The organism is Pontibacterium granulatum, from assembly GCF_029961155.1.
Lineage (GTDB): Bacteria > Pseudomonadota > Gammaproteobacteria > Pseudomonadales > Balneatricaceae > Pontibacterium > Pontibacterium granulatum.
On sequence record NZ_JASBRH010000003.1, the window covers coordinates 173,015 to 230,685 of the forward strand.

Sequence of the window (57,671 nt, forward strand, 5' to 3'; positions counted from 1 at the left end):
CAGCACGAACGTAGTCGCCAACGACATACCCATTGCGGTTTCCAGCTTATTGGAAACCCCCATGAATGGGCAGAGGCCGAGGAATTGCACCAGTACGAAGTTATTTACCAGTACTGTGCTGATCAGAATTAATAGGTACTCTGTCATATCGTATCTGCTATCGCTTAATCACTATCCACTTCGCCACCGTAACGGAAATATCACGGGGCCGGAGACAAAATTAGAAGTTGCTAATTTTATCGATATTCCTGCACCATCGATAGGGTTTGACCCTTGACGCACCTCAACGGGAACAACAAAGCGGCTTAACGCCGCTTTGAAAATGATGGCTACACCATCAATTGTTCACCCGCGGCCGGTCATATAACCGGTTGCGGGCGCACATTATACCAGTGCGTGCTGCTGAAGCAGCTCCAACACGGCAGTAATTTGACGGTTTGCCGCCTGATCTGCACTCAGGCGCAGGTCAGCCTCGCTGCCATCCAATGAAACATTCAGCAGGCCTTCACCTGCCAGAGCCGTTTCGCTTGCTGCAATGACCAACAGACCGTTGTTGTTCAGCACGGTGGCTGTCGCCAGCAGGTTGGACTGCAGCTCCGCCGGCAGGGTCGCATCATTCAGGACCGCCACTGCTCGACCGGCATTAAACAGTGCTTTCTCCACACTGTATAGCACCATATCGCGCTGCTGCGCCGTACCACCGGATACGACCACAGTTGCCGCTTGCTGACCAAAGCGACGTGCTTTGTCTGCCGCGCTTACCTGTGCGCTTTCTGCAACGTCCAGATCTTCACCCAGCTTCGCCTGAGCCGCACCTTCAACGATCATGCCCGCCGCGACAGTCGCGTTGGACAGACGATCAACGATGATGAAGGAACCGGTACCGTGGTGGGACTTGTAGTCGTCGGCGATGATCGGACGTTCCAGGGTGATCTCACAACGGGCGATGTCGTTCAGCACCAGAGTGCTGACTTCAGACTTCTCCAGGGTGTTCACATCCACTCGGTGACGAATATTGGTGATACCACCCGCTACAGTGGAGGTTGCCAGTTTCACGTCGTACTGACGGCCCGGGATCAGTTCGGCTTCGGACATCCACACAACCATTGCGTCGAAACGGTTGGTCACTTCCGGCACATTGCTGGAGTGAACCAGTACGTCACCGCGGGAGATGTCGATCTCATCTTCCAGGGTCAGGGTCACTGACATCGGCGGGAATGCTTCATCCAGCTCACCGTCGAAAGTCACGATGGATTTTACGCGGCTGGACTTGCCGGATGGAAGTACAGTCACTTCATCGCCCGGACGTACGATACCGGACGCCAGGGTACCGCAGTAACCACGGAAGTCCAGGTTCGGACGGTTTACGTATTGAACCGGGAAACGCAGTTCGTCGAAGTTCTGGTCGCTGGCAATCTCTACGGTTTCCAGCTGCTCCATCAGTGGAGTGCCGGTGTACCATGGGGTCTGTTCAGACAGGCTTACCACGTTGTCGCCTTTCAGGGCAGAGATCGGCACGAACTGTACGTCCGGCAGATCCAGATCCTTAGCGAACTCCTGGTAGTCACGTTTGATCTCTTCAAAACGTTCTTCGCTAAACTCCACCAGGTCCATCTTGTTGATGGCGACGATGGTGTGCTTGATACCCAGCTGGGACACGATGAAGCTGTGACGCTTGGTCTGTACCTGTACACCGTAACGCGCGTCAATCAGGATGATCGCCAGGTCACAGGTGGATGCACCGGTCGCCATGTTACGGGTGTACTGCTCGTGCCCCGGGGTGTCGGCGATGATGAACTTACGCTTGTCGGTGGAGAAGTAGCGGTACGCCACATCGATGGTGATACCCTGCTCACGCTCTGCCTGCAGGCCATCCACCAGCAGCGCCAGATCCAGCTCTTCACCGGCATTACCGATGCGCGCGCTTTCACTCTGGATAGCGGCCAACTGGTCTTCATAAATCATTTTGGAATCGTGCAGCAGTCGCCCGATCAGGGTGGACTTGCCGTCATCGACGCTGCCGCAGGTCAGGAAGCGCAGCAGCTCTTTATTTTCATGCTGATTCAGGTACGCCTGAATATCGGATGCGATAAGATCGCTCTGGTGACTCATAACTGTATCTCTTCTGAAATCCGTTGAATTCTGCCCGGAAAGGTCTCTAACACGCGGTTAGAAGTAACCTTCCATCTTCTTCTGTTCCATGGAACCGGCGCTATCATGGTCGATGGCACGGCCCTGGCGCTCAGAGGTCGTGGTCAGCAGCATCTCCTGAATAATGTCAGGCAGGGTTGCTGCGTCAGATTCAACCGCACCGGTCAGCGGGTAGCAGCCCAGCGTACGGAAACGGACGTTCTTCATTTCAGGCACTTCGCCCTCTTCCAGCGGCATACGGTCGTCATCAACCATGATCAGCATGCCATCGCGTTCCACAACCGGACGTTTCTCAGAGAGGTACAGAGGTACAATCGGAATCTCTTCCAGGTAGATGTACTGCCAGATATCCAGTTCGGTCCAGTTGGACAGCGGGAATACACGGATGCTCTCACCCTTGTCGATACGGGTGTTGAATGTATTCCACAGCTCTGGACGCTGGCTTTTCGGATCCCAACGGTGATTCTGGTCACGGAAAGAGAACACGCGCTCCTTGGCACGGGATTTCTCTTCGTCACGACGGGCACCACCAAACGCCGCATCAAACTTGTACTTGTTCAGAGCCTGCTTCAGGCCCTGAGTCTTCATGATGTCGGTGTGCTTCTTGGAACCGTGGCTAAACGGGCCGATACCCATATCCACACCTTCCTGGTTGATGTGCACAATCAGATCCATGCCGGCTTCTTCTGCCATTTTGTCACGGAACTCGATCATTTCACGGAACTTCCAGGTGGTGTCCACGTGCATCAGCGGGAACGGAGGGTTGCCCGGGAAGAACGCTTTACGCGCCAGATGCAACATGACGGAGGAGTCCTTACCAATGGAGTAAAGCATCACTGGGTTTTCGAACTCAGATGCTACTTCACGAATGATATGAATACTCTCGGCTTCGAGCTGCCGAAGATGGGTCAAACGATGTTCCGGCAAGGATGACATTAATACACGCCCTATAATTAATATCTGGTTATCTAGGTGGCCCTACTTACACCCACCTTTATATAGGTACAAGCGTAGAGGCCTCGATTAGCATGCCATTATCGCAGCACATTTTTAAAACCAAAAAGAATAAATAGAAATGCACTAAAAACTTATTGTTATATGCAAGCCTACCAGGCCCTAGTATATAAGAACTCCCTTATACGAACAAAAAAGCAATAAGAAAAGTTCAAATTATTATTTTAAGTTATATAAATCACAGGCTACTATGCCGCAAGATTATTTGTGGTAGGTGTACCTATGGAATTTGCATACAGCTTTGCAGGATTGGTAGTCGGTTTCATCGTCGGCCTTACAGGCATCGGCGGTGGTGCTCTTATGACACCGATTCTGATCGTTGTATTTGGTATTCCGCCAGTGGCCGCGGTCAGTACCGACCTTTTATACGCAGCAGTCACTAAATGCGGCGGCACCTTCTCCTATGCTAAGAAGAAGCTGATAGAATACCGCATCGTTTTGCTGTTGCTGAGCGGCAGCTTGCCAGGCAGTCTACTGACCCTGCACTACCTGAAAGGCTTGGATGGCCTGGAACAGATTGAACATCTGATGAACCTGACGCTGGGGTTCTCGCTGGTCCTGACCTCCATCGCCGTATTCCTGCGCAATAGGATCCGTGCGAAAGCGCTGGAGTGGCAGGATACGGCGTTTGCCCATCACGGTCGCCGCTGGCGTCCGGTGATTACGGTCGCCATGGGCGTTGTATTAGGTGGACTGGTGACCCTGTCATCCGTCGGTGCGGGTGCACTGGGTACCGCTCTGTTGATTTTACTGTATCCACGTATGTCGATGCCGGCTATCGTGGGTACCGACCTGCTGCACGCGGTATTATTGACCGCCGTCGCCGGTGCAGGTCACTACGAGATGGGCAATGTCGATCTGACACTGCTGCTCTATCTGGTAATCGGATCGCTGCCGGGCGTATTTGTTGGCAGCCATCTGGGAACCCGACTGTCTCCAAAGGTGATGCAGCCGATTATGGGCTCGTTGCTGTTAGCCATAGGCCTGCGTTTCGTGCTGGCCGGATAAGAACCCAACAACTTTTAACACTAATGTGAGGTGATCGGCCCGAAGAGGCCGAGCAAGGTGTCGAATCATGTATCAATACAACCAAGTCGACCAACAACTGGTAAACGAGCGTGTCGCGTCGTTCCGCGATCAAACCCGCCGTTTCCTTGCTGGTGATCTGCCGGAAGATGAATTCCTGGCTTTGCGTTTGATGAACGGGCTTTACGTACAGCGCCATGCCCCAATGCTGCGCGTAGCGGTACCGTACGGCATGATGTCGTCCCAACAGATGCGCACGCTGGCGCACGTTGCCCGCAAATGGGACAAAGGCTACGGTCACTTTACTACCCGTACCAACATCCAGTTCAACTGGCCGAAACTGGAAGACGTACCGGATATCCTGGAAGAGCTGGCGAAGGTGCAGATGCACGCTATCCAGACCTCCGGTAACTGTATCCGTAACACCACCACCGACCAGTTTGCCGGTATCATTGCCGACGAGATCGAAGATCCACGTCCGTACTGTGAAATCATCCGCCAGTGGTCCAGCCTGCACCCGGAATTTGCGTACCTGCCACGTAAGTTCAAGATCGCCATCTCTGGCGGTCCAACTGACCGTGCAGCATCCCAGGTACACGACATCGGTCTGCACATCGTTAAGAACGACGCAGGCGAAGTAGGCTTTGAAGTTCTGGTTGGCGGAGGCCTGGGGCGTACCCCGGTTATCGGCAAGCAGATCCGTCCGTTCCTGCAGAAAAAAGATCTGCTGTCCTACCTGGAAGCGATCATTCGCGTATACAACCTGAAAGGTCGTCGCGACAACAAATACAAAGCGCGTATCAAGATTTTGGTAAACGCACTGGGTATCGACACCTTCCGTGAGCTGGTTGAAGCCGAGTGGGAACAGATTAAAGATTCTGACCTGCAGCTGACAGACGCGGAAATCGCACGCGTACAGGGTTTCTTCACCCCGTTCGACTACGAAGCAGATGCAGCAAACGACACCTCCCTGGAAGCTAAGCTGGCTGAAGATGAGACCTTTGCACACTGGTTCCGCCAGAACACGGTTGAGCACAAAGTACCGGGTTACCGTGCGGTAATCGTATCTCTGAAAGCACACCTGGTAGCAAAAGGTGACATTACGCACCAGCAGATGGACCTGGTGGCCGATCTGGCAGACAAGTACAGCTTCGGCGAGATCCGCTCCACCCACAACCAGAACCTGGTGCTGGCCGATGTACGCAAGCAGGACCTGTACGCACTGTGGCAAACCCTGTCAGAAGCGAACCTGGCACGCGCCAACATCAACACCCTGACCGACATGACCGTGTGCCCGGGTGGTGATTTTTGTGCCCTGGCGAACGCGAAGACCCTGGGTGTTGCCGATCAGATCGATGCTAAATTCGAAGATCTGGACTACCTGTACGACCTGGGCGAGATCAAGCTAAACATGTCCGGTTGTATCAACGCCTGCAGCCACCACCACGTGGGCCACATCGGTATCCTGGGTGTGGATAAGAAAGGTGAAGACTGGTACCAGATCACGCTGGGCGGCTCCGACGGTGAAGACGCATCCCTGGGTAAAGTCATCGGTAAAGCGGTTGCTGCCGACGAAGTTGCCGACACCCTGGAGAAAGTCCTGTCCGTATTTGTAGAACAACGTATTGAAGACGAGCGCTTTATCGACTGCGTACGTCGCATCGGCCTGACCCCGTTTAAGGAGAAAGTTTATGCCCCTGCTCATTAATCGCGAACTGGTCGACAACGATAGCTGGCAGTTGGTCGACGCTGAAGCCCTGGAAAGCAACACGTTGCCTGCCGGTGATATCATTGTACCGCTGGCCTACTATCAGGCGCACGAAGCGGCCCTGAACGCTCGTGAAGGTCAGGTAGCAATTCAGGTAAGTGGTGACGACGAGATCGATGGTGTACTGGAAAACCCAAACCAGTTCCCGCTGATCGCGATCTTCATCCCCGCTCTGCGTGACGGCCGCTGCTTCTCCATCGCCCGCCTGCTGAAACGCGCTGGTTTCAAAGGTCAGATCCGCGCCGTGGGTGATGTATCCCACGACCGCCTTGACTTCCTGACCCGCTGCGGTTTTGACGCGCTGGACATTCCAGCCGACCGTTTCAGCGACGAGGTGTTTAACGCCTTCAGTGAATTCAGCGTACGTTACCAGGGCGCCGAAGACGACAGCCGCCCGGTTTACCGTCAGTAAGATGACTACAAACGCCCGGCCCATGTCGGGCGTTTGCTTTATTAAGCTATTAAAGGCGTATGGATATGCCTTATAAAAACTAGATAAATTAAAGAGTTGCGTTATGAGTATTGATCTCGTTGCTGCGAACGAGCAGCTTGAAGGAAAAGGCCCGCTGGAGATCATCCGCTGGGCAATCGAAAATTCCGAAAACCCTCTGGTTACCACCAACTTCCGTCCATACGAAGCAGTGATTCTGCACATGGCGACCCAGGTAAAACCAGACATCAAAGTGCTGTGGGTCGATTCCGGCTACAACACCTCTGCAACCTACCGTTTTGCCGAGAAAGTGATTCAGGACCTGAACCTGAACATCGAAACCTACATTCCACAGATGACCAGCGCACGCCGTAACGTGCTGATGAAAGGCATCCCGGATATCGATGATCCGCTGCACGACGAGTTTACCCGTCAGGTTAAACTGGAGCCGTTCCAGCGCGCCCTGTCCGAGCTGAAGCCAGACCTGTGGCTGAACGCGATCCGTAAGGACCAGACCGAATTCCGTCAGTCCATGAACATCGTCAGCGCCAGCAAAGACGGCATCATCAAGGTGGCACCGCTGTACAACCTGACCGAAGCAGATCTGGATGCGTACCTGGCAGAGCACAACCTGCCAAACGAAAACGACTACTTTGATCCGACCAAAGCGGTTGAAACCCGCGAATGCGGACTGCATACTCAGCTCTAATCAATAGAGTGAAAAAGGGGCAACGACGCCCCTTTTTTCCTGCCCGGCTCCCCTTCTCCCGCATCCGCGGCGCGCTCTGATAAACTACCTATACACTATCCGGCAACGACGTCAGATATCCGATCCAACAGGAGAGTTTGCTTTGGATTACCTGCCACTTTTTTTCAGACTTGAGGGTCAACCCGTACTACTGGTTGGCGGAGGCAGTGTCGCACTGCGTAAAGCCACCCTGCTTACCCGTGCCGGTGCCAAGGTATCCGTGGTATCCCACGAGATATGCCCGGAGCTTGACGAGTTACTCGCGCAATACCAAGGCGAAGCCATCATCGGCGAATACCATACCGCACTTCTGGATGGAAAAGGACTGGTGATCGCAGCGACAGACGATAACGATCTGAACAGCCGCGTCCACTTCGATGCCACCGAGCGTAACCTGCCGGTTAACGTTGTTGATTCACCGGATCTGTGTACCTTTATCTTCCCGGCGATTGTGGACCGCTCACCGATTGTGGTGGCGATCTCCTCCGGCGGTAAAGCGCCGGTACTGGCGCGTCTGCTGCGAGCCAAGCTGGAAACCTGGATTCCAAGCAGCTACAGCCACCTAAGCAGCCTGGTCGGCCGTTTCCGCCACGCCGTAAAAGCACGCTTTTCCACCACCAACCAGCGCCGCATCTTCTGGGAGGAGGTCCTGCAGGGCCAGATCGCAGAGAAAGTATTCGCCGGTCGGCATGACGAAGCGGAACAGATGCTGCGGGCGAAACTGGACGATAACACTGATCGCCATACCGGCGAGGTCTATCTGGTGGGTGCCGGACCGGGTGATCCTGAGCTGCTGACCTTTAAAGCCCTGCGCCTGATGCAGCAGGCAGATATTGTGCTCTACGACGCCCTGGTTTCACCTAAGGTTATTGATCTGTGCCGTCGCGATGCTGATATGGTGTTTGTAGGCAAGAAGCGTGACAACCACGCAGTGCCGCAAGAAGGGATCAACGAGCTGCTGGTGAAGCATGCTCAGGCAGGTAAACGTGTGCTGCGCCTGAAAGGCGGTGATCCGTTTATCTTTGGTCGCGGTGGCGAAGAGCTGCAGAAACTGAAAGAACACAATATCCCATTCCAGGTTGTGCCAGGCATCACCGCAGCCAGCGCCTGCTCTACTTACGCAGGTATTCCGCTGACTCATCGCAACTACGCCCAGTCCGTGCGCTTTGTCACCGGGCAGCTGAAGAACCGTACCTCAGACCTTAACTTCGAAGAGCTGGTCCACCCGAATCAGACCATTGTCTTTTACATGGGCCTGCACAGCCTGCCGCACCTGAGCAGGGAACTGATCCGCCACGGCAAATCGGCAGACACACCTGCTGCAATCGTGTCTCGCGGTACACGGCCGGAACAGAAAGTATTGATTGGAACCCTGACAGATATCGCCGAAAAACAGGAACAAGCCCAGCTGGAAGCCCCTGCGCTGATCATCGTGGGTGAAGTGGTAGAACTGCACGATGACCTGGCCTGGTTTGGTGAAGAGGTACTGCAGGAACATCAGGCAGACCTACTGCCACGGAGTTAATCGCCTGCGCTATTTGGTTTCTGAGGGCCGGTAACAAAAGCCCTCAGACGCCAACATCCAATACTTTTCCTGCCGCTAAACGCCACACTTTTTCCTTTCCACTTCCGCCAAAGACTAGACAAAAGTTTATTCACACTTTCTGTGGATAAGTTCGTGGATGACTTTCTGACAGCTTGCTACAGCGCCCGTATTTTGTGCTCTTTCAGCGGATTGCGCAAATTACAACCAGGAGACAAAACGGATATTTTTCAGTCAGTTAGATCTATAAAAAAACAATAAATTACAAGTATTGACAGCTTAAAACCTGAAACTTTTTTACCCCAAAAACATCCGTACATTCTGTACTTCTACATATGAGTTACTCACAAAGGAACGCATACTGACGCACTGACTGATGCCCACTCACAATAGCCATTCCGGCACTGGCAGGTCTTTATCGTTCAGGTAAGCAGGATTAAACAGTTTACTCTGGTAACGTGAAGCACCATCACAGAGTACGGTCACAATCGTATGGCCTGGTCCTAACTGCTCAGCCACTTTCACCGCTCCGGCAACATTGATGCCGCTCGATCCACCCAATGCCAATCCTTCGTCGTGTAACAATTCAAACACGATCTCCATCGCTTCATTGTCTGATATCTGAAAGGCACCATCCGGCGTAAAGTCCTTCAGGTTGGCGGTGATCCGGCTTTGCCCGATCCCTTCCATGACCGAACTGCCTTCAGCGCGCAACTCGCCGTCTGTAAAGAAATGGTACAGGGAGGCCCCCATTGGATCTGTCAGGTAAACTTTCACATCCGGATTTTGGTTACGCAACGCCATTCCCACTCCGGCCAGTGTACCGCCGGTTCCAACTGCACAGCAAAACGCATCCACTTTGCCTCGGGTTTGCTGCCAGATCTCCTGTCCGGTCGTCTGGTAGTGCACATCCCGGTTGGCGGTATTATCAAACTGATTGGCCCAAATCGCATTACCGTGTTGCTGGGACTCTATCGCCAGACGCTTTGCCACCTTGGTATAGTGGTTCTCATCGGCATAAGGCACGGCTGGTACCAGGCGTAGATCCGCATTCAGCAACCGTAGGGCATCACGTTTTTCCTGGCTTTGGGTTTCCGGCATCACGATGGTGGTATGCAGCCCGAGCGCACTGCCCACCATCGCCAAACCGATGCCGGTATTCCCTGCTGTCCCTTCGATCACATGCCCCCCTTTGTGAAGCAGGCCCGCGCGCATCGCCTGGCGCACAATTCCGAGCGCGGTCCGGTCTTTTACCGATCCCCCGGGATTCATAAATTCACACTTGCCGAGGATGTCACAACCGGTTTCGCTGGACACCTTGTTGAGGCGTACCAGTGGTGTATTACCGATCAGCTCAAGCAGTCCGGATGCAGCAGACATAACCCACTCTCCCGTTCGTGTTGTTAGGGAAAGTATGGCACGCTCCCTTCTCCTACGCCGCCCATCAACAACCGGTCAGAGACGCCAAGAATAACTAAGGAGAAGCCCCCTAAAGTGCACCGAGCGATCTATCCACTTACCCCCATATACTGTGGGTAACTTGGTGGATTGTTTCTGGGTAGTTGGCGCAAGCGGCCTGTTCTCGGGCGCTTCAGCGATTTGCGCAAAATGCATCCAACACGGAATAATGCACGAATTTTCAATAACTTACCGAAGAAACTCCCGGTGCAAAGATCAATACCAACAGCCGCTGTCAACAGATAGCGCTATATAAATTTTCTGTGAAAAAGATTCTGAGGGCTTGCTCAATTTGAAACGTTCGCTCTCTTGGGAGGGATAGTTTTTCTAGGTATCAACAGGTAATAAAAATTGTAGCCTGGCCTTCGCCCTGCGGAGCCCAACAGTTTATGGCCAAATTGGCTTCGACTTGTTGGGCATCGCTTCGCGATGGCCAACCTACATCCCAGTCCGCTTTTTCGGCCCCATACAGTCTATTGATGAAGCATAAAAAAACCCTGTCCAGGTTACTGAACAGGGTTCTTATCGAAAGCACACCAGCCATGGAGGCCAGGGCTCACTCTTCCGGAATCTCAATCTCGATATGGGTTTTCGGCACACAGCAGCAGGTCAGAATCTCATCCCCCTGCAGATCAAACAGGGCATCCTGCACCTGTGTCACTTCACCATCCAACAAACGCACCTTGCAGCAACCACAGTATCCACCACGACAACTGTAAGGTGCATCAATCTCTTGCGCTTCCAGTGAGTCCAGTAGCGAAAACTCATACTGGTAGTAGAAGGTGTGGTGATTGTTTACCTTAATTCGAGGGATGCCGGACATGGCGGAATCCTCCTTTTCCTCAGAGATCGAATCCGTCAAAATCGCTGTCATCCACTTCGTTGTCGATCTGCCCTACCAGGTAGGAGCTGATCTCGGACTCCTGCGGAGCCACCTGCACGTTGTCGCTCACCAGCCACGCGTTCATCCATGGCAGCGGGTTCTGGCGATCAGAGAAGATCGGCGTCAGGTTCAGTGCCTTCATGCGTACATTGGTAATGTACTCAACGTAGTCACCCAGAATCTGCGCGTTCAGACCGATCATGGAACCGTCTTTAAACAGGTATTTCGCCCACTCACGTTCCTGGTCAGCCGCTTCACGGAAGATCTCGTACACCTGATCCTCACACTCTGCCGCGATCTCTTTCATCTCCGGATCGTCAGAACCGGACGCCATGATGTTGATCATCTGCTGAGTGCCCGCCAAGTGCAGCGCTTCGTCACGGGCGATCAGTTTAATGATCTTGGCGTTACCTTCCATGATCGCACGCTCTGCAAAGGCAAAGGAGCAGGCAAAGCTCACGTAGAAACGGATCGCCTCCAGCACGTTCACGGTCACCAGCGTCAGGTACAGCTTGCGCTTCAGGTTACGCATGCTGGCATCGTAGATCTTGCCGTCGATGGTGTGTATGCCTTCACCAACAGTGTTGTAGACGTTCACCAACTCGATCAGCTCGTCATACAGACGGGTTACTGAGTCCGCACGTTTGATGATCTCTTCGTTGGTAACGATGGTATCGAATACTTCGGAAGGTTCCGTGATGATGTTACGGATAATGTGGGTGTAGGAACGACTGTGGATCGTCTCACTGAACGCCCAGGTCTCAAACCAGGTTTCCAACTCCGGCAGGGATACGATCGGCAGGAACGCAATGTTCGGGGAACGGCCCTGCACAGAATCCAGCAGTGTCTGGTATTTCAGGTTACTCAGGAAGATATGCTTTTCATGCTCTGGCATCTGCATGAAGTCTTTACGGTCAGTGCTGAGATCCACCTCCTCCGGACGCCAGAAGAAGGAAAGCTGCTTTTCGATCAGCTTCTCGAAAAACGGGTATTTCTGTCTGTCATAACGGGCAACATTGACACTGCGGCCAAAGAACATTGGCTCTCGGGTTGCATCGTGGGCGCTATGGCTAAACGTAGAGTACGACATCGTTGTCCTGAATTACCTGAAAGATACTATAAGTCTGGTACGGTAATGCATGGCTTACAGACCGTAAGCCATGCGGGGTATGTAACTGCTTACATCAAAGCAGTATTAAAGCTTACAAGCACCGCCTTCGCAGCCGCCGTCATCGTGCTGATCGGTCGCGCCGTCACGGGTGTTGTGGTAGTACAGGGTCTTCACACCGTTTTTGTATGCGGTCAGCAGATCCTGCAGCAGCTGTTTCATCGGCACCTTCTCACCCGGGAACTTAGACGGGTCGTAGTTGGTGTTCGCCGAGATGGACTGGTCCACGAATTTCTGCATGATACCCACCAGCTGCAGGTAACCGTTGTTGTTCGGGATGTCCCACAGCAGTTCGTACTGGTTCTTGAGCTCGGTGTAGTCCGGCACCACCTGTTTCATGATGCCGTCCTTGCTAGCCTTCACGGATACAAAACCACGCGGCGGCTCAATACCATTGGTGGAATTGGTGATCTGAGAAGAGGTCTCACACGGCATCAGCGCAGTCAGTGTACTGTTGCGCAGACCGAACTCGCGGATATCTTCGCGCAGGGTTTCCCAGAACTGGTGCAGCGGCTCTTCGCAGAATTCATCCACTTCACGCTTGTAGGTGTCGATCGGCATCAGGCCCTTGGAGTAAACGGTTTCGTTAAACTTAGGACATGCACCACGCTCTTTCGCCAGCTCGTTGGACGCTTTCAGCAGGAAGTACTGAATGGATTCGAAGGTACGGTGAACCAGGCCATTCGCGGAACCGTCGGAGTAACGTACGCCGTTCTTCGCCAGGTAATAAGCAAAGTTGGTCACACCTACACCCAGCGGGCGACGGTTCATGGTGGAGATCTCTGCCGCCTTGATCGGGTAATCCTGGTAGTCCAGCAGGCTGTCCAGGGCACGTACAATCAGATCTGCCAGGTTTTCCAGCTCGCTCAGGTCTTCCAGTGCGCCCAGGTTGAACGCAGACAGTGTGCAGAGTGCAATCTCGCCGTTTTCGTCGTTAATATCGTTCAGCGGTGCGGTCGGCAGTGCAATTTCCAGACACAGGTTGGACTGCTTAACCGGAGCCACCATCGGATCGAACGGGCTGTGGGTGTTGCAGTGATCAACGTTCTGGATGTAGATACGGCCGGTGGACGCACGCTCGGACGCCAGGATACCAAACAGTTCCACCGCCTTGATGGTCTGTTTGCGAATACTGTCATCCTGCTCATATTTTACGTACAGACGCTCGAACTCGTCTTGATCCGCAAAGAACGCATCGTACAACCCCGGTACTTCGTCCGGGCTGAACAGAGTGATGTTGCCGCCTTTGATCAGACGGGTGTACATCAACTTGTTGATCTGAACGCCGTAGTCCAGGTGACGCACACGGTTCTCTTCAACACCGCGGTTGTTCTTCAGAACCAGCAGGGATTCCACTTCCAGGTGCCAGATCGGGTAGAACAGGGTCGCTGCACCGCCACGCACACCACCCTGAGAACAGGACTTCACGGCGGTCTGGAAGTGCTTGTAGAACGGGATACATCCGGTGTGGAAGGCTTCACCGTTACGAATCGGGCTACCCAAAGCACGAATGCGCCCCGCATTAATACCGATACCCGCACGCTGAGACACATACTTCACAATGGAAGATGAGGTGGCGTTGATAGAATCCAGGCTGTCGCCACACTCAATCAGTACACAGGAGCTGAACTGACGGGTCGGGGTACGTACGCCAGACATAATCGGCGTTGGCAGAGACAGCTTAAACAGGGACGTCGCGTCGTAGAAACGCTTCACATAACCCAGACGAGTCTCTTTCGGGTAATCCGCAAACAGGCACGCAGCCACCAGCATGTACAGGATCTGCGGGCTTTCAAAGATTTCACCGGTCACACGGTTCTGCACCAGATATTTACCTTCCAGTTGCTTCACGGCAACGTAGGAGAAGTTCATATCACGGCTGTGTTCCAGGTAGTCGTTCAGCTCGTCCCACTCAGCTTCAGAGTAGTCTTCCAGCAGGTGACGGTCATAACGCCCTTCGTCCACCATTTTGGCAACGTGGGTAAACAAACGTGGCGGCTCAAAGCTGCCAAACGCACGCTTACGCAGGTGGAAAATAGCCAAGCGAGCAGCCAGATACTGGTAATCCGGCGCAGACTCGGAGATCAGGTCCGCCGCGGATTTAATAAGGGTTTCGTGAATATCAGAGGTCTTGATGCCTTCATAGAACTGCAAGTGAGCTTTCAGCTCTACTTCGGACGGCGATACAGCGTCCAGTCCATCCGCTGCCCAGATAACAACCCGGTGAATTTTCTCCAGGTCGATTTTTTCTTTTCGACCGTCTCTTTTGGTAACCATCAGATCTTGCTGCATCAGACCTTCCACTCGAATGCAAAGATTATTGTAATAAAAATGAAACCGGAAAATGTGATCTCCGAACGCTTAGCAGCCCCCTTCCGGACCAGCGCGTGCGAAGTTACTGCACATACTACGACCAGTGGGCAACAAACTTTAGACCACACAAGATGTTGTATACCCTGAATCGATTCGCACTAAATATAGACTTCATCTCAAGGAATTCAATATTGATTTTCAGATACAACTATGCGTTTCAGTAGTACCTTTTTCGCAGGAGGCAGGAAACCACAAGGGCTCGACGTGAACGGAATTAACGATGAATTTTTTTCAAACAAAAACCAAAGATCACTCAAACCATTCATGAGTTTTTTTTTGTAATTTCTATGCAACTTTTCCTTTACAGGGCAAAGTGAGATCCCTATCATACGCGCTCCCTTCGTGGTGAGGTTCCCGAGTGGCCAAAGGGATCAGACTGTAAATCTGACGCGCAAGCTTCGGTGGTTCGAATCCACCCCTCACCACCATTCTTCCCCAATGTTCAAAACCTCGATCCAAACACTTTATATTCCAAAACGTTACATATACTGGCCCTGTTATCGCTGAGCCAATATCTGTACAATTCACGCCCGATCTAGATTTAATCGTTCATCCAATTCAACAGCGGAAATCCTTGCTATGCGCCTTGCTGAAATCGAAGCCATTATGCTGAACGTTGGACTGGCCCTCTTTGCCGGTTTTATCTTCTTCATCATCTACGATCTGGCAAAGAAGTCGAATGCAGGCAAATTTGGTACAGCAGTACTGTTTTTCGCCTTGGGCCTGGGCCTCGCAGCCTTCATCATCAAATCCGTTGTGGTTGAATTTATCGGCGGCGGGATCTAGCGCTTCACCTTATCCTCGCTGAGGTGGATCAGCTCGCCGCTTGCAGGATCTACCTCAAACGCTTTACCAAATCCCACCACATAACAGCCATGGGTTGGCTTCAGTCTAAATAGATGAAAGTCAGGCAAGCCGCGCAACAGTTTTACAGTCTGCCCTAACTTACTCTCCATCTGCTCCAGGATCTCGACGCCCTTTGCAGAGTCGCGCTCGACCTTTTCCACATCACACTGATAAGTCAGCCGTTCGCGCGCAAATATATTGCGACTCTCCTGCTCATCTTGAATAAGCAACACACTGCAGTTGGGGTGACTTAACAGGTTTGCCGTATGTGCAGCCAGCTCACTCACAAATATGTAGAAGCAGCCTTGACCGTCTCGCACAGCCGGGGCGTAGCTGATCTCAGGATTACCCGCCTGATTGAGCGTGGACAACAGTACGGATTGCTTACCATCTTGTAACGCACGGCACGCAGCGCTGTAAGCATTTAATTCATCTTGTTTCATTTCTGCCATTGCTTTTCCTTGGATAGCGTTTATACCTAAACATAGGAACACCTTTAACTGATCAAAAAATCGCTAAAGGAATCTGCATCCCCGGCGATGTAGATAAGAGAAGGGTAAAAGAGAAAGGGGAGGTTGTCATGAGCAACCTACAGGTATATATCCGGCATCCGGAAGAGATTCCGATTGAGCTAGAGCAACTCACTCAATCCCTCCCGGTCTCCCACTCCACTCCAAGTCTCGGCCTCATCTGCCACTCCAACAACAAAATATCCAAAGGTTCCGCAGTCAAACTGCGCATTCCATTCGTTGAGCCTTCGCTGGCTGTATCCGGTGTGGTGACCTGGTGTCACAACGACGGTACGGGCTTTGAACTGGGTATTGATTTTGATAATCCGGACGCCAAAATGCGCATGCGGATGCTGGAGCAGCTGTGTCAGATCCATCAGTACCGTCTTGAGGTCAAAGAAGAACAAGGGCGTGTGCTCAGCCCTGAAGCCGCTGCAATGGAATGGATCGAGCGCTACGCCGCACTTTTTCCCGGCAATGGCGTATAATGGTCGCTTCGCGGCCCGTTAATATCGACGGGCCCTAAGTATTTACCTTATTTAAAGGAAAGCGACTGTATGGAGCAGAAAACCGTTGTTGCCGGTGGCGTAGAAATTGCCAACGATAAACCGATGGTGCTTTTCGGTGGCATGAATGTGCTGGAGTCCCGCGACCTGGCGATGTCTATCGCTGAGCACTATGTAGAAGTCACCAGCAAACTGAACATCCCATATGTATTCAAGGCATCGTTCGACAAAGCCAACCGCTCGTCGCTGACCTCGTTCCGTGGCCCTGGCCTGGATGAGGGCATGAAGATCCTGGAAGAGGTGAAAAAAACCTTTAACGTACCAGTGATCACCGATGTACACGAGCCTTACCAGTGTGTGCCAGCCGCTGAAGTCTGCGACATCATCCAGCTGCCCGCCTTCCTGTCCCGTCAGACCGACCTGGTTCAGGCGATGGCCGAGACCGGTGCAGTCATCAACATCAAGAAGGCGCAGTTCCTTGCACCACACGAGATGAAGCACATCCTCAACAAGTGTGAAGAAGCGGGTAACAGCAACCTGATCCTGTGTGAACGTGGCTCCTGCTACGGTTACAACAACCTGATCGTGGATATGCTGGGCTTCTCCATCATGAAAGAGTTTGGCTACCCGGTGATGTTTGATGCAACCCACGCGCTGCAGATGCCAGGCGGTCGCTCTGATTCTGCTGACGGTCGCCGTGCCCTCGTTGCACAGCTGTCCCGTGCAGGTCTTTCTCAAGGTATCGCAGGCCTGTTCCTGGAAGCGCACCCGGATCCAAACGTTGCCAAGTGTGATGGTCCTTGCGCCCTGCCACTGGACAAACTGGAACCCTACCTGGCACAGATGAAAGCGGTCGATGAGCTGGTGAAATCCTTCCCTGAGTTGGATACCTCCGCTTAAGCCAAATACCCGCACATCTTGTTGTGCAGGTTGGGCTAGCCTTGACTATCATTGATGGAAATTTTTGATGCAGGCTAGCCCATGGCAGTAACACAGGCTATCGAATACACCTCCCTTTCTTCCGGCCAGGTGGTCGGTACAACGCAACACCGCTTTTTGCTGAAAGAGCACTCCGGCAATTCGCTGCTTGGACAACGCTGGCAAGCCCAGGACTTGAGCGTACAGGGCAAACCGATCGTATCGCTGGAGTTTATCTCTCCCTATCTGATCAGCGACAGTAAAGCCCTGGAGACGCTAAAGCGCGCGGTTGCAGTTGGCAAAAAACTGCGGCACAAGCATCTGGCCATCCACTACGGCTACTTTCAAAGCGAGAACCAACCCGGCTTTGTCGCATCCGAGCGACTGGACAACACCACCCTCGCCGACCTGCTGAGAGAGAAAAAAACCAAGGCGCTGAATGACAATCAACTCAAAGGCCTACTACTGCAGATCGCCACGGCGCTGGATGTCGCCTACGGTGCCCTGCATGTCACCCATGGCGGCCTTTGCCCGGCGAACGTGCATATCAACCGCGGCAGCGGCGTGAAACTGTCCGGTTATGCCACTCAGCCCCTGCACGGTAAACTCCCAAAGAACCGGCACCACACCCATCGAGCCGAGGTCTACCAGGCGCCGGAAACCCATAGCGCCCAGCCATCCAATCGGGCTTGTGATATATTCTCACTCGCCTGTATTGCGTATGAAGTGCTTACCGGTCATCCACCTTTCGCCAACACCCGGGAACCGTCTCAGTGCGACCCCGCCCGTTTGAGCCAGCCCAAGCAACTGACCGACCAGCAGTGGCTCAGTCTGCAAGCAGCCCTCTCTGGAGTGCCTGCAGCACGTCCAAGCAATGCTCTGAGCTTGATACGAGACCTGTTCAAAGCGGACGAAGAACAATCCGATACGGCAGAACAAACCGGGCAAGCGTCTGCAACAGAGGAACACCCTGCTCCCGACGCCGAAGTAGAGACACAGCGCTCCACACGACTGAGCGCTGAAGATCTGGCACCCGAGCAGCCAGAAGATCAATCCACGGTTTCAGAGCAAGAACAGAAGGCGCCAAAAGCACCTCTGGTGCAATCCAAGCGCAAGCTGATTCCATTGTTCACCTTTATCCTGGGGTTGATATTGGGCTACGGTTTATCACTGGCGCTGAGCATTCCGGATGAGCCACAAAACACAGAAATCGCAACGGCACCGGATACGGCAGTTGCAGCCCCTGACCCGCAATCAGCAGAGAACGCTTTAGTTGCAGAAAGCGATTCAAGCCAGGGCAGCGTTCAGCCTGCAGTCATCGAACCCACGCTAGAGTCTGACACAACTAACCTGTCAGACGGCGCGACTGCATTTATGACGGCCGCCCAACTGACCGGAGAACAAGCCCCCAGGACTCTGCTGTTCCGCGACCAGATCCGAGGTGATCTGTACGGCCCGGACATGGTAGCCCTGCCTGCCGGAGATTTTCTGATGGGGGATAACCACAAACTTGGCGACGATAACGAATATCCGGTACACCGCGTGACGATCAAGCAACCTTATGCCCTGTCCCGTTATGAAGTCACCTTCGCCCAGTACGATGCGTTTGCCCGCGCAACGCGTCGGGACCTGCCCTCCGATGAAGGTTGGGGGCGTGGCAACCGACCAGTCATCAACGTCAGTTGGCGCGACGCGCAAGCCTACGTGCAGTGGCTGTCTCGCGAGACGGACCAACCATATCGCCTACCAACTGAAGCGGAATGGGAGTACGCCGCCCGTGCTGGGACACAAAGCGCATTTAGCTGGGGTAATAAACCGGCTGTGGGCTTCGCGGTTTGTGACGAATGTGGCAGCGACTGGGACGGCAGCCAGACCGCACCGGTGGGCGCCCTGCAGCCTAATCCGTGGGGCCTCTACGATATGGCAGGCAACGTCAGCGAATGGGTCGAAGACTGCTACGCAGCAGACTACAGTGGTGCCCCCGTTAACGGAAGCGCATACCAAGGTGACGGATGTAGTGATCGAGTTATGCGTGGCGGCTCATGGTTCGATATCATGCGTCTGATGCGCCCAGCCGCCCGTTATCGCCATCCGGCCAACGCCTCCCAGAATGACTGGGGCTTCCGCGTTGCTTTGGATTTGCCGGAAGAATTTATCAAGGAGACTAGCGAATGAAGTTCCGCCCCCTGTTTCTATCCATGCTGATGCTCAGCACCCCGGCCCTGGCGGCAGACAACCTCACCATTGGGGTAGATCAGCGTCAATCGCTGGGTATTACGCTCTATAACCAGGACCTGGCGCTGGTGCGTGAAACACGCGAACTGCCAGCTATGCAGTCTGGCCAAAAAGTGATCATCGAAGACGTCAGCAAACAGTTGCAACCGGAAACTCTGCGTATCAATAACGCCGGCGCCATCCTGGAGCAGAATTTCAATTCCCGCCTGCTCAGCCAGCACGCGCTGCTTGAACACTATATCAATAAGAAACTGGAACTGGCGCGCATCAATCCGGCGACCGGTACCGAAACGATCAGCAAGGCAACCCTACTCAGTGTTAACGGAAACCATGCTCTGGTTTCCCGTAACAACCGGGTCGAGAGCATTCCCCTGAACGGCCACTGGCGTTTTATCTTCCCAAGTCGGCCACCCGCCCTGCTCACCAAACCCAACCTGAGCTTTCGCAGCCAGGGAACAGGCAGCGCCCGTGACGCTCGTATCAGCTACCTGACCGGCGGCCTTAGCTGGACCATGAATTACGTACTGACTCTGTCACAGGACGGTGACAGCGCAAACGTATCGGGTATGGCATCACTCACCAACAACAGTGGCACACACTACCCCAATGCCAGCATCCAGTTGATGGCCGGCAATGTGAATACCGTCCCACCTCAACCTCGCTACAAAGCACAGCGCGAGATGGCAGTCGTAGCATTGGGTGCCGCAGCAGACAGTATCGAACCACCGGCGCAGCTGGAAGCGTTCCACCTGTATCAACTGCCCGGCAAAATCAACCTGGAAGATGGCCAGCAGAAACAGATCACCCTGCTTAACAGCGATGATGTCAGCCTGAAGCGTACCTACCAACATGAGTTTTACGTAGGGGCCAACCAGGATGCCCAGCGTTACCGCATCAAACCTAACTTGCGCCTGAGCTTTAATAACACCAGTGAAGAAGGCCTGGGGCAACCGATGCCTGCGGGCAACATCCGCGTCTTCCGTCCCGACAGCCAGGAACAACTGCAGTTTGTAGGCGGCGCTCGCATCAACCATACGGCAGAAAAGGATCCGGTAAAAATCACCCTGGGCCAGGCATTCGATGTGACCGTTGAACGTCACCAAAGCCAGTTCCAGAAAACCTATAATGGCTTCCTGGTGGGACAGGCGATCCGTATCACCAACAGTCGCAGCAAACCGGCGACCGTTGTGTTGCGTGCCAACTTCCCATACGAGTGGAATCTGGAAAACAGTAGCGTGCCAATGGAAAAGATTAGCGCTGGTGCCGCGCAATGGACAATCGAAGTTGCGGGCAAGAGCGATCAACTACTGAATTTCAGCGTACAGATGAAGAAGCCTGATCGTAAATGAGTGGATGTCCTGGCTGCGGCCTGCCTGAAGACTACTGCGCCTGTGGCGGCACGTTTAGCGACGTGCCACCACTGCAGATCGCACTGCTGCTGCATGAGAACGAACCGGCACGCCCCAGCAACACCAGTCGGCTGATCGCTCAGTTGCTGCCGGATGTTACCCACACCTTCATCTGGCAGCGCACCCACCCGCCCGAGGTATTGGTTGATATGCTGAACGACCCTCACTATCAACCCTGGCTGCTGTTCCCGGCGGACCGTCCCGAACTGAAACCCCGCGCCAGAGGCTACCACCCGGTTGAAGGGAAAATACCACTGATCATTGTGCCGGACGGCACTTGGAAAGAAGTACGCAAGATTGTGCGCAAGAGCCCGTGGCTGAATGAACTGCCGCTACTGGCGTTTGATCCCGATCGTCGCACCCGTTACACCCTCAGACGCAATCCGGACGATGATCACCTGTGTACGGCAGAAACCGTCGCGGAAGTACTTCGTTTAGCCGATGCCGACAAAGCGGCCATCGCTCTGGATCAACTGCTTGATCGCTTCCTGACCCACTATCACGCGTGGAAGTGCAACCACCCGATACCCAGCAGTTTGGTTTAACGCTGCGGAAGTTCGGGCATCAAGGTGCGCCAGTGGTTCGCTTGGCCTTCGTCGACCGGCACCGACAACTCGCCGTTTGCATAGATATCCACCATACGCGCCACGGCAAGTTGATGCCCCTGTTTGGCGGCCAGTTCGTAGTAGTAACGCGCTTTCTCCGCATTGGGCTGAAAGTAGTGCTCAAACCCCTCTTCATAGATCCGTCCCATCTGATACTGCGCTTTCATATCCCCCTGATCCGCCGCTCGTTGCAGATAGATGCCGCCCTGGATGCGGTTTTGCACGCCATCTCCCCGGAAGTGAAGCAGATGTCCGTATACGGACAAAGCGCGAGTGCTGCCATTGTCCGCAGCGTAGCGGAAGATTTTCATCACTAAACGGTGTTTGGCCTGGGATTTTTTAAACACAGAGGTGCGGAACAACCCATAGGCAACATAGAAAATGAGCGGTGCAATCAGGCGCATTAACCAGCGCATAGAACCCCCAGAACGCAAGTAAGATGAAAAAGACAAGATAACGACGGTTGATTTCGCCAGTATATCAGCAGTCTCTAATTTAAACACGCACAGCTTGTAAGGACTCAATAGAAAGCGCTTGTGACCGAAGCGGATATAGGATAAAAACTAGTGACCGCAAAAAGAAATAAACAACCCGCGTTATATATCTACCGGTTATATCTAAGGTCGTGATCACTATAGCGCAGCAATTGGGACTTTCAGGAACCGACCATGACTATTTACGAAGACAATTCACAGACGATCGGCCGCACACCACTCGTAAAGCTGAAGCACATTGCCCCTGAAGCCAACCTGCTGGCGAAAGTAGAATCCCGTAACCCAGCAGGCTCCGTGAAATGCCGTATCGGTGCCAGTATGATCTGGGCGGCGGAAGAGGACGGCAGCCTGAAGCCGGGTATGACCATGATTGAACCAACCAGCGGTAACACCGGTATCGCGCTGGCATTCGTGGCAGCATCCCGTGGCTACAAGATTATGTTCACCATGCCATCCTCCATGAGCCTGGAGCGTCGCAAACTGATGAAAGCACTGGGCGCAGAGATCGTACTGACCGAACCGGCCAAGGGTATGAAAGGTGCGATTGAAAAAGCGCAGGAGATCGTTGATAGCGATCCGGAAAACTACCTGATGCTGCAGCAGTTCGAGAACCCGGCAAACCCAGCCATCCACGAAAAAACCACCGGTCCAGAGATCTGGAACGACACCAACGGTGAGATCGATATCTTTGTGGCAGGTGTCGGTACCGGCGGCACCATCTCCGGTACGTCCCGCTACATCAAGCACACCCAGGGTAAGGCAATCACCTCGGTTGCTGTTGAACCTGTGGACTCTCCGGTCATCACTCAGGCACGTAACGGTGAAGAGCTGAAACCAGCGCCTCACAAGATTCAGGGTATCGGTGCTGGCTTCATTCCAAAGAACCTGGACATGGATATCATCGACCGCGTCGAGCAGGTCAGTAACGATGAAGCAATCGAAATGGCCCGCGTTCTGATGCAGAAAGAAGGCATCCTGGCCGGGATTTCTGGCGGCGCTGCGGTAGTTGCCGCCAAACGCTTGGCACAACTACCTGAAAACAAAGGAAAAAATATTGTAGTAATACTACCAGACTCAGGTGAGCGTTACCTTTCCTCTGTTCTATTTGACGGTATGTTCACTGAAAACGAAACCCAGCAGTAAGCGCTACGGCTTTCGAACGGCATAAAAAAACCGGGCTATGCCCGGTTTTTTTGTATCTGAATTTCACTCAGATTGTCAGCGACATCTTAGTGAATCAGCTCACGAATGGAATCGTGAGTTGGAAATTGGGTGCATTTGTCGACAATTACGCTTCCATCGCGACTACGAGTGATGGTGTACCAGTGTGGATCACGGTCTTGATCTGCATAGTGACCGTTTACAGAAAAGTTTTCACCATCTACTGCCAGCACTGCAATTGTGCGACTTTTGAACTCAGTTGACATCCACTCGCTCCCGTTGTTTTTTTAGGTTTTTTCATTTTTGTAGTTTTGCTACATACAATCTTAGCTTAGTGGAGAAATTTAACAAGCAGATGAACCTGTAACGACGGTTTTATGACATACTGCCCCGCACAGGTGCAAAACGGACATCCACAGGTAAACAAGTGAAAAGCAGCTTTCTTCCAGGCGGACTGATTCTGGCGTTTGTGATCGCATGGCTGGTACCTCATATCGGCGTACAGTTTAAGGATTGGGGCCTGATCCCCTGGATGGTGGTCACTATCTTTACCATCAACGGATACCAGACCAACCTCAGTGAACTGCCCCGCTCGCGTAGCTTTGTTAGCGCCACTTTGCTTACCGCCATCATTGCCCTGCTTATCAGCCCGTTTATCGGTATGGGCGTCGCGACGGCTTTGGGACTCAGTGCCGGATTCACATTGGGACTGGTAGTGAAAGCCACCGTACCGCCGACCCTCTCGACCTGCATTGTGATGACGCAGCTAGCAGGCGGTTACGGCACCTGGGCGCTGATCATGACGATTGCGCTCAACATCATCGGTATATTCACTATCCCGTTTATGCTGGACCTTACTTTGGAAGGGGTGAGTGAAATCGTAATCGATCCCCTGCCCCTGTTACAGAAACTGGTGCTGCTGGTTTTACTGCCGTTTCTGGCAGGACTGGTGCTACGCCGTTTTGCGTCGATCGATCCCAAGCACATTGTACTGCAGTACCTGCCCTCAAGCTGTGTAATCGCAACTGTTTGGATGGCCCTGTCAGATTCGTCAGAGGTATTTCAGGCCCTTGATCTTACCGATCTGCTCAAAATTATCGTGGCCGTCTTGCTGGTGCACGCAGCGTTACTCTGCCTATGCTGGGGCGCCAGCCAGATTCTGCGTCTTGAATGGAAAGGGGCAATTGCAGTGATTCTGACCGGTGCCCAGAAAACGCTGCCGGTTGCGGTGAGCGTGCTCACCGCCCTGAACCTGCCGATGGGTGAGGCATTGCTGGTGTGCGTGTTGTTCCACTTCCTTGTGCTGTTTGGAGATGCACTGCTGGTCCCATACCTGAAGCGCCCGCTCAACGAGCAAAGCGCTTTGAGTAAGTGACGCACGCAGCTTAACTACCCAGCTTAGCCAATCCTTCAACCGATGGGGCAAAAAACGCAGCTCCGGTTACGGCGCGGGTATACTTTAACAAGTGATCGGTATGTCCCCCTTCACCATGGATCATACTCTCCAGCATCAGGCGGAAGTTGCTGTTATTACGGCAGTAACTCGCAAACAGCAGTCCACACTCCTTCATATCGCCGTACGGCATACTATGGCGCAGGATCTCGATTGAGTTGCCATTATCATCTTTCAGCGAGGTGCGCTTGGTATGGGCGGTCAGAGCCTTATCGGCCCCGGCATACTCAACGTTGTCTGCCTTGGTACGACCGATAATGTCCTCCTGCGCTTTCACCTGCAGGCGGTTCCAGTGTGTCATGTTATGCACGTAGCGCTGGATGTGAATATAACTGCCACCATAAAACTCAGCATCTTCATCCCCCACCACGGCCACATCCAGACGGTGATCACCTTCCGGGTTTTCAGTACCATCTACGAATCCCGTCAGGTCTCGGCTATCGAGATAACGGAACCCCTCGACTTCCTCGACCAACTCAACAGCATCGCCTAAGTTTACAGTCAGTTCAGTGGCGAATTGGAAGTTCAGATCCTTGCGTTCTGAGCGGATATGGAAAAGCAGGTCTACCGGGGTAAAGGGCGCCACGTTGTCACCGTTTTCCAGTGCCGGAAACGGCGCTAGTTCTGCCGGACGCGTGCGCGGATGAATCCTCTCCCAGTAGCCGCTGCCAATCGCAGCCACAACATGAAATTCGGCGTCCGGATAGTTACTGCGGTATTCCGCTTCGAGCTGAGGTATCCGACGTAACACATTCAACACCTGAGCAACTGCACCATCGGCATTGGACTGGTTGAACGTAAGAAATAAAGCGGCGCTGTTGGCTTCTGCTGTGATACCCAACTGTGGACGTGCGGACATAAAAGACTCCCTGTGCTGAACGATATAACTGCATCAGTATAGCCAGACGTGGATGGCAGGGATATTTGATTTGGGCAAATAAAACGATAGATACCAGCTATCAATATCAAAAACATGATAGCCAAGCACAGAAAAACCGGCCCAATATACATCAGACCAGTTTAATCAGGAAACACGCAATAATGTGCCTCGGGCTCCAAATTCAGAAGATAAGGTTAGGAGATGGTTGCGACCGGACGGGCCGGTTCACGAATCCATTCACTCCAGGAACCGGCATAGATGCGCGTACCCGTAATCCCTGCCACCGCCATCGCCAACTGGTTGTGGCAAGCCGTTACACCGGAACCACAGTAATGCACAACGTTTTGCGCCTCGGTCGTTCCGAGCAATTGCTGCCACTCGACCTGCAGCTGCCCGGCGGACTTGAACAGGCCATTCTCCAGATTATCCGTCAGCGGACGGTTGAGCGCCCCCGGAATGTGCCCTGCCACCGGATCGATCGGCTCCTGCTCGCCGCGATAGCGTTCGGCACCGCGTGCGTCCACCAGCGTGATGCTTTGGTCATCGAGTGATTTCAGCACCTCATCCACGGACAGGTTCATGTCATCACGCAGGCATACAGCAAAGTCTCCACACTCAGTTTTTGGCACCGTCTGAGTTACCTCAAAGCCAGCTTGCACCCAATGTGGATAACCACCGTTCAGTACTGCAACAGCATCGTGTCCCAACCAACGCAGCAGCCACCAGCTGCGTGCAGCCATCGCACCACCACAGTCGTCATACACCACCACTTGCTGGTTATTATTCAGACCGTATGAGCGCAGCTTGTCTGCCAACTTATCCACATCCGGCAGCGGATGCCGCCCGGTTTGCGGTGTAATCGGCGAGGACAGATCGTCATCCAGATGCATAAAACAGGCACCCGGTAGGTGGGCTTCGCGGTATACACGCTGACCATACCCGGCGTCTGCCAGACTGAAGCGACAGTCAAGCACCAGTGTATCGTCCTGTTCGATCAGGGCATGGAGTTCGGGGGCAGTGATCAGCGTTGTATACATTGTTTAACGTCCTTATTCGTTATCGATTAAGCCAACAGATCCGCCAGTTCTTCACGCAGCAGGTCCAGCTCGTTCTGAGCTTTCTGCTTCGCTTTCTTCTTCAACCCTGCGACTTCTTCTTCCTTGCTGGAGATCAGCGCCTGAGCGGCTGCAGGTTTATCATCTGCGGACTGTACTTCTTCAAGCTGCGGTTTAAGCTGCATCAGAATCGCACGGCGGCGGCCCGCTTCGGCACGCGCCAGCGCTTCTTCCGATACCTCTTTCTTTTTCTTCTCTTCTTTAGCGGCAGTTGCCACGTGGGTCAGTGGGCGGATACCCGCTGCAATGCGTACTTTTTCCAGCAGCGGTGCAGCTGTTTCACGGGCTTTTGCCGCCCCTTTCTCAAGCACCGCTTCTACGTCGGCCGGGCTTGCCATCAGCTCATTGTAAAGTGCACGAGGCTCGCTCAGCTTGGCATCCATAAATTCGAACAGCTCTTTCTTCGCATCACCCCAGCCGATACCGTTCAGGAACTTGTCGCGCATCTGCTGTTGCTCTGCTTCCTCTGCAAAGCAGCTGTACAGCTGGAACAGGGTGCTGTTATCCGGATCTTTCGGTTCGCCCGGTGCCTTGGTGTCGGTCACGATCTGGTTGATCAGCTTACGCAACTCATCCGCGGAGCAGAACAGTGGAATGGTGTTGTCGTAGCTCTTGGACATCTTTCGACCGTCCAGGCCCGGGATCAGTTGGGTCTGCTCGTCCACCAGGGCTTCCGGCAGAGTGAACAGCTGCTCGTAGGTGTGGTTGAAACGACCGGCTACGTCACGTGCCATCTCGATGTGCTGGATCTGGTCCTTACCCACCGGGATGATATCGGCGTTGAACATCAAAATGTCTGCGGCCATCAGGATTGGGTAACTGAACAAGCCCATAGTGACGCCATCGTCCAGGTCCTGCTTGCCCGCATCACGGTTGGCATCAACAGACGCTTTGTAGGCGTGGGCACGGTTCATCAGGCCCTTGGAGCACATACAGGTCAGAATCCAGGTCAGTTCCGGGATCTCGTGGATATCGCTCTGGCGATAGAAGGTGGTTTTGTCGGTATCCAGTCCAAGCGCCAGCCAGGTTGCAGCAATCTCACGGGACGAACGCGCCACACGCTCCGGGTCATGGCACTTGATCAGTGCATGGTAGTCCGCCAGAAAGTAGAAGCTGCTGAAATCAGGGTTAGTGCTTGCGTCAATAGCTGGTTTGATCGCACCCAGGTAGTTACCCACGTGTGGGGTACCTGTGGTGGTGATACCGGTCAGAACCGTCTTCTTGCTCATGAAACTCGAATCTCTGGAATCTGGAATAAAATTTGATCGCTATGATAGCGTAATTCACTACTAAAGGCGCGTGTGTTCAGGTGCGTATCACCTTCCCTTCGACCAAAAGCGGTGGTAAAAACAATATCTTAACTATAACGATAACTGTATTGCCGCTATGTCTGAATCCCTCGCGTCCTGGATCACCCTTTCCGCCCTGCTTTTGTCAGCCGTTGTCCTGCTGGTTCGTAATCCTGACCGCTCGGCACAGGCCATTCTGATGAATCTGGTAACAGCCGTGTTGTGTATGTTCGGTGGTTTGTTAATCGCTGCCGTCACCATGAAAGTCCTGGGCGGTATCGACAACCCAATCATCAGTTCCATACTGGTTGTGATCGGCGCGCTGCTGTGCGTCGCCGGGAAAGAAAAATTCGGCGCACAAAAAAGACTGACTAAATAAGTCGGATTTGACACCCAGCCAATCCTGACCAACACTCAAAGCGATATAGATCCTTTAAAAGTTGTTGGGAGATTGTGATGGACATGTCCGCACACACCATGAATACCCTTTTTGACCAGCTCGGTCTGCCAAGCAGCGATAAGGACATCAAACAGTTTGTAACCACGCACCGTCTTTATAGCGGTGATATCCGGCTAACCGAGGCCACCTTCTGGACGCCGGCTCAATCTGCGTTCCTGAAGGAATCACTGGATTCAGATTCCGACTGGTGTGAACTGGTCGATGAGCTGGACAGTATGCTCCGCCACTAAGCGGACGACCCAACGGGGCAATCACCGTCCCGACAGAAGACCGCACAAAACGCGGTCTTTTTTTTTGCCGCCTGCGGCGTATCATGGATCCCAAACGAGGTTAAGGACCAATAGATACCTATGCTGATTGTTATCTCACCTGCCAAAACACTGGATTACGATACCGCACCGGTGACTGACACCTACAGTCAGCCGGGTTACCTGAATCACTCTGCCGACTTGATCGAGCAGCTGCGCACCCTGTCGGTACAGGATGTTGCGGAGTTGATGAAGTTGAGTGACAAACTGGCTAGCCTGAACGTTGCGCGTTTCGAAGAATGGACGCCGGAATTCAACACCGACAACGCCAAGCAAGCGCTGCTCGCCTTTAAAGGTGATGTTTACGCGGGTATGGACGCACAGAGCTTCAGCGATGATGACTTTGCTTTTGCTCAGGATCATCTGCGTATTCTGTCAGGCCTCTACGGGCTGCTGAAACCGCTGGATCTGATGCAGCCCTACCGCCTGGAGATGGGCACTAAGCTGGCGAATGGACGCGGCAAGGACCTGTACCAGTTCTGGGGTAACATCATCTGCGATGCGCTGAATGAAGAGCTCAAGCAGGAGCAGGTCCTGATCAACCTGGCCTCCAACGAGTACTTCAAGGCCGCCAAGGCGAAGGGCATCTCCTCACGCATCATTACGCCGGTGTTCAAGGACTGGAAGAACGGCCAGTACAAGATGATCAGTTTCTACGCCAAAAAAGCACGCGGCCTGATGAGTCGCTACATCATCCAGAACAAACTGGAAGACCCGGAGCAGCTGAAAGGCTTTGATCTGGAAGGCTACCGCTTCGCTGAAAGCATGTCCGAGGGCGATACCTGGACCTTTATCCGCGATCACGAAGCGTAAAACTCGGATGCCGAAAAAAAAAGCGACCCCGAGGTCGCTTTTTTATTGCCCGGCAGTTGGCGCCAACCGCTGACTAGCAAATTAACGTGGCTGCTCGATACCCACGATGATCCAATCGGCATTTTCAACGGTCATGTCACGGGTCAGGTGCCAGATCTCGTTGAATTCGGTGGTCTGATCGGAATCTTCCTTCAGCCAGCCGTAGAAGTTGATGCTTACCACTACATAGTCGTCTTCGGTGATGAAGTTGGCCAATTCAGCCATCACAGACACCACCTCGGTGGTCTGGTTTTCCGGCAGCTTGGCACGCTCTTCCTTCAGCGCCGTCAGCAACTCTTCAGATGTATAGCTTGCGATCTCACTCCAATCGCTGTTATCCCAGGCACGCTGCAAGATACTGAAGTGATCCCGTGCTCCCGCCAGGAAGGCTTCTTTGTTAAACCACTCGGGTGTCTGCGGCTCGCCGCCCCCCAATCCGGAGCTGAACACAGGTGTCGAAGGTTTCACTTCTTCAACCTTTGGCTCTTCGAACGCAGTGCGCTTTTGCGCACGCTCAGGACGCATCTCATACTGCGCACCATCGGTGGCGTATTGCGGTGGTCGTTGCGACTTCCTGAACATCGAGAAAATCTTGAAGGCGATAAACACAAACGCCAGAAGCAGCAGGATATCCATAAACTGGATACCTTCAAACGCACCACCAAAGAACAGGGCACCCAACAGGCCACCGGCCAACAGACCAGCCATCAGGCCACCAAAGCCACTACGTTTCTTAACCGGCTGCTGGGTTTTGGACGCTGTAGTCGCCGTACTTTGTTTTTGCTGGGTTGGTGCAGGAGCCACCTGTTTCTTTGTAGGGGTTGAGAAGCTCTTACCGAAGGAGGAACCACCACCGAGGCGCTTGGCTTCGGCGTAATCCACGGTGAACGTGAAAGTGGCCAGAACGACCATCAGGCTCACAAGAAAAGTACGCATAAAACTTCCTAAGTTTGTAATTTTATTCGTTTCAGGGTATCAGCAATAACCGCAAAGTAGATACCGGCGAATATTAATACCACACCCCATAGGTGGAAGGAATAGAGCTGTTCCCCCAGGAAAATTGTGGATAACAGCAGCCCGAACACCGGCATCAGGTGAATCGCCAACCCCGCAACCGCAGCCCCAAGTTCCTCGACACCCTTATTCCAGAAGATATATGCCAGTATAGAAGGAAAGATTGCCAGATAGAGTACGGTCGCCCCCACTGTTGCGTTCAGTTCAATCGGCTGGGCTGTGCGCATCTCCCAGAAACAGAGCGGCGCCAGGAAAATAACCGCCACAATCACGGTCGTTCCAAAGAACGTGAACACATCCAGCTCCTTCGGTTTCCAACGCAGGGCAACGGAGTACACCGCCCAGACCATTACGGCACCGGCAATCCACAAATCCCCCTGGTTGAACTGCAGCCCTGTTAGCACGGCCAGATCCGCCTTGGAGATTAGCACTGCCACCCCACTGAACGACAACAAAATCCCCAGCCACTGCTTGCGTGAACCACGCTCACCGAGAAACAACGCACCAATCACCAAAATCAGAATCGGGATGATGGACTGCATCAGCACAGCGTTGGTTGCCGTTGTATCCTGCACACCGATATAGATCTGAGTATTAAAGCCTGCCACACCCACAACGCCGTAGAAAATCAGTTTGCCGATATTGGCACGAATCACTGCGCGCTTTTTATACAGCCGCGGAAGCAGCCAGGGCAAAATCAACAACAGCGCCAGCGTCCAGCGGGAGAACGCCATGGTGATAGGCGGTATATCCGTGTGCATGGCGCGTGCCAATACAAAGTTGCCCGACCAGAACAACGTGGTCAGAACGAGTAACAGATAAGCCAAGGCAGGATCCTTATTGCCGGTTGAGAATTCGGGAGAGAAGATTGCCGGTCGGTTCATTACCGGTCAATAGGTAATGGAGCGTATTGAAATTATTCATGGTCCACTCCATACGGCGCAGTGATTTGCTCTTGCCACAGAACAAAATCTCATCTCCCGGTTTAAGTAGATCCAGTTCACCTGGCAGGATGTCATAGATATCGTCGGTATGTAGCATCAGCGGAAACGCCGACAGACTTTGGGTGCGATCGCGGGGGTCTTTCAGCAAGATACCCAGATTCACGTCCACCCCGCTGTTTATCATCTCAACCAGCGCCGGCGAGTTGTCCTCATCCACCCGCACAGACCAGCTATCAACCTCTTCTTCCTGAGCTACACTGTTCATCCGGTTGAGCAGAGTGTGTGCCCACACATCGTCGTAGGCCTGCATCTGCTCTATAAACACCGGCAACAACGGTGATTTCAGGTGTGCCAATACCCGGTTGGCGATGATCTGGCCGGGCTCCATAATGAAATCCGCCTTCGAGTTCTTAAACACCAGTTTATTGGCGTGCACGTTCTGGCGCACCACGGTGACCAGATTCTTGTTCATCTCCCGGGCGGTCATGATGATCGACAGGTTATCCGCATCGTTGTTGGTACCGGCAATAATACCTACCGCATCCTCGACCCGGGCTTCACTCAACGTCAGCGCCTCAGTGCCTTTACCACGCACCAAAAACGGCAGCCCCGCATCCATCTCAGGGTTGCTGTCTACGACCGTCAGCTCCACGTGCTCTTCATTGAATTCCCGGTACAACGCGCTACCGAAGCGGCCGTAACCACAGATTATCCAACGCCCCTTGGTTTTCTTGTAAACGCTCGAGAGCGGACGGTGGTAAGGATTCACCAACCAGTCGTATACCAGATGGGTATATGGCGCATGTGCCGCCAAAGAGAGATATTCCGCGTACACCCGGAACGGGTCCACCACCAGGTCCGTACCAAAGGACAGCAGGTTGGCGGTCGTGGTATCCGATTCGGTGCGGCTGATTACAATACGTTCCGGGCGCAACAATTTACTGGCGATCGCCACCGACAGGTTCACCTGATCCACATTGGTCAGCGCCAGCACACCCACACACTTGTCATGCAGCAGACCGGCGTCATCCAGTACATCCGGCAAGGAAGCATCGGCGCACAATCCAGGTGCCTCGAATGGCAGACGCCCACTGATCTCCAGCGAGTCAATTTTGCCCTCATCGATATCGATGACCACCGAGCGAATACCACGTTGCGCAAGTTTATTGACAATAATTTCGCCGGTAACACCGTAACCACACACCAGATAGAAGGGTTCGGTGATGCCCTGTACTTTTCGGACAAAGGAACGGCGGCGCAACATCCGCCCAAACACCGGTTCCTGAATCAACGCCAGAATCGTACCGATCCCGTACAACCAGGCGATTACCGTGGCGTAGATGGTGAATAGCGTCCACATCCTTTGGGCATCGGTGAATGCATACGGGATCTCACCAAATCCAATGGTGGAGCCCATAAAGGAGACGAAATAGAACGCATGGAAGAAATCCATACGATAGACATTGCCCTGATCGTCCATTCCCGGAATCAGCACGAAACCAAGGATCGATACCGAATACACCATGATCATGGTGATCAGCGGCAACCGCAGTCGCCGCAACAAGGCATAGAGTACGTTATTCATGACAGGCGTTCGCTAACCAGCAGTAACGGGTTAGCGCCGTACCATGATGGTTTCTACCATCAACAGTACCACAGAGATAATGTTGGCCAGCAGCGCTCCGCCACTGAGCGATACCACGCTGCTCATATGGGATGGCGTCATGCCCACGCCACTTACCTGCTCGGCGTACCCCCAGATTAGGGCTGCGATCACCAACTGCAGATCGGCCACCAGCGACGTTGCCATCATCAACGCCCCCAGGTGAGTACGGTCGCCAAACTTGAGCGCGGTACAGATCAGGCTAACCACAATAGCGGCAAAGAATTCAAACACATTGTGGTGCTCGGGATTATCGATCTCCCCCAGAAAGAAACCGAAGTTCAGGGTGAGCGCCAATACGATAAAGAACGCGAATATCACTTTCTCTTTGTTCATCTAGTCCTACCTGTTTTCCTTCCCGAAGCCAGGGATCATCGAGCACCTATCCGCCGGATTGTAGCATTTGAACCGCGCCTTCGTACTGCTGGAACGGAACTATATTGTTTGCCATCAATCGAAATAGGTTCTTTGCCAAAAATCTGTTAATAATTAAAAAACTGAGCGTTAGAACGAAACAATTGACCAAAAATTAGACAGATTAAGCATATCAATATAGGATCGAGTGCTTATTCAAAAACAATAAAGACAGACTAAGGAACCTGCCGGGCGCACTGATGCGAATCAGTATATGTCGTTGTAGACAGGCTCCCTAACTTCAGAAGATTGATGCCCATGACCCCACTGAAGCGCCTGCCAATCACCGCGTATGTAGTGTTTTTACTCCTGTTTGTTTTTGGGAAACTTGCCCAAGCGGGAGTTCACAAAAGTTCCAGTGACCCTCGGGAATATCTGACATTCAGCCTGCCTAACCAGATGAAGGTGCTGGTCATCTCTGACCCGAACACCTCGAAGGCGGCCGCCTCCCTGGATGTTGCCGTCGGCTCCAACGCCAATCCTGAAGGTCGCGAAGGCCTGGCCCACTTCCTTGAGCACATGCTGTTTCTGGGCACGGAAAAGTACCCGGAAGCGGGTGACTATCAGGCGTTTATCAGTTCCCATGGCGGCAACCACAATGCCTACACTGCCTACGAAAACACCAACTACTTTTTTGACGTGAAGGCGGATGACCTGGAACCGGCATTGGATCGCTTCTCCCAGTTTTTCATCTCACCGCTGTTTACCGAAGAGTATGTAGACCGTGAACGCCACGCGGTGCATTCCGAATATCAGTCCAAGATTCGCGACGACGGCCGTCGAATTTTTGCCGTTACCAAGCAGATCCTGAACCCGGACCACAGTTATAGCGACTTCGCGGTGGGCAGCCTGGACACCCTGGCGAACACGGAAAACAGCAAGATCCGCGATGACCTGATCAAATTCTACGAACAGTACTACTCTGCCAATCTGATGTCCCTGGTTGTACTGGGCAAACAATCCCCCGAAGCACTCAAGGCCATGGTGGAAGCGCGCTTCTCGGCCGTCCCTAATCGCAACGCCACGCCGTTTCGCAACAACACCAGCCTGTTCACACCGAGCAGCCTGCCTCTGAAGCTGAGCGTTAAAACCGTTAAAGACCTGCGTTACCTGTCGCTGACCTTCCCGATGCCGGAGATCCGCAGCCACTGGCGCAGCAAACCGCTCTACTACATCAGCAGCCTGGTCGGTTACGAAGGTGCAGGTAGCCTGCTGTCCCTGCTGAAAGAGAAAGGCTGGGCGACCGGTCTGTCCGCATCCACCGGATCCGATCTGCCGGGTGAGTCCACATTTCACGTAAATATCGCACTGACGCCGGAAGGTATGCAGCAGCAGGAGGCAATCGCACAGTTGTTCTTCAGCTATGTTGACCTCATTCGCCAGGGTGGTGTCAGTGAGATGCTTTACCAGGAAGAGAGCAACCTGAACCGTATTCAGTTCCGCTTCCAGGAACAGAGCGAACCGATTCACTACGTCAGCCAGCTGTCCGGCCAACTGCGCCGCTTCCCGGCTGAAGAGGTGGTACGTGCGCCGTATATGCTGGAAGCGTTTGACGCCGAACTTATCCAGCAATACCTGGCCGCGATTCGTCCGGATAATATGCTGCTGACCGTGAAAGCACGTGACCTGGAAACCGACAAACACGATCCTTGGTATCAGGCAGCGTACAAGGCTGAGCCCATCAATGCAGAGGCGCTGCAGGCCTTTCAACCACTCCCCCAGGTTGCAGACCTGTTTATCCGTGGCAACAACCCGTTTGTGGCCAGTAATCTGGATCTGAAAGACCCAAGCTCTGCATCCGACAGTCCACAGGTGTTGGTCGACAAACCGGGCCTGACCCTCTGGCACCATCAGGACAGTAGCTTCAAGACACCAAAGGCCAACGTGTTCTTCAGTGTGATGTCCGACCGCGCCAACCGTACCGCCCGCGAAGCGGTACTCACCAGTCTCTACACTCGCATGGTGAAGGACCAGATGAACGAGATCCTCTACGATGCCTATGTGGCAGGACTGGAGACCGACATCTATCCACACATGAAGGGTTTCAGCGTGCGCCTGTCCGGTTACAACGAGAAACTCCCAGTGCTGTTGGAGAAGGTCACTCACGCGTTAAAGAAGCCTAATTTGGATGCCGAGCGTTATGCGGTGATCAAGCGGCAGTATGCTGATCAACTAAAGAACGCCCGTAAAGAGAAACCGTTCAACCAGACGATCAATGAGATCTTCCAGCTGCTACTGCCACAATGGAGCACAGAAGAGAAACAACGCGCGCTGGAAATGATTACCTTTGAAGACCTGAAAGTGTTTACGCCACAGCTGTTGGCAGAAACCGACCTGCGCATCCTGGCCCATGGTAATCTGGTTGAAGCAGAAGCCACCACCATGGCCGACCAGATCGTTGCCCAACTGCTGAACAAACCGCAGGCCAAGCACCTGTCAGAAACCCCGGTTGTGCACCTGAAGCGTGGTCGCCCCTTCGTGCAAACACTCGACCTGCAACACAACGACTCGGCGATCAGCATCTACTACCAGGGTAACGATGCCAGCCTGAAAACACGCGCGGAATTTGCCGTATTGAGCGAGCTGATGTCCTCGCCGTTCTACAGCCGTCTGCGTACCGAGAAACAGTTGGGTTACGTTGTATTTGAAACCCCGCTGCCACTGCGTAAGGCACCAGGTCTGGCTTTTGTGGTGCAGTCCCCGGTGGCTGATCCAATGACACTGGAGACCCACATCTCTTCGTTCATGGATGAGATGGACGAGCAGATGCAGAGCATGACAGACACACAGCTGGATCAATACAAGCGTAGCGTGATCTCCCGCATCCTAAAGCAGGAGAATAGCCTGAGCGAGCGCACTGCGCGTTACTGGAAGCAGATCGACCGTAACAACGCCGACTTTTATAGCCGTGAAACCCTGGCAGAGTCGATCGACAAGCTCTCCCTTGAAGAATTACAGAGCGGTTTTGAACAGCTTCGTGAGCGTCAACTGGTGGTACGCAGCTTTGGTCTGAAGCATATGCAAACCGCAAGCAGTGAGGAGATCGGTCGCACCTGTGATACCGAGATAGACTCCCTGAAGCTGGCCGGTGAATTTATGCCGGAAGCCTAAAGGCTTTAGCAACACCTACAAACAAAAAAGGCGCTGATGGCGCCTTTTTCTTTGCTCGCGTTGGATATGAAAGAGCCGTTACTACGGCTCCCCCTCTTCGATAATCTCCAGCGCGGAGCACTCCTCACCGAAAACCAGGCAACGTTCTTTCTTCCGGTCATCGGCAATGGTCTGGAACACCAAATCTTCGCCACTGAGCGTTGGCCCCTCTTTCTCCAGCTTGTTGAGCTGCACGTAGAACTCGGAATCCGCAGCGGGCACTACGGTTGGCGGGGGCAGAGTAGACGGCAGCGCATACGCTCGCACCTCTTCCATCGGTTCTACATCGAAAGTGCCCCGCGGTAAGCCTTTGTAGGCCACTGCGGGTTCGATGGCGAACACAATACTGCCTGTGGCAGGAGTGACATCATAGGGGATCGGATCGGGCACGGGTTGCACCTCTGCCCACGCAGGCAGAGTCATGCTGGCAACCAGCAATGCCAAACAATCCCCTCGTCGTATCACTACACAAAATCCTCCATCGGATAGATAGATTCCGCATACACCGCCAGCTCCTCCAGAATCAGGCGATCGCGGTCGCTGCAGTCCGGTCGGGCATACAGCTCATTCAACCGGGCGTAAAACGCGTTCATGGTGAGATGCCCGCTGTTGTCCGGCCCCAGCAGCTTGCGGGAACGGTACTCCTCCCAGATCTGTTGCTCTTCACTGGTCAGTATAAACGGGCAGTTGCGCGCCTTATAGCGCAGGAACATCTCCTCCAACCGTCCATCCTGGAACGGCAGATCCAGGTTCGACAGTGTTTCCGGATCGGCGATTCTCACCTGCTCCATAGACTTCTTATCGGCATCGCTGAAGAATCCGCCACTATAAATCATCAAATCCGGGTCACTTTCCGGCTCAAACGGATTATCACCAAACAACTCCATCAGCTTGTGCTGCAGACCTTGCATGTTGCGCAGGATCTGAAGATGCGTACGGCAGGTATCACCATCAATCGACAGGCGCTGCGCCTCTTCGGTGTTCAGCATGCCCGCCGGAGCGATGATTGGGCATTTGTTGGTATGAATCTGCTTCAGGGCGATGATTGGATCAGACTCTGCCAGATCCTCACGCTTGGTGTACATCAAACGCTGCAGGTCTGCCGCCGTCAGCTGCATCAGCGGAGTCGGATCAAATCGCAAGTCCCAGGCCAGCACCGCATTTTTGTTGACCGGATGGGTACCGATGGGGGCAATAACTGCCAGGTTGCCGTACTCCACTGGATAGCGGGAGGAAACGTGCAGAACTGGTTTCATGCTGACCACATCCAGCTTGGCCTGGATCGCCTGTTTGCTGCGATTCTCCAGCACAAACTGATACAGCTTCGGCTGTTTCTCACGCACCAGCTTGGCCATTTCGATCGTGGCGTAAACATCCGACAACGCATCGTGCGCCGCACCGTGGTCGATATGATTGGCTTTGGTCAGGTCTTCCAGGCGCAGGCTTGGGCTGCCATCCTCGTAGGTAGGCCAGTTGATGCCATCCGGGCGCAGTGCGCGGGTCAGGCGCAGCATGTCGATGATGTCCCAGCGCGAACACCCGTTCTGCCACTCGCGCGCGTAGGGATCATAGAAGTTGCGGTAGAGGGTGTTGCGCGTCACTTCATCGTCAAAACGCAGACTGTTATAGCCCACCCCACAGGTCCCCGGCTTCGACAGCTGTGCATGAATTTCACGAATAAACTCCGCTTCACATAAGCCTTCATCCAGTGCTTTCTGCGGGGTAATGCCGGTAATCAGGCAGGCATCCGGGTGCGGTAACAGGTCGTCGGATGGGCGACAGTAGAACATCACCGGCTCATCGATAATATTCAGGTCCTCGTCAGTGCGAATGCCGGCAAACTGCATCGGCCGGTCGCGCCGCGGATCAGCGCCGGAGGTTTCATAGTCGTGCCAGAAAAAAGTCAGCTTCGCACTCACAAGTAAATATCCTTTTGGTGTATGGAACTGGATTACACAGGCGATATAATACCCCACAGTTCATGGAGGGATCATCCGTATGTTGCATGACCAAGACCTCACTCAAGCCTGCCCTTGTCGCTCAGGCAAACCCTTCAGCTTCTGCTGCGAGCCCGCCATTGAAGGTCATAAGCCCGCGCCAACCGCTGAGGCGTTGATGCGTTCCCGCTATACGGCGTTTTCTTTGGGTGCAGTGGATTATCTGGTCGCCACCACCGCACCGGAAAAACGCCACCCGGAAGATGCGGAGATTCTAACCGAACAGGTGAAATGTACTAACTGGGTTGGTCTTGAGATCCTCTCCACCGAACAGGGTGGTATAGGTGACAGCTCTGGCACGGTCGAGTTTAAGGCATCCTTCGAAGCCGATGACCAAAGCGGCGTATTGTATGAACACTCCAACTTCCGCTGCGAAAACGGACAGTGGTACTACGTCGATGGCGACGTCGAAGTAACAATTAAGTAAGCCCTTTCAAAGAAGCTCTTTCTGCAGCACAGGATCTGTTCAACGACGGACAGATCCGCGCTCACCGGCTGACATTAATCAAGGCAAAAACTGTGGTTTTACCAACAGTTTCATCAATTCATAATAATTGAATGTCAAGCCTGTTCCTGTGACTTTTCTGCGCTAGAATAGCCTCCCCCAAGTGTTTATACGAACGTCGGGTTACTTTGTGATTTCGGGACCGGGATTGAATGTTGTTCAGATTTTTTAAACCCAAATGGCAAAATCAAAAAGCGGAAGTACGCCTGCGTGCTGTCGAAGAGATCAGCCATGACGCCCCCGATTCGAACCAGATTCTGGAGCAATTAGCCCAGACGGATCCTGACCAGAATGTACGTCAGGCCGCCACCTCCCGACTCAGCAACCTGCCGTTGCTGACCGAGATTGCCCGCAAAGAGCAGAACGAGATGATCCGCCGCTCGGCACTGGATCGCATTTGTTGCCTGACCGTGGATCAACACGTTGCGCCGATAGAGCAACGTCGTGCCGCACTGGATCTGCTGGACTCACCCAATCTGCTGACCCATGTGGTGCTGAAGTCTTCAGATCAGGCCCTACAAAGCTACGCTCTGGACAAAATCACCGATCAGCACGCCCTGGCGACCATTATCCGTTCGGCATCCCTGGCGCAACTCCGCCGCCAGGCAGCAGAAAAAATGTACGATGCCGAGCTGATCGACGCACTGATCAAGGAAACGCTTGGTCGTGATAAAACCGTCAGCCGCATCCTGCGAAACACCCAAACCGAGTTGCAAGAGGCCGAGCAGGCGATGCAAGCCCAGCAACAGCGTTGCGAGGAGCTGTGTGCATCCATTGAACAGCTGGCTAACGGCGAATACTTCCCGCAGTACGGAGCCAAACTGAATGCCCTGAAGCAGCAGTGGGAACAGAGCGCTGATAGCGCTAGCAAGGAGCAGGTCAGCCGCGCCAGCGCATCATTCAGTGCCGCGGAAGAACGCCAGCGCCAGGTTCTGGCCGAACAGGAAGCACAGCGTCTGACAGCAGAACAGGCTGCGCGCTCGAAAGCAGAACAGAAAGCCGTTATCGAAGAGCTGCGCTGTTTTGCTTCCCAACTGGTACAGAACGCAGCCCAGAGCGAACAGCCCGATGCGGTGAACGCACAGGTGCTGGGCCTGCTGAAACGTCGCTGGGAAGACCAGGAAGAAACCACGCCAGAATTGCAGAAGCGTTACCAGCGCGAATATGAGCGTTGCGCAAAACTGCTGGCAGCAACCGAAACGCTGATCGGTGAAGCAAGCAATATCCAGCTGCTGGCCCAGAAAGCCTCCGATGCCCACGCGCTAGGTACGGCTCAGCTGGAGAAACTGATTAAGCAGTGTCGCAGCAAAATCAGCGACATCAGTTGGCCGTCAGCGGAGAACAAAGCGGCCGCAGTGCGTGTCCTGGAGACAAGTCGCCGTGCACTAGAGCAGAACCTGAAACAGCTTAAACAGCAAAGTCAGTCCGAATTTAAGGCCTTTGAAGTACTGCTCAGTGAACTCGAAGAGGCCATTGCACAAGGCCAGAGTAAAGAGGCTGACCGTCTGCAGAAACAGGCGGAGCAGACCCATCACCGCCTGGGCAACAGCTGCCCGAATGCCTTGGAACGCCAGTTCCGCCAATTGACCGCTCAGGTTCAGGAGATGCAGGAGTGGCGTGGGTTTGCTGTCAGTCCAAAGAAAGAATCCCTGTGTGAGCAGATGGAAGCTTTGGTCAACAGCGCCATGGAGCCACAGCAGTTGGCGAACAAGATTCGCGAACTGCAGCAGCAGTGGAAACTGCTGGATTCAACCGACCCGGTGCACTCCCACCGCACCTGGAAACGTTTCAAGCTGGCTGCCGACGAAGCCTACAAACCGTGTGAAAAGTACTTCAATAACCAGAAGGAACTGCGCGCAAAAAACTTGCAGAGCCGCCATACGCTGTGTGATCAGTTGCAAACCTACCTGGATGCCATCAACTGGGATGACGTCAACTGGAAAGAGCTGGACGGTTTGCTGAAGCAAGCAAAGCGAGAATGGCGAGAACACAGCCCTGTTGACCGCAGCCCGGGCAAGAAAGCACAAACCCGATTCAACGAACTGCTGGAGCAGCTGGAGAACCCGCTCAAGGCCTACCGCCAGGAGAACGCTGAGCTGAAGCGTCGTCTGGTTGCGGAAGTCCAAACGTTGCTGGAGCAGGATGACCTGAGTACCGCCACCGAGGAGGTGAAGGAGATCCAGGTACGCTGGAAGGAGATCGGTCCAACCTTCCGCAACAAAGAACAGCAGCTCTGGCAACAGTTCCGTGACCTTTGCAACGATGTGTTTGATCGTTTCCACCAAACTCGCCGTGAACAATCAGAGCTGAAATCCAGCGTTTCCCTGCAGGTAAACAAGATCTGCGACGAGATGGAAGATGCTCTGTCACAGTTCATTGGCCTGCGCGCCTTGGAATCGCTGCTGGATGAGGCCGACGCGGTTTACACCGAGATGGAAGAGCAGATTTCTGACGAACTTGCTCAGGAGTTCGAGGAACTTCAGGATGCACTGGAAGACCAGCGCAGCGCTCTACTCTCCATGGTTGACGATCAGGTAAAAGCTCTGCAGCGCAAATCCATTCTGTGTGATCAGCTAGAGATGGCTCTGCTGGAAGGCGGTAACGAGGATACGCTGGCGGCGGTGCACGACGCTTGGATGGATAACATCCAGTTACCGGCGACATTCCACGATCAGATGGAAAACCGTCTGCAAACGCTGGTATCACTGACGGAGCAGGATGGCGATGCCTTGCACAGCTGCCTGACCGAACAGGAACCTCACCTGCGCCAACTCTGTATCCGTCTTGAGATTGCGCTGGGACAGCCATCCCCGGATGAAGACCAGGCCCTGCGTATGGAGTACCAGATGCAACGCCTGCAGCAAGCGCTGGCGCAGCAGGAAGAGGCCCTGAACCTGAAAGCGGTGAAAGCCCTGCGTTGCGAATGGCTCTGTGTACCCTTCAGCAACCACTACCCTGCCCTGGTACAACGCTTCGAAAAGCTGCTTAACAGCTTGCTTTAATCCTTCCCAAACTACCGCCAGTAAAAAGCGTAGGTTGGCCATCGCGGAGCGATGCCCAACAAATCGACTCAAGCAGGCCCCTTTACTGTTGGGCTTCGCGTTGCGAAGACCAACCTACAAGCGCAGTCGCTTTATCGGACCCAATCCCTCCGACAATAAACAATAAAAAACCCGCCGAAGCGGGTTTTTTATTGTGCAGCTAATCAAATGATTAGTGCATGTGCAGACCACCGTTGATGGACATGTCAGCACCGGTAATGTAGCCGGATTCAGCTTCAGCCAGGAAGCTCACAATGCGGCCAATCTCTTCCGGTTTACCGAAACGGCCCACTGGAATGGTTTTGCAGATTTTCTCCTGGATTGCTTCGTCGATCTTAGCAACCATCGGAGTCATCACATAACCTGGAGATACGGTGTTAACAGTCACGCCTTTTGCTGCAACTTCCTGCGCCAGGGCCTTGGTGAAGCCGTGGATACCTGCTTTAGCGGCGGAGTAGTTACACTGGCCGAACTGGCCTTTCTGCGCGTTGACGGAGGAGATATTGATAACACGACCCCAACCCTTTTCGATCATAGGGTTGATGACCAGACGTGTCATGTGGAACATGGAGTCCAGGTTTGCACTCAGAACTTCATCCCACTGATCCCAGCTCATTTTTTTGAACTGTCCATCACGGGTAATACCCGCATTATTAATCAGCACATCGACTGTGCCACCAGCGATCTCTTCAACGGTCGCGATACACTGAGCGCAGGATTCTGCATCAGTTACATCACCATAAGCGACCAAGATATCGTACCCTGCTTCCTTCTGCTCTGCCTGCCAGGCTTTAGCTTTATCGTGATTACCGCCACTGTTGTATCCCGCTACTACTTTAAAACCGGAATCAACCAATGAACGGCAGATAAAAGTACCCAAACCACCGGTACCGCCTGTTACAAGAGCAATCTTCTGACTCATACTCACATCCCCTTTTTAGTAATTTTCGTGAGTTTACTGGGCTTTGTAATTCTTATTCTGTGTCAATATCCCTGACTTGCTTCTGATCATAATATCAGCTTGAACAGGAAATAATATGACTTTGGTTGAATTAATTTGCCTACAGCTTATAGGGGCTATATGAAGCGGAAATGACAGAAGTAAAAGCTTTAAGAACCCAGTTTAACTTCATCTTTTTCTTGCAGACGCGCCAGGTGTCGACGCATCCAGAACCAGGCGGTCAGTGCAGTCAGTGCATTGGCGATAACCAGCCCCCCAAACATACCCTGCAAACCATACAGCTCGCTCCCCAACCACCCCAGCGGTACATAAAAGACAAACAGGCGGGTAATACTGATACGCATGGCACGTAGCGGCTGGTGCAACGCATTAAAGCTGGATGCCGTGAGGAAAGTCGCTGCCTGGAAGCCAAAGCCCACCGGTACAATGAGAATCCAGATACCGATCCAGGACTGAACATCGGTGTTATCGCTGAACACCGCAGCCACATACTCGGACGTCAGGCACAGTCCGATATAAATCAGCGCCTGCCAGATCAGTGCAAAACGGATCGCAATACGATACGCACGCACAACCCGCTCGGTGTGACCGGCACCGAAGTTCTGACTGATAAACGGTGGCAGCGTCATCGACAACGCCAGGCACGCCAGCAGCGAGAGGGATTCCAGGCGGTTACCGACACCAAACGCGGCAACGGCTTCCGCCCCATAGGTGGCCACCATCGCCGTGAGCACACCGTTCGCCACCGGCGTCATCATATTTGAGAGCGCAGCTGGCAAACCGATTTTCATCACCGCGCTCCAGTGCTGCCAGATGCGCACCAGATCGATCGATTGCAGGATCAGCAGGCCACGACGGTGGTAGAGGATATGCAGCACAATTGCACAGGTCACACCCCAGGCGATCACGCTGGCGATCGCAGCACCCTGTACACCCATGGCGGGTACCGGCCCCCAACCAAAGATCAGCAGCGGGTCCAGCACCATATTCATCGCCGACGAGAACGCCATAATCTTGGCCGGTGTCTTGGTATCACCGCTGGCACGCATACAGCTGTTGCTCACCATATTCACCACCAGAAATACGGAGCCCCAGAACCAGACTGACATGTAGGTGTTGATGTGGGGCAACAGTGTTTCCGACGCCCCCATCAGGCGAAACAGCGGTTCGATAATCAGCTGACAGCCCAGCGCGATCAGCAACGTCAGGCAAGCGGTGCTGAGCAGGTTATCGGTCGAGAGTGAACTGGCTTTCTGATGGTCACCCGAACCGATCAGACGCGCCAGTGTGGCCGACGTGCCAATCCCCAGCCCGATTGCCAGACTGGTAATGGAAAAGCTAACCGGAAAAGTGAAACCCAGTGCCGCCAGCGGCTCGGTGCCCAATTTACCCACAAAATAGATATCTGCCAGATTGAACAGCATCAAGCTGACGATACCCATCATCATCGGTACGGTCATTCGCACCAATAAAGGCTGAATCTCATCGTGCAGCAAATCGGGTTTGGCAGGCATAGCGGTTCCGGAAGAGAAAGTGGGGCTAATCCTAACCGGTATTTCGCCCTACGCAAGCAGTAATAACGAAACTCACTGTTTACCACCGTAACGGGAATAACAGCGAATAGGTCATAAAAAGCGTAGGTTGGCCTTCGCAACGCGAAGCCCAACAGATACGGAGCAATTTGGGGTAGACCGTTGGGCATCGCTCCGCGATGACCAACCTACAACCGAGTTGATTTCTCTGATCCACGCTATCTGACAATGAACCATAAAAAAGCCCGGACATCGTCCGGGCTGAACGGGAGTTACTAGTACATCAAGTAGTCGAATTAACGACCGGAGGCGCGCAGGTTCTGTACGGTGAACTTACTTGCAGGACTGAGTTTCGGATCAACCTGTCCCTTGAACTGACCAGTTGTGCAGTGGTTAGCCTGCATATCCACCATGGAGAATGCATCATCAACCGCCACACCTGTACCTTTGTTACGCGGCAGGTGGTGATCCGGGTGCGCCTGACCGATCAGCCAGCTCTTCCACATGTCACCTTTACGGTCGTAGGTGATGTTGCGCGGAATAGTGAAGGTCTGGGCATCGATAAAGTGCTGACGCTTGCTGATCGGATGGTTCGGATCCACAGGATCGGATTCCACAACATACACCTTACGAAGCTGCCAGGTGATATTCGGGAAACAACCACCCTTGCCACCGAATGCCACAACCTGGTACCCCTCGTCATCCTTGTGGGTGTCTGCATCCAGCTCCATCTCATTGTGGTTGTACATCGGCAGCAGCATGTGCTTGGTACCTTTATAGGTCCAGTTCATGTCACTGATACGGCCGTTGTAACCCTCGAAGTCCTCGATCATGATGTCGGAGCCCAGGAAGGCATCAGTCACCTGGCCGGTGGATAGACGACGTACCCGACGCTGGAAACCCAGATAGAGGTATGCGTTATCACGTTTCAGGTCGTCCTCAAAGCGGTGAATCAGCAGCTGCGTATTCTTCACATCGAACGGCTCCAGTACCTGTACGTAGATACCACGAAACAGGCTGGATGGATTCGGTGTCAACGCCGGATAGGGTTCCTGCTGAGTCCGGTGAGTGTAGTTCAGGAAGTGGAAGTTGAACTTCACGGTACGCTCTACCTTTCCGCTCTTCATATTGCGGTATTTCCAGTAAAAGGGAGAGATCGCCGCGGAGTCACCCCAGTTGTAACCGTACTTATAGTTCCAAGCGAGTTTCTCACCGGCGCGAGGATCGTCCTGGGACGGTTCTTCCGGGAATGGGCGACCGGCGTGAGCTCCTTCAATGATTCCAGGCTTATCGCCCAGCTTAACCTTACCCAAACCCGCTTTTGTGGCCTCAACATAACTCGAGTGAAGATCAAATGAAGTGGTTTCTCCTACTTTGATCTCATAATCACCGTTTTTGACAAACTGATACATCGCCGGATCAAGCACATCTTTAACAGTTTCTACATTGCTCTGGTTGATCACCATCCCGGCACTGACACCCTCTACCTTGGGCGTACCGTTTTTGTATGGATAGAAAGAATTTTCCACATCCTGCAGCGTGGCAGCGAAAGCAGGTGCAGCCAGGACACCGGTCATCGCCACACTGAATAGAGATTTTTTAAACATCATAGTTACCTTTCTTATTATCTATCAGAAGCTGTAACGTACAGTCAGCTGAATTTCATCTTCTTGGTTCGCTACACCGATAGGGCCGTTGGTGAAACGAGAAAGAGGTTCTGTCACGTTAATTCCAGGTTGACCTGCAAGGGCCGTTGCAGACCAAGGGAACTCCTGATCCCCTCCCGTTTTAACGTTCAAACCCAGGTTAATCATCCAGTGGTTATCCGGTGTCCAGGAGATGCTTGGAGCCACAACTGTCGCTTCAGCAGCAACATCATGTGCAATTATGATTTGTGGGCTAAGACGGTTGTTCATATACCAACCTTTGAACAAGAGGGTTCCGATCCAGTTGTCCTCCTCATTTGGCATATCTGCTTCATGATCAAGGATGTGCTCACCAAACAGCTGCGTAGATAACAGGAAGGCACTGCCTGTACCTAGCGACGGAATCACCATGTTCTTATCGAAACCAACAACATAACGCAGCATGTCTGTTTCTTTATGACCGTTGGTATCACGCGGAAGCTCTTCCCCCTGGGTATACACCGTTTCCAAACGCCATACCGCATCCATATCCATGGAGTAGTAGTCGATGGCACCACCCACCAGGTTGATCTTAGGGAATTTAATATCGAACACCCCATCTGACAGGAACGGCGCATTTGTCGGGCTTAATGGCGCAGTTGGGTCAAAAGCGGTGTTTGCCCGGAAGTGCAGAGAAGGCAGCTGCTGACGATAATGCAGAGCATTCAAAGAGAAGGTCACGTCACCATATACGCCTTCCCATTTCGCACCGAATTGAGTATTCCCCAGATCCCAGTCGGGCTCTTCTACGTCATGAATAATGGGCACACCCAGCGTCGATGAGGTAAAGAAACAACCCGCATCCAGAATGCGGTATGACTGGCCACAGGTACCCAGATTGCTGGGGCGGAACTTGTCAAAATTCCAGACAAGGGAGAAGTTGCTATCATCAAATACTTTGGTTGGCCCCATGCGCCACTCTGCGGTCACCATCCACTGCGGAATACGGATATCTTCCAGCTCGTCATAGATGTTGTGGCGCGAGTAGTCGACAGGGTTGATCACATCCAAGACACGGAACAGGTCGGTCTTGCCCCATACCACCTGCTGCTTACCCAGGGTCACGTTAAAGATCGTGCCACTGTCCAACTGGCGGTCAGCGCTGATGTAGAGTTCACGGATAAAATCGAGTTCGTCGTTGAACTCAGGAAACTTTGCTTCGTCCTCATCCTGATCCATGTAACCGTCCAGATTGTTACAAAGCGTAGGATTGTTTTCACAAGGAAACGGAGTTCCTGCCGTGAGCAACGCGGTTGAAAGATCCTGTCCGTGCCAGTTTGAGCCCAGATATGGCTGCGTAGCATCTTTACCGAACTCATCGTCATTCAGGTCGTAAACACCATCATAGGTAGCACGCAATGTTCCGTTGACAACGATGTTGTCCCAGCTTTCTGATTCAATCGATTTGGAGAACTCCGCCTGTCCCGTGTTACGGAACTTGGACAGTCCCACTCCGTCACGGACATAAGTGGCATTTTCCACAAACCCCGCCCATTCAGTGTCCGCGGCATACGTTGTAGGCGAACCAGCCATTGCTGACACTCCCATGGCCACTGCAAGCGGTAGTTTGCGTAATGCTGTTATTTTTTTTGTCATTATTTTTAACCCCTTCGGATTATTGGTCACTTCAGTGTTTGGACATCTACGCACAGCTCAGGCATGGATGATGCCGTCCTCGTCCGTATAGGCTTCGCAGATAAACTTCGGTTTGAAGACCAGCACCCAGCTCGGCACCAGCAGCATCGCCGCCGCACCGTTAAGCAAGACCATCACGATCAGCAACAGGGCCGCATCGGACTGGAAGCGCAGGTCAGAAAGGATTACCCACATCACAATGCCGGCGATCAGGGTGATCGCGGTGAAGCTGATGGCGAGACCAGTGGTGCTGATGGCACGTTTCACCGCAGCGCTAATGTCTTTCAGCGCCACCATTTCGGTACGGATGCGGTCCATCATGTAGATGGAGTAGTCGATACCAACCCCCACCCCTACAGCGATGATCGGTACGGTGTTGATATTGATGCCCATCTCGGTCACGCCCATATAGGCGTAGGTCAAGGTGGTGGCGAAGAGCATCGCCATAAACATCATGGTGCCCGCCATGAGGGACTGGTAGAAGAACATCACCATGGCGAAGATCAGGATGAATACCAGCGGCAGTACCCAAAGGTTGGTCTCGTAGGCCGCTTCGTTCATGGATGCCGTGACACCGATGGTGCCGCCCGCCAGACGGATGGTCAGCCCTTCCACATCGTTGCCGTGCTCTTCGATCCACTGCTTAGCCGTATGGATCGCGCGACGGATGGTCTCGCCCTGATGGTCCTTGTAGTAGAACACCAGGTTGGCGATACGCTCGTCGGTATCCACAAACTCCTTCAATGCCCCCGGAATCGGACTGGACATCATGTAGGTGAACATCAGACCACCCACGTACATCTCGTCATTCGGGATCTGTGCCCAGCGCGGATCGTCGTTGTGCAGCAGCCGGTTCACCTGCTTCACCAGATCTGGAATGCCCTTAGCACCACCCACATCCGGATCGAGCAGCATATGTGCTTCCAGGTCGGCCAGCGCTTTCAGTACTTCAGGACGCTTGATGCCGCCCTTTTCGTCAGCCTCAGCCACAATGTAGAGCTCTTCCGAACCTGGAAAACTGTCGTTCACCGCCTTGGAGCTGATGTTGTAGTCATGATCCTGATAGAGGATCGGGCTACCTGGCTCGGACTCACCGATCACTACCTTGGCGCTGAAGTACCAGCCCCCCGCCAGCAGGAAAGCTGCGACGAACAGTGCATTCTTCGCCGCGCGCTCGCCACTAATGATGCTCGCACAGGCGTAACCCACATTGCGGAAGATGTTGTGTTTAATGTCGTGCTGTTTCGGTTTTGGCAGGATCGACAGCAGCAGCGGTACGGCCAACAAGACAGTGATAATGATGGTCAGTGCCCACAGAGACGCGTAGTGCGCCAGCTTGGTGTTGAGCGGAATGGAACCGATGGCAATCAACAACAGACCGATGGCGTCGGAGACAACCCCCAGGCTGCCTGGGCGGAACAGGTTATCGAAGGTCAGACGTGCCGCCAGATGATGGTCAGAGTGGTCGTTCAGCTCCAGATAGTAACGCTCCACAATCTGGATACCGTGCGACATGGCGCGCGCCGAGATCAGAAACGGGATTACCAGACCTAGTGGGTCCAGGTTGTAACCAAACAGAGAGATGATGCCGATCCCCCAGATGGAGGACACGATTACCGCGCCCAACGGGATCAGCACGCCGTAGGCCTTACGGAAATAGAACACCAGCAGCGAGATCATGATCAACGCGGTAAACAGAAAGATCTCGATGATCTGATCCAGGTACTGGTACGCCCAGCCCACCAGCATCGGCTGACCGGTCACGTGGATCTTGATACCTGCGGCCGCTTCATCGGCACGCATCTGCTGGATCTCGTTGAAGGTCTTCTCGTAATCCAGCTGGCCTTCGTTGAGCTGCGCTTTCACCAGCGCCATTTTCATGTCCGGTGAAACCAGCGGACCGTATACGCGCGGATCGGCCACCACGTCATTGCGCAGCTGGGCCAGGGCCTCCGCATCCATCTCTTCACCTTGTGGATCATAATAGGACTTGGAGTTCACGTTGCCTTCCGGTGTCATCCATACCTTACGCGAGTTGCGGTGGGTAACACTGGCCACCAGGTTGTGGTTAATGCCCGGCAGGCTGTCCACCGCCATGGTGATGCGGTGGATCTTGGCCAACGCCTCGTTGCTGAAGATATCGCCCTCCTCCACCTCTACACCCACGATGATCACGTTGGCGCCACCGAAGGACTCCTTGATCTCGTTGTGCAGCTCGATATAGGGATGGCTCTGTGGCAACAGGTCCGCAAAGTCGGAGTACATCTTCACGCTGGGAATCTGGTACGCAAAGAACAGCGTGATCGCCAGAATCACACTCAGGATCAGTTTCGGGTGACGAAACACCGACTCATCCAGGCTATGTAAAAAGTGTGTCGCCTTATGGGCGTCTGCGGATTTTTTATCCATGATGGGTACAACCTGTTGTTGTTATTTGACGTCTACAGTGAACAGCGAGCCCCAACCGCCAGCGACCAGCAGCTGCTTCTCACTCAGCGCCTGTGCATCACGCAGATACACCGGAATCTTCGGGGAGTCGATCTGCTTCCAGCCTTTGCCATTCAGCTCAAGTACGTTGCCGTGATCGCCGGTGACAAACAGGCGTTCGCCCAAGGCGTGGAAGCTGTAGAGAGGGGATTCGGTAGGGGTTTCCTGGCGCTGCCAGCTGACACCACCATCGGAGGTGTGCAGGATCTGACCACTCAAACCCGCGGCCCAACCTTCGTCGGCCGAGGTAAAGTAAATCCCCTGCGGGTAGAAATCGTTTGGCATGAACTCGGGGGCAGACCAGGTCGTGCCGCCATCGGTACTTTTCACCACCAGCCCAAACTCACCGGCGATGATCAGGGTGTTCTCATCGATGAACGTCACATCGGTCAGTTGGGCGTCTTCCTCCAGTGAGACCTCATTCCAACTATCACCCTTGTTGCGGGAGCTGATGATGGTTGAGAAGCTGGCGGTTACCCACACACTGTTGTCTGGCCCACACGCCAGGGAGAGTGCGCTTTCCTGGGTCCCGGTGGCGGATGCACGCCAGTTGCTGCCGCGGCTATCGGCAAACCAGACCTGGCCATCCATGCCCAACGCAACAAAGCTTTGATCCGGGCAGGTTTCCACATCCACCAGGCTGGGCTGGGATGGGATCCGTTGACGATTCCAGCTGAGGGTATCGAGAGGGCTGCTCAGCACAATACCATCACTGCCCACCGCCAGGACGGTGGAATCATTGGCTGCAACAGCCTGAAATTGATCGGTACGACGAACGGATTTGGCCAGCTCTTTATCCACCCCTTCCAGATTCAGAGGGGCTTCACAACCGGTTAGCGCCAACGGCAATAGCGCTGCGACCAGAGATCCTTTGACAGATTTTGCGCGGGAAGCGTGGGAGGTAACAACAGAACTGTCCACAGCCTCGACGCATGTTTTTTTAATTATTGACGTCATCGCTTACTTCACCAAAAGTCTTGAATTGGGTGTAAAAACACCGTCTCAAGAAGGTGTGAGCAACGGGCGTGCCAGTTTCTTAGATTTCTTGAAATCCTTTACCGTACCCGGCTACAGGCCAGTCTTCACGGGCTTTGCAGCGCGACAGCGAATTATCAGAAAAAACCTAGAGGAATCGCGAATGGGATATTCCTCATTATTCGCTCAATGAGATTTAATGATTTCATCAAGCAAATCGTTTAAGCCTTAACCAAATCATCAACCGGTAAAGCTATTGAGCAAATCATTAAAAATATGACGAACCTTGATGATGGATATGACTCATGCCGTACCACGTCATCGCCAAGGTGGACTAGGGGTGAACTGCTCCAGCAGATAATCGACAAATACACGGACTTTTGCTGGCAGGTGACGACGGTGGGCATACAATAGGTGGATCTGCTGCTTATCGATTTCATACTCCTGCAGCAACGGTATCAAGCGCCCCGATGCGATCGCCTCCCCCACCATAAAGCTGGATAACCGGACGATACCCCCGCCCAGCAACGCATACTCATACAGTGCCTCGACGTTATCCGTCACAAAGCCTTGGCTGACCTCCACCAGCTCACTTTGCCCGTCACGAAAGAATCGCCAACGGTTAAACGCCTCATTAGTCGACACGCGTAGGCATTGATGCTGCTCCAGTTCGGTTGGCGTCCGGGGTTTGCCAAAACGTTCTATATAGTCGGGGCTGGCACAGACCAGTCGCTGACTCTCCCCCAACTTACGGGCAACCAGACTGGTATCTTCCAACTCCCCTAAGCGGATCGCCACATCGATCCGCTCGCCGATGAGATCCACGGAAAACCCGCTGAGCTGCAACTCGATCTCTATCTCCGGATACCGGCTCTTGAATCCGGGCAACAGGGGCAGCAACTGCTGCCGGGCAAACCCAGGGGAGCTGTTGATACGCAAGATCCCCTTGGGTATCTGACCAAAACCACTCAGCGCATCTTCCGCCGCTTCCACATCCTGCAGAATATCCAGGCAGCGCTGATAATAAACCTGCCCGCCTTCGGTCAGGCTCAAGGTGCGGGTGGTACGGTTCAGCAACCGAACCCCCAAGCGGGATTCCATCCGCGAGATCAGTTTGCTCACCGCCGACGGCGAAAGTTCAAGCTCACGACCCGCCGCTGAGAAGCTGCCCGACTTCACTGCTGCCACAAACACCTGCATCTCACTCAGTTTATCCACCACAACCACTCCAGCCCCACCTGTGAATACAATTCACAGGTTATATGACAGTTTTGATATTTATCGAAAAATAGCACAAGCGTTACGCTAAGAGCTATCCACTCTGTGGCAACTGCCCACGGATGCCATTCCAGGTATCCGGCCCCCATTGCCGGATACCTGTCTTTTTCCTCCCAACCACAGGAGAACGGACGATGACTCAACCTGTCGACGTCAAACTCTTTTTCAATTTCCGCAGCCCTTACTGGTACCTGGCCAGCAAAACACTCTGGCCGGTGGTAGACGATTTCAACACCAACTTGCTCTGGCGTCCTGTCGGCAGCTGGGATCTGCGCTCACCACCGGACCGGGCGAAAGCCAAGATGCCACTGGCCCGTCAGGATATCGCCCGCTTCGCCAAACGTATGGGCATTCCACTGACACCACCACCAGCCACCACCGATCCAACACTCGCGGGTATCGGCTCACTTTTTGCCGAAGAACAAGGCATGCTGCGCCCTTACATCGTCGAAGTGATGCGACAGGAATGGGCACATGGCAGGGATATCGGTGAGATCGATGTGTTACTTGAAGTAGCCGAAGAGATTAGTCTTAATGGCCAGGAGTTTGCGGCTTCGCTGGATTCCGCTGATTACCGGGCACAGCTACAGAAAAACGCTGAAGAAGCAGCTGAGTTGGGTGTCATCGGAGTGCCCACCTTTGTGATCGGAGACCAGATCTTCTGGGGACAGGACCGTATCGACTTTGTGCTGGATGAGCTACGCGAACTGCGTGCGACCCGCGCCTGATCCCATTCCCTCCATAAAAAGCCAGTAGGAGTCTCTCCATGTCTAACCTCCGTCTGTACGATAAACCGGAATGCCCGTTCTGCTGGAAGATACGCCTTGCTCTCTTCGAACTGGGAGTAGATATCGAGCGGATAGACTCCGCCGATCCAGCCACACGCGCACAATGGCAGGCCCTCACACCCCGCAAGACCGTGCCGGTATTAGTCCGGGATGAACGGGTGATCTACGAATCCAACGTCATCCTCGAGTATCTGCAGGATTTGACAGGACAGCTGTTACCCAAAGCGCCGGACGCTCGTGCGCAGGCGCGCCTGATCAACGCATACAGCGACGGTGTGATTGGCACAGGGTTGCGGGAGGTGATCTTTGAGAAACGGGGCAATCCACAAGCACACTGGAATATGGAACGTATCAAGCGCGGCAGCACTCAGTTTGAAGCTGCGCTTGGTTATCTAGCCGATCAGCTTGGGGATAAAACGTTTTTTACAGACAGCTATTCATTACCTGAATGTGCGCTGACAGCGCGCTTTGGGCTGGCGGAAGCGTATGGCGTGGAGATTCCTGAGCGTTTTGAAAATCTTCGGGCGTGGTTTAGCCAGATGAAGGCACGAGAGAGTTATCCGGCCACGGCACCGAAGCATTCGATCAACTGATACGTCATCCCAATTGACGGATCCGTCCGACAGAGGGATAGATCAGCTCAATCCCCTTCATCATTCAGAGCAGCAGCCCAATTAAGAGATAAAAAAGGGGACCGACAGGTCCCCAAAGTAGAGTGCGCTAATTCCTTAATATCCCACCTATCGCCCCAGCTTCTGTGCCGATTGTCCTGCGATCCCAAAATGCTGTTTAGGCATCTCGTTAATCAGGATACGGACACTTTCTGGCGGTGCATCCAGAGCCTGGACAATCGCAGCGGTCACTGCCTCGATCAGCGCTTCTTTCTGCTCATTCGAGCGACCTTCCATCATATTGATCTGTGCGATTGGCATAATGTTTCTCCACATTTGTAGCAGCCCGCTCCGAGGGCGACACAAACTTTGAAAAATGTCGCGGTCGGAGTCCGCTGCTACAGGTCAGATTAAACGAACTTACCGCTGATGGTGCCCAGATCCTGGTAGCGAACGCAGAAGGAATCCCCCTTGTTCACCTGCACCGCTGCGGTGATCGCACCGATCATGATGAAGGAGCCCGCTGGCAGTTCTTCGCCACGCTCACCCAGCATGTTCGCCAGCATCGCCACAGACGCCGCTGGATGGCCCAGTACAGCCGCACCGGCGCCGACTTCCACTACTTCACCGTTCACTTCCATCACTACACCCAGATTCTTCAGGTCCAGGTCGGCCACGTCGGCCATGCGGCCACCGGTCACAAAGCGAGAGGAGGAAGAGTTATCCGCAATCACACTTTTCAGGTCGAATTTGAAGTCCTTGTAGCGGGAGTCGATCACTTCCACCGCCGGCATTACGAAGTCGGTCGCACGCAGGACGTCGCCAATATGTACACCCGGGCCTTTCAGCGGTGCCTTGGTCACAAATGCCAGTTCCGCTTCGATCTTCGGGTGGATTAGTTCATCGTGTTTGATCTCGCCACCTTCCGGCACGGAAAAGTAATCCGCCAGGAAACCGTAGCACGGGTGCTCAACGCCCATCTGGGACATCTTCGCCCAGGAGGTCAGGCCCATCTTCATGCCAACGATCTTATTGCCGCGCGCTTCTTTACGGCGGCGGATCTCCCACTGGATATCGAACGCATCTTCGTAAGTCATATCCGGAAAGTCGTCAGTGATCTTGGTGATCTCGTACGCTTCCAGTTCGGCGTTTTCACAGTGGATCGCCAGTTCTTCGATTTGTGCTTTGGTCAGCCTATTGCCTTTAAAATCGGTCATTAGATCAGCCCTTTCTCTTTAGCCATGGTCAATGCCAGATCTTCAATCATGTCTTCCTGACCGCCCACGGTGCCGCGACGACCCAGCTCAACCAGCAGGTCACGCGCCTGGATACCGTATTTAGCTTCCGCACGCTTGGCGAACAGCAGGAAGGAGGAGTACACACCCGCATAACCCAGCGTCAGGGCATCACGGTCTACACGGATCGGTTGATCCATCAGTGGAACAACGCGGTCTTCCGCCACATCCATGATCTTGTACAGGTCGATACCGTGGTCTGCGCCCATGCGCTCCAGTACGGCCACGAATACTTCCAGAGGGGTGTTACCCGCACCAGCACCCAAGCCTGCTACAGAACCGTCAATACGTACTGCACCGGCGTCAACCGCTGCCAGGGAGTTGGCGATCGCCATGCCCATGTTGTGGTGTCCGTGGAAGCCGATCTCGGTGGTTGGGTTCAGCTCGGCACGCAGCAGACCGATCTTCTCGCTCACTTCATCCGGCAGCATGTAACCGGCGGAGTCGGTGCAATAGATACAGTTGGCACCGTAGGACTCCATCAGCTTCGCCTGCTCCAGGATCTTCTCCGGGGAGGCCATGTGGGCCATCATCAGGAAGCCCACGGTGTCCATCTCCAGCTTCGCCGCCAGGCCGATATGCTGTTCGGAGACGTCCGCTTCGGTACAGTGGGTCGCCACACGGATGGTGCTAACGCCCAGATCTTTAGCCATACGCAAGTGATCGACGGTACCGATACCCGGCAGCAGCAGCGCAGACACCTTGGCGTTTTTCATCTTGGGCACAACTGCGCCGAGGTACTCCTCATCGGAGTGGGCTGGGAAGCCGTAGTTGACGGAAGTACCGCCCAGACCGTCACCGTGGGTGACTTCGATCAGAGGCATGCCTGCTTCATCCAGACCGGTGGCGATATCCACCATCTGGTCCACTGTGATCTGGTGACGCTTGGCGTGCATGCCGTCACGCAGGCTCATGTCGTGGAGTACTACTTTTTTGTCTTTCAAATTCATCGTTAAACCCTCGATGTTCCCGTAAATGCCGCGGTTGGAGCCCGCTGCTACACTGGTTTCTCGCTCTGTAGCAGCCTGCTTTTATGCCCTTTAGGGGGCTGAGTGGCGACGTCTCGGGAAATGCATTCTTATCCGCGCGCTGGCAGCGTGATGGTTCCGTTTGCCGCTTCTTCAGCAAACATCTCTGCGGTGCGCAGACCCGCTGCAGTCATAATGTCCAGGTTGCCCGCGTATTTCGGCAGGTAGTCGCCCAGGCCTTCCACTTCCAGGAAGACGGAAACACGGTTGCCGTCAAACACAGGGCCGTTCACCAAGCGGTAGCCCGGTACATACTTCTGAACTTCCTTGATCATGTTGTGCACAGATTCGGTGATAGCAGCTTCGTCCGGTGTGTCTTTGGTCAGACAGTGCACGGTGTCACGCATGATCAGTGGCGGCTCGGCCGGGTTGATAATGATGATCGCTTTACCCTTATCGGCACCGCCCACCTTCTCGACCGCACCGGCAGTAGTACGGGTAAATTCGTCGATGTTCTTACGGGTACCAGGACCTGCGGAACGGGAAGATACGGTGGCGATGATCTCGCCGTACTCAACTGGCTGTACCTGGGATACAGCAGCAACCATCGGGATAGTCGCCTGACCACCACAGGTCACCATGTTGACGTTCATCTCCAACTCTTTGGCGTGCTGCTTCAGATTTACCGGCGGCACGCAGTATGGACCGATCGCTGCTGGGGTCAGGTCGACCATAATCACTCCCAGCTCGTTCAGCTTGCGGCTGTTCTCTGCGTGTACGTATGCAGAGGTTGCATCGAAGGCCACACGGATATCGTCTTCGATCACGTGGGGCAGCAGGCCGTCTACCCCTTCAGCGGTGGTCTTGATACCCATCTCCTTGGCACGTTTCAGACCGTCGGATTCCGGGTCGATGCCCACCATCCAGACAGGTTCGATCCACTCGGAGCGGAACATCTTAATCAGCAGATCGGTGCCGATGTTACCCGGGCCGATAATGGCCGCTTTTAATTTTTTACTCATTCTTCTCTCACCCTTTAACAGTCATGCGGGGCGATAGGCGCTCGTTGGCGTCTATCTGTTATACGAAGCGTACGGAGGCAGAACCGATGCCACCGATGCTGACA

General features: G+C 53.6%; 52 protein-coding genes and 1 tRNA gene (2 of these 53 running past the window's edge). 22 read left to right on the plus strand and 31 right to left on the minus strand.

Going from position 1 to position 57,671, the window contains the following annotated elements:
- The 3 genes from rsxA to cysD all read right to left on the minus strand — a co-directional run.
- Nucleotides 1-147: the 5' end (the start) of an electron transport complex subunit RsxA gene (rsxA, locus tag QKW35_RS04090; RefSeq protein WP_282350945.1), read on the minus strand. It extends 435 nt beyond the left edge of the window; only the first 147 of its 582 coding nucleotides appear in the window; the start codon lies at nt 145-147; its stop codon lies off the left edge, out of view.
- Between the two features lie 237 nt (nt 148-384).
- The gene (gene cysN, locus QKW35_RS04095) at nt 385-2,112 is read right to left on the minus strand and encodes a sulfate adenylyltransferase subunit CysN (protein WP_282350946.1); all 1,728 of its coding nucleotides are present in this window, start codon (nt 2,110-2,112) and stop codon (nt 385-387) included.
- A gap of 57 nt (nt 2,113-2,169) precedes the next feature.
- Entirely contained in the window at nt 2,170-3,087 is a 918-nt protein-coding gene (gene cysD / locus QKW35_RS04100) for a sulfate adenylyltransferase subunit CysD (protein ID WP_425607985.1), read from the minus strand.
- Nucleotides 3,088-3,387: 300 nt separating this feature from the next.
- Between cysD and QKW35_RS04105 the strand changes: the two genes are divergently transcribed.
- The 5 genes from QKW35_RS04105 to cysG all read left to right on the plus strand — a co-directional run bounded on the left by QKW35_RS04105 (nt 3,388) and on the right by cysG (nt 8,662).
- Entirely contained in the window at nt 3,388-4,173 is a 786-nt protein-coding gene (locus QKW35_RS04105) for a sulfite exporter TauE/SafE family protein (RefSeq protein ID WP_282350948.1), read from the plus strand.
- Nucleotides 4,174-4,240: 67 nt separating this feature from the next.
- The gene (locus tag QKW35_RS04110) at nt 4,241-5,899 is read left to right on the plus strand and encodes a nitrite/sulfite reductase (protein WP_282350949.1); all 1,659 of its coding nucleotides are present in this window, start codon (nt 4,241-4,243) and stop codon (nt 5,897-5,899) included.
- Nucleotides 5,883-6,371 (plus strand): DUF934 domain-containing protein, encoded by a 489-nt coding sequence (locus tag QKW35_RS04115; protein ID WP_282350950.1) that lies wholly within the window; start codon nt 5,883-5,885, stop codon nt 6,369-6,371. The genes QKW35_RS04110 and QKW35_RS04115 overlap by 17 nt, the downstream gene beginning before the upstream one ends.
- 103 nt (nt 6,372-6,474) lie before the next feature.
- On the plus strand, nt 6,475-7,098 hold the full coding sequence (locus tag QKW35_RS04120; protein WP_282350951.1) for a phosphoadenosine phosphosulfate reductase domain-containing protein: 624 nt from the start codon (nt 6,475-6,477) through the stop codon (nt 7,096-7,098).
- Between the two features lie 142 nt (nt 7,099-7,240).
- Complete coding sequence (gene cysG, locus QKW35_RS04125; protein ID WP_282350952.1) at nt 7,241-8,662, plus strand: siroheme synthase CysG; 1,422 nt, start codon at nt 7,241-7,243, stop codon at nt 8,660-8,662.
- A 402-nt stretch (nt 8,663-9,064) separates the two neighbouring features.
- Here the strand turns inward: cysG and QKW35_RS04130 are convergent, their stop codons facing one another.
- The 4 genes from QKW35_RS04130 to nrdA all read right to left on the minus strand — a co-directional run bounded on the left by QKW35_RS04130 (nt 9,065) and on the right by nrdA (nt 14,481).
- Nucleotides 9,065-10,060 (minus strand): cysteine synthase A, encoded by a 996-nt coding sequence (locus QKW35_RS04130; RefSeq protein ID WP_282350953.1) that lies wholly within the window; start codon nt 10,058-10,060, stop codon nt 9,065-9,067.
- Between the two features lie 634 nt (nt 10,061-10,694).
- Nucleotides 10,695-10,961 (minus strand): class I ribonucleotide reductase maintenance protein YfaE, encoded by a 267-nt coding sequence (yfaE, locus tag QKW35_RS04135; protein WP_282350954.1) that lies wholly within the window; start codon nt 10,959-10,961, stop codon nt 10,695-10,697.
- Between the two features lie 19 nt (nt 10,962-10,980).
- Complete coding sequence (gene nrdB, locus QKW35_RS04140) at nt 10,981-12,111, minus strand: class Ia ribonucleoside-diphosphate reductase subunit beta (RefSeq protein WP_282350955.1); 1,131 nt, start codon at nt 12,109-12,111, stop codon at nt 10,981-10,983.
- A gap of 105 nt (nt 12,112-12,216) precedes the next feature.
- Nucleotides 12,217-14,481, minus strand: a complete 2,265-nt coding sequence (nrdA, locus tag QKW35_RS04145; RefSeq protein WP_282350956.1) for a class 1a ribonucleoside-diphosphate reductase subunit alpha — start codon at nt 14,479-14,481, stop codon at nt 12,217-12,219.
- Nucleotides 14,482-14,906: 425 nt separating this feature from the next.
- Here nrdA and QKW35_RS04150 point away from each other — a divergent pair.
- Both QKW35_RS04150 and QKW35_RS04155 read left to right on the plus strand, forming a co-directional pair.
- Nucleotides 14,907-14,990, plus strand: a tRNA-Tyr gene (locus tag QKW35_RS04150).
- 151 nt (nt 14,991-15,141) lie between these two features.
- The gene (locus QKW35_RS04155) at nt 15,142-15,348 is read left to right on the plus strand and encodes a DUF2788 domain-containing protein (RefSeq protein WP_282350958.1); all 207 of its coding nucleotides are present in this window, start codon (nt 15,142-15,144) and stop codon (nt 15,346-15,348) included.
- Here QKW35_RS04155 and QKW35_RS04160 read toward each other — a convergent pair.
- Nucleotides 15,345-15,860, minus strand: coding sequence for a HugZ family pyridoxamine 5'-phosphate oxidase (locus QKW35_RS04160; protein WP_282350959.1), 516 nt, complete (start codon nt 15,858-15,860; stop codon nt 15,345-15,347). The two genes, QKW35_RS04155 and QKW35_RS04160, sit on opposite strands and share 4 nt — an antisense overlap.
- A gap of 128 nt (nt 15,861-15,988) precedes the next feature.
- Here QKW35_RS04160 and QKW35_RS04165 point away from each other — a divergent pair, with 128 nt between their 5' ends.
- From QKW35_RS04165 to QKW35_RS04185, 5 genes are all read left to right on the plus strand, one after another.
- Nucleotides 15,989-16,405, plus strand: coding sequence for a PilZ domain-containing protein (locus QKW35_RS04165; protein WP_282350960.1), 417 nt, complete (start codon nt 15,989-15,991; stop codon nt 16,403-16,405).
- A gap of 69 nt (nt 16,406-16,474) precedes the next feature.
- Nucleotides 16,475-17,323: a 3-deoxy-8-phosphooctulonate synthase gene (gene kdsA, locus QKW35_RS04170; protein WP_282350961.1), complete on the plus strand. Its 849-nt coding sequence runs from the start codon at nt 16,475-16,477 to the stop codon at nt 17,321-17,323.
- An 81-nt stretch (nt 17,324-17,404) separates the two neighbouring features.
- Nucleotides 17,405-19,516: an SUMF1/EgtB/PvdO family nonheme iron enzyme gene (locus QKW35_RS04175; protein WP_282350962.1), complete on the plus strand. Its 2,112-nt coding sequence runs from the start codon at nt 17,405-17,407 to the stop codon at nt 19,514-19,516.
- Nucleotides 19,513-20,925 (plus strand): DUF4139 domain-containing protein, encoded by a 1,413-nt coding sequence (locus tag QKW35_RS04180; protein WP_282350963.1) that lies wholly within the window; start codon nt 19,513-19,515, stop codon nt 20,923-20,925. The genes QKW35_RS04175 and QKW35_RS04180 overlap by 4 nt, the downstream gene beginning before the upstream one ends.
- Nucleotides 20,922-21,530, plus strand: a complete 609-nt coding sequence (locus QKW35_RS04185; protein WP_282350964.1) for a tRNA-uridine aminocarboxypropyltransferase — start codon at nt 20,922-20,924, stop codon at nt 21,528-21,530. The genes QKW35_RS04180 and QKW35_RS04185 overlap by 4 nt, the downstream gene beginning before the upstream one ends.
- Here QKW35_RS04185 and QKW35_RS04190 read toward each other — a convergent pair.
- Nucleotides 21,527-22,006, minus strand: a complete 480-nt coding sequence (locus tag QKW35_RS04190) for a tetratricopeptide repeat protein (RefSeq protein ID WP_282350965.1) — start codon at nt 22,004-22,006, stop codon at nt 21,527-21,529. The two genes, QKW35_RS04185 and QKW35_RS04190, sit on opposite strands and share 4 nt — an antisense overlap.
- Before the next feature lie 252 nt (nt 22,007-22,258).
- On the opposite strand from QKW35_RS04190, the gene cysK reads away from it, so the two are divergent.
- Entirely contained in the window at nt 22,259-23,227 is a 969-nt protein-coding gene (gene cysK, locus QKW35_RS04195; RefSeq protein ID WP_282350967.1) for a cysteine synthase A, read from the plus strand.
- An 86-nt stretch (nt 23,228-23,313) separates the two neighbouring features.
- Here cysK and QKW35_RS04200 read toward each other — a convergent pair whose 3' ends face one another.
- A complete protein-coding gene (locus QKW35_RS04200; protein WP_282350968.1) occupies nt 23,314-23,511 on the minus strand; it encodes a hypothetical protein in 198 nt (65 codons plus the stop codon).
- Nucleotides 23,512-23,672: 161 nt separating this feature from the next.
- Between QKW35_RS04200 and QKW35_RS04205 the strand changes: the two genes are divergently transcribed.
- Nucleotides 23,673-24,620, plus strand: coding sequence for a bile acid:sodium symporter (locus QKW35_RS04205; protein ID WP_282350969.1), 948 nt, complete (start codon nt 23,673-23,675; stop codon nt 24,618-24,620).
- A gap of 10 nt (nt 24,621-24,630) precedes the next feature.
- Here the strand turns inward: QKW35_RS04205 and QKW35_RS04210 are convergent, their stop codons facing one another.
- The 3 genes from QKW35_RS04210 to QKW35_RS04220 form a co-directional block, all read right to left on the minus strand.
- Nucleotides 24,631-25,557 carry a Dyp-type peroxidase gene (locus QKW35_RS04210; RefSeq protein WP_282350970.1) on the minus strand — a complete coding sequence of 309 codons (927 nt, stop codon included), beginning with the start codon at nt 25,555-25,557 and terminating at the stop codon, nt 24,631-24,633.
- A gap of 215 nt (nt 25,558-25,772) precedes the next feature.
- Nucleotides 25,773-26,615, minus strand: coding sequence for a sulfurtransferase (locus tag QKW35_RS04215; protein ID WP_282350971.1), 843 nt, complete (start codon nt 26,613-26,615; stop codon nt 25,773-25,775).
- Nucleotides 26,616-26,641: 26 nt separating this feature from the next.
- The gene (locus QKW35_RS04220) at nt 26,642-27,922 is read right to left on the minus strand and encodes a tryptophan--tRNA ligase (protein ID WP_282350972.1); all 1,281 of its coding nucleotides are present in this window, start codon (nt 27,920-27,922) and stop codon (nt 26,642-26,644) included.
- A gap of 157 nt (nt 27,923-28,079) precedes the next feature.
- On the opposite strand from QKW35_RS04220, the gene QKW35_RS04225 reads away from it, so the two are divergent.
- The 3 genes from QKW35_RS04225 to yaaA all read left to right on the plus strand — a co-directional run bounded on the left by QKW35_RS04225 (nt 28,080) and on the right by yaaA (nt 29,563).
- Entirely contained in the window at nt 28,080-28,361 is a 282-nt protein-coding gene (locus tag QKW35_RS04225) for a hypothetical protein (protein ID WP_282350974.1), read from the plus strand.
- Nucleotides 28,362-28,438: 77 nt separating this feature from the next.
- Nucleotides 28,439-28,672 carry a DUF2789 domain-containing protein gene (locus tag QKW35_RS04230; RefSeq protein WP_282350976.1) on the plus strand — a complete coding sequence of 78 codons (234 nt, stop codon included), beginning with the start codon at nt 28,439-28,441 and terminating at the stop codon, nt 28,670-28,672.
- A gap of 120 nt (nt 28,673-28,792) precedes the next feature.
- Nucleotides 28,793-29,563, plus strand: coding sequence for a peroxide stress protein YaaA (gene yaaA, locus QKW35_RS04235; protein ID WP_282350978.1), 771 nt, complete (start codon nt 28,793-28,795; stop codon nt 29,561-29,563).
- A gap of 81 nt (nt 29,564-29,644) precedes the next feature.
- Here yaaA and QKW35_RS04240 read toward each other — a convergent pair whose 3' ends face one another.
- From QKW35_RS04240 to QKW35_RS04255, 4 genes are read right to left on the minus strand one after another with little or no spacing between them, the layout of a single operon-like run.
- The gene (locus QKW35_RS04240; protein WP_282350979.1) at nt 29,645-30,538 is read right to left on the minus strand and encodes a Tim44 domain-containing protein; all 894 of its coding nucleotides are present in this window, start codon (nt 30,536-30,538) and stop codon (nt 29,645-29,647) included.
- Between the two features lie 8 nt (nt 30,539-30,546).
- Nucleotides 30,547-31,443: a DMT family transporter gene (locus QKW35_RS04245; RefSeq protein ID WP_282350980.1), complete on the minus strand. Its 897-nt coding sequence runs from the start codon at nt 31,441-31,443 to the stop codon at nt 30,547-30,549.
- A gap of 10 nt (nt 31,444-31,453) precedes the next feature.
- Nucleotides 31,454-33,145 (minus strand): potassium channel family protein, encoded by a 1,692-nt coding sequence (locus tag QKW35_RS04250; protein WP_282350981.1) that lies wholly within the window; start codon nt 33,143-33,145, stop codon nt 31,454-31,456.
- A 30-nt stretch (nt 33,146-33,175) separates the two neighbouring features.
- The gene (locus tag QKW35_RS04255; RefSeq protein ID WP_282350982.1) at nt 33,176-33,559 is read right to left on the minus strand and encodes a DUF6394 family protein; all 384 of its coding nucleotides are present in this window, start codon (nt 33,557-33,559) and stop codon (nt 33,176-33,178) included.
- 336 nt (nt 33,560-33,895) lie between these two features.
- Between QKW35_RS04255 and QKW35_RS04260 the strand changes: the two genes are divergently transcribed.
- Nucleotides 33,896-36,748, plus strand: a complete 2,853-nt coding sequence (locus QKW35_RS04260) for an insulinase family protein (protein ID WP_282350983.1) — start codon at nt 33,896-33,898, stop codon at nt 36,746-36,748.
- Between the two features lie 81 nt (nt 36,749-36,829).
- Here the strand turns inward: QKW35_RS04260 and QKW35_RS04265 are convergent, their stop codons facing one another.
- Complete coding sequence (locus QKW35_RS04265; RefSeq protein ID WP_282350984.1) at nt 36,830-37,231, minus strand: hypothetical protein; 402 nt, start codon at nt 37,229-37,231, stop codon at nt 36,830-36,832.
- 20 nt (nt 37,232-37,251) lie between these two features.
- Nucleotides 37,252-38,706 carry an exodeoxyribonuclease I gene (sbcB, locus tag QKW35_RS04270; protein ID WP_282350985.1) on the minus strand — a complete coding sequence of 485 codons (1,455 nt, stop codon included), beginning with the start codon at nt 38,704-38,706 and terminating at the stop codon, nt 37,252-37,254.
- Nucleotides 38,707-38,785: 79 nt separating this feature from the next.
- Here sbcB and QKW35_RS04275 point away from each other — a divergent pair, with 79 nt between their 5' ends.
- Nucleotides 38,786-39,211 (plus strand): YchJ family protein, encoded by a 426-nt coding sequence (locus tag QKW35_RS04275; RefSeq protein ID WP_282350986.1) that lies wholly within the window; start codon nt 38,786-38,788, stop codon nt 39,209-39,211.
- Nucleotides 39,212-39,441: 230 nt separating this feature from the next.
- Entirely contained in the window at nt 39,442-42,291 is a 2,850-nt protein-coding gene (locus QKW35_RS04280; protein ID WP_282350987.1) for a DUF349 domain-containing protein, read from the plus strand.
- A gap of 211 nt (nt 42,292-42,502) precedes the next feature.
- On the opposite strand, the gene phbB is transcribed toward QKW35_RS04280, so the two are convergent.
- The 7 genes from phbB to QKW35_RS04315 form a co-directional block, all read right to left on the minus strand.
- Nucleotides 42,503-43,252, minus strand: coding sequence for an acetoacetyl-CoA reductase (phbB, locus tag QKW35_RS04285; protein ID WP_282350988.1), 750 nt, complete (start codon nt 43,250-43,252; stop codon nt 42,503-42,505).
- Between the two features lie 188 nt (nt 43,253-43,440).
- Nucleotides 43,441-44,805 carry an MATE family efflux transporter gene (locus QKW35_RS04290; protein WP_282350989.1) on the minus strand — a complete coding sequence of 455 codons (1,365 nt, stop codon included), beginning with the start codon at nt 44,803-44,805 and terminating at the stop codon, nt 43,441-43,443.
- Nucleotides 44,806-45,119: 314 nt separating this feature from the next.
- The gene (locus tag QKW35_RS04295) at nt 45,120-46,433 is read right to left on the minus strand and encodes a DUF1329 domain-containing protein (protein WP_282350990.1); all 1,314 of its coding nucleotides are present in this window, start codon (nt 46,431-46,433) and stop codon (nt 45,120-45,122) included.
- Between the two features lie 21 nt (nt 46,434-46,454).
- Entirely contained in the window at nt 46,455-48,041 is a 1,587-nt protein-coding gene (locus QKW35_RS04300) for a DUF1302 family protein (protein ID WP_282350993.1), read from the minus strand.
- 120 nt (nt 48,042-48,161) lie between these two features.
- Nucleotides 48,162-50,552: an efflux RND transporter permease subunit gene (locus tag QKW35_RS04305; protein WP_282350994.1), complete on the minus strand. Its 2,391-nt coding sequence runs from the start codon at nt 50,550-50,552 to the stop codon at nt 48,162-48,164.
- 21 nt (nt 50,553-50,573) lie between these two features.
- Entirely contained in the window at nt 50,574-51,551 is a 978-nt protein-coding gene (locus tag QKW35_RS04310) for a WD40/YVTN/BNR-like repeat-containing protein (RefSeq protein WP_282350995.1), read from the minus strand.
- Between the two features lie 372 nt (nt 51,552-51,923).
- Nucleotides 51,924-52,823 (minus strand): LysR family transcriptional regulator, encoded by a 900-nt coding sequence (locus QKW35_RS04315; protein ID WP_282350997.1) that lies wholly within the window; start codon nt 52,821-52,823, stop codon nt 51,924-51,926.
- A gap of 194 nt (nt 52,824-53,017) precedes the next feature.
- Here QKW35_RS04315 and QKW35_RS04320 point away from each other — a divergent pair, with 194 nt between their 5' ends.
- Both QKW35_RS04320 and QKW35_RS04325 read left to right on the plus strand, forming a co-directional pair.
- A complete protein-coding gene (locus QKW35_RS04320) occupies nt 53,018-53,611 on the plus strand; it encodes a 2-hydroxychromene-2-carboxylate isomerase (protein WP_282350999.1) in 594 nt (197 codons plus the stop codon).
- 38 nt (nt 53,612-53,649) lie between these two features.
- On the plus strand, nt 53,650-54,264 hold the full coding sequence (locus QKW35_RS04325; protein WP_282351000.1) for a glutathione S-transferase family protein: 615 nt from the start codon (nt 53,650-53,652) through the stop codon (nt 54,262-54,264).
- Nucleotides 54,265-54,411: 147 nt separating this feature from the next.
- On the opposite strand, the gene QKW35_RS04330 is transcribed toward QKW35_RS04325, so the two are convergent.
- The 5 genes from QKW35_RS04330 to dmpE form a co-directional block, all read right to left on the minus strand.
- Nucleotides 54,412-54,603 (minus strand): 2-hydroxymuconate tautomerase, encoded by a 192-nt coding sequence (locus tag QKW35_RS04330; RefSeq protein ID WP_282351001.1) that lies wholly within the window; start codon nt 54,601-54,603, stop codon nt 54,412-54,414.
- 89 nt (nt 54,604-54,692) lie between these two features.
- The gene (dmpH, locus tag QKW35_RS04335) at nt 54,693-55,499 is read right to left on the minus strand and encodes a 2-oxo-3-hexenedioate decarboxylase (RefSeq protein WP_282351002.1); all 807 of its coding nucleotides are present in this window, start codon (nt 55,497-55,499) and stop codon (nt 54,693-54,695) included.
- Nucleotides 55,499-56,527, minus strand: a complete 1,029-nt coding sequence (dmpG, locus tag QKW35_RS04340; RefSeq protein ID WP_282351003.1) for a 4-hydroxy-2-oxovalerate aldolase — start codon at nt 56,525-56,527, stop codon at nt 55,499-55,501. Before dmpG ends, dmpH begins: the two co-directional genes overlap by 1 nt.
- 128 nt (nt 56,528-56,655) lie before the next feature.
- Nucleotides 56,656-57,567: an acetaldehyde dehydrogenase (acetylating) gene (locus QKW35_RS04345; RefSeq protein WP_282351004.1), complete on the minus strand. Its 912-nt coding sequence runs from the start codon at nt 57,565-57,567 to the stop codon at nt 56,656-56,658.
- A 58-nt stretch (nt 57,568-57,625) separates the two neighbouring features.
- Nucleotides 57,626-57,671, minus strand: the 3' portion of a protein-coding gene (gene dmpE / locus QKW35_RS04350) for a 2-oxopent-4-enoate hydratase (protein WP_282351006.1). 740 nt of this gene lie beyond the right edge of the window; only the last 46 of its 786 coding nucleotides appear in the window; its start codon lies beyond the right edge, outside the window — the gene reads right to left on this strand; the stop codon is at nt 57,626-57,628.

Bases quoted from the DNA above. Each gene is read 5' to 3' on its own strand.
- dmpG (WP_282351003.1), bottom strand. From the start codon at position 56,527: ATGAATTTGAAAGACAAAAAAGTAGTACTCCACGACATGAGCCTGCGT.
- QKW35_RS04190 (WP_282350965.1), bottom strand. From the start codon at position 22,006: ATGCGCTGGTTAATGCGCCTGATTGCACCGCTCATTTTCTATGTTGCC.
- QKW35_RS04155 (WP_282350958.1), top strand. From the start codon at position 15,142: ATGCGCCTTGCTGAAATCGAAGCCATTATGCTGAACGTTGGACTGGCC.
- QKW35_RS04280 (WP_282350987.1), top strand. From the start codon at position 39,442: ATGTTGTTCAGATTTTTTAAACCCAAATGGCAAAATCAAAAAGCGGAA.
- QKW35_RS04175 (WP_282350962.1), top strand. From the start codon at position 17,405: ATGGCAGTAACACAGGCTATCGAATACACCTCCCTTTCTTCCGGCCAG.
- QKW35_RS04275 (WP_282350986.1), top strand. From the start codon at position 38,786: ATGTTGCATGACCAAGACCTCACTCAAGCCTGCCCTTGTCGCTCAGGC.
- QKW35_RS04180 (WP_282350963.1), top strand. From the start codon at position 19,513: ATGAAGTTCCGCCCCCTGTTTCTATCCATGCTGATGCTCAGCACCCCG.
- QKW35_RS04160 (WP_282350959.1), bottom strand. From the start codon at position 15,860: ATGGCAGAAATGAAACAAGATGAATTAAATGCTTACAGCGCTGCGTGC.
- yaaA (WP_282350978.1), top strand. From the start codon at position 28,793: ATGCTGATTGTTATCTCACCTGCCAAAACACTGGATTACGATACCGCA.
- QKW35_RS04290 (WP_282350989.1), bottom strand. From the start codon at position 44,805: ATGCCTGCCAAACCCGATTTGCTGCACGATGAGATTCAGCCTTTATTG.
- QKW35_RS04185 (WP_282350964.1), top strand. From the start codon at position 20,922: ATGAGTGGATGTCCTGGCTGCGGCCTGCCTGAAGACTACTGCGCCTGT.
- QKW35_RS04130 (WP_282350953.1), bottom strand. From the start codon at position 10,060: ATGTCTGCTGCATCCGGACTGCTTGAGCTGATCGGTAATACACCACTG.
- QKW35_RS04105 (WP_282350948.1), top strand. From the start codon at position 3,388: ATGGAATTTGCATACAGCTTTGCAGGATTGGTAGTCGGTTTCATCGTC.
- QKW35_RS04225 (WP_282350974.1), top strand. From the start codon at position 28,080: ATGTCTGAATCCCTCGCGTCCTGGATCACCCTTTCCGCCCTGCTTTTG.
- QKW35_RS04120 (WP_282350951.1), top strand. From the start codon at position 6,475: ATGAGTATTGATCTCGTTGCTGCGAACGAGCAGCTTGAAGGAAAAGGC.
- QKW35_RS04240 (WP_282350979.1), bottom strand. From the start codon at position 30,538: ATGCGTACTTTTCTTGTGAGCCTGATGGTCGTTCTGGCCACTTTCACG.
- kdsA (WP_282350961.1), top strand. From the start codon at position 16,475: ATGGAGCAGAAAACCGTTGTTGCCGGTGGCGTAGAAATTGCCAACGAT.
- QKW35_RS04250 (WP_282350981.1), bottom strand. From the start codon at position 33,145: ATGAATAACGTACTCTATGCCTTGTTGCGGCGACTGCGGTTGCCGCTG.
- QKW35_RS04295 (WP_282350990.1), bottom strand. From the start codon at position 46,433: ATGATGTTTAAAAAATCTCTATTCAGTGTGGCGATGACCGGTGTCCTG.
- cysK (WP_282350967.1), top strand. From the start codon at position 22,259: ATGACTATTTACGAAGACAATTCACAGACGATCGGCCGCACACCACTC.
- QKW35_RS04320 (WP_282350999.1), top strand. From the start codon at position 53,018: ATGACTCAACCTGTCGACGTCAAACTCTTTTTCAATTTCCGCAGCCCT.
- QKW35_RS04200 (WP_282350968.1), bottom strand. From the start codon at position 23,511: ATGTCAACTGAGTTCAAAAGTCGCACAATTGCAGTGCTGGCAGTAGAT.
- QKW35_RS04230 (WP_282350976.1), top strand. From the start codon at position 28,439: ATGGACATGTCCGCACACACCATGAATACCCTTTTTGACCAGCTCGGT.
- QKW35_RS04220 (WP_282350972.1), bottom strand. From the start codon at position 27,922: ATGAGCAAGAAGACGGTTCTGACCGGTATCACCACCACAGGTACCCCA.
- QKW35_RS04110 (WP_282350949.1), top strand. From the start codon at position 4,241: ATGTATCAATACAACCAAGTCGACCAACAACTGGTAAACGAGCGTGTC.
- cysN (WP_282350946.1), bottom strand. From the start codon at position 2,112: ATGAGTCACCAGAGCGATCTTATCGCATCCGATATTCAGGCGTACCTG.
- QKW35_RS04300 (WP_282350993.1), bottom strand. From the start codon at position 48,041: ATGGCTGGTTCGCCTACAACGTATGCCGCGGACACTGAATGGGCGGGG.
- nrdB (WP_282350955.1), bottom strand. From the start codon at position 12,111: ATGTCGTACTCTACGTTTAGCCATAGCGCCCACGATGCAACCCGAGAG.
- QKW35_RS04165 (WP_282350960.1), top strand. From the start codon at position 15,989: ATGAGCAACCTACAGGTATATATCCGGCATCCGGAAGAGATTCCGATT.
- QKW35_RS04210 (WP_282350970.1), bottom strand. From the start codon at position 25,557: ATGTCCGCACGTCCACAGTTGGGTATCACAGCAGAAGCCAACAGCGCC.
- dmpH (WP_282351002.1), bottom strand. From the start codon at position 55,499: ATGACCGATTTTAAAGGCAATAGGCTGACCAAAGCACAAATCGAAGAA.
- nrdA (WP_282350956.1), bottom strand. From the start codon at position 14,481: ATGCAGCAAGATCTGATGGTTACCAAAAGAGACGGTCGAAAAGAAAAA.
- QKW35_RS04330 (WP_282351001.1), bottom strand. From the start codon at position 54,603: ATGCCAATCGCACAGATCAATATGATGGAAGGTCGCTCGAATGAGCAG.
- cysD (WP_425607985.1), bottom strand. From the start codon at position 3,087: ATGTCATCCTTGCCGGAACATCGTTTGACCCATCTTCGGCAGCTCGAA.
- QKW35_RS04325 (WP_282351000.1), top strand. From the start codon at position 53,650: ATGTCTAACCTCCGTCTGTACGATAAACCGGAATGCCCGTTCTGCTGG.
- QKW35_RS04215 (WP_282350971.1), bottom strand. From the start codon at position 26,615: ATGTATACAACGCTGATCACTGCCCCCGAACTCCATGCCCTGATCGAA.
- phbB (WP_282350988.1), bottom strand. From the start codon at position 43,252: ATGAGTCAGAAGATTGCTCTTGTAACAGGCGGTACCGGTGGTTTGGGT.
- QKW35_RS04345 (WP_282351004.1), bottom strand. From the start codon at position 57,567: ATGAGTAAAAAATTAAAAGCGGCCATTATCGGCCCGGGTAACATCGGC.
- QKW35_RS04260 (WP_282350983.1), top strand. From the start codon at position 33,896: ATGACCCCACTGAAGCGCCTGCCAATCACCGCGTATGTAGTGTTTTTA.
- QKW35_RS04115 (WP_282350950.1), top strand. From the start codon at position 5,883: ATGCCCCTGCTCATTAATCGCGAACTGGTCGACAACGATAGCTGGCAG.
- QKW35_RS04255 (WP_282350982.1), bottom strand. From the start codon at position 33,559: ATGAACAAAGAGAAAGTGATATTCGCGTTCTTTATCGTATTGGCGCTC.
- QKW35_RS04305 (WP_282350994.1), bottom strand. From the start codon at position 50,552: ATGGATAAAAAATCCGCAGACGCCCATAAGGCGACACACTTTTTACAT.
- yfaE (WP_282350954.1), bottom strand. From the start codon at position 10,961: ATGTCCGGCATCCCTCGAATTAAGGTAAACAATCACCACACCTTCTAC.